Below are 57,671 nucleotides of genomic sequence, written 5' to 3' on the forward strand. Positions count from 1 at the left end.
ATTACGATCTGTAGTTCGTTCGCTAGACGTTCATTTGAAATAAGTTCTACATCATTAAATAAGGCATGTGTTGGTGCGGCTACGGCGATAAAACCCACTTCTATGATGGAATCGGCTAAATAACCTTTAGGAATAAAAGGGCTAATCACCAAATCTGGCATGCCTTTTAAAAGTGCTTCTTCGGCGCCACCAAGCACCGTTTCTTTGAGTTCGATCTGTGTTCCTTGGCTTTGCGGCTCAAAGCGTTTAAGCGCTTTTAATAAAGGATAAGTAGGAAAAGCGGCATCCACCACCAGCTCAATCTCTGGTTCCCAGCCTTTCCCCAGGGTATGCGCTAAAGACTCTAAATCGATGGCTTCTTTTAATAGGTGTCGTGAACGTTTTACTAATACATTTCCTCTATCCGTTAATTGCGCTTTACGACCCTCTATCGCTAATAAAGGAAATCCGAGTTGTTCTTGTAATTTAGCGACGGTATAGCTAATGGAGGATTGGCTTTTATGTAACGCTTCCGCCGCTTGAGCAAAGCCTCCATGATCTACTACAGCTTGCAATACTCGCCATTGTTCTAGGGTGACTCTTGGTGCTTTTGACATCGATAGGCCCTCTGTTGATATTCTGAAATGCATTACCCCTTTCAATAATATATCGTATTTTTAGATGTTTATGTGCTATATTTTTCACTATTAGATCAGTTATCTTGACGTTAAAATGGTTTCTTCGAATGAAATGCGTATTTTTAACATTAAGGCTAGACAATGAAAACACTACTTAGAATTGATTCCAGTGCATCCGGTGAAAACGCCACTTCTCGTAAGTTGTTAAACGAATTTGTTGCAAATTGGTTGGTTAAAAACCCTGATGGCACCGTTATTACGCGTGACGTCGATGCGAATCCATTACCACATTTTACCCATGACACATTGAGTGCCTTGTTCTCACCTGAAGACCAAAGAACAACGGAGCAAAAAGCGATTGTTGCCAGAGCGGATGAATTGATTGCGGAAGTGAAGCAAGCGGACGTGGTTGCAATCAGCGCTCCTATCTATAACTTCTCTATTCCTTCTACATTAAAAAGCTATTTTGATTATATCGCGCGAGCTGGCGAAACCTTCAAATACACTGATCAAGGGCCTGTTGGTTTACTATCAAATGATGCTTATGTGTTTACGGCCAGTGGCAGTTTCTTAGAAGGCACACCGTATGACCATCAAATGCCATACATCAAAACCTTCTTGTCTTTCTTAGGAATGAATTTAGTTGACAGTTTCACGGCGGGTGGACAGGCAATGGGTGACCTTGGCCAAGAAGCCTTTAACAAGGCGAAAGCGTCTATTGCGGCATTGTAGTGAGGGCTTGATTCTGGGGCTCGCCCTGGAATTCGCTTAAACTCTTTGATTATACCTCCATTCTCTTGTTTGACATCAATGATCAAGCGACGTAATGGAGGTTTTTATGTTACATATTGTGGGTCTATAGTCGAAATGAATCCACGTTCTTTATTGGGTTAAAACCTGAATTCAATAAGATTTTTCCTGTTCTCATAAGATATCCTGCTAGAATTAAGGCTAATTTGTAAACTAGTGGTAGTATATCTGGCTTTAAGATAAACCTACCATTGTCAATTTTCTTGAGCAAAACATGCATAAACCTAATGCCACTTCAGCCGATGTTGCCCGCTTAGCTGGAGTTTCCCAGTCTACCGTTTCTCGAAGTTTTGATCCGAGCAGTCGTATTTCAGAAAAAACTCGCCAGAAAGTTTTTGCTGCGGCCGATGAGCTAGGTTATCAGGTCAATAAAGCCGCACAAACGATGATTCGAAAGCGTAGCGATCTTGTTGGCTTAGTAACCGCAGGCTTAGGTGATCCGTTTCGTTCGGAGTTTTTGCACAGCCTTGTGCTTGAAGTGCAGAATAATGGCTTGCGGCCTATGGTGATCGATGTGTCGGATAAACATACTATTGATATTCAATTGCAAAGCCTAGTTCAATATCAATTAAGTGGCGTTATTATCACCTCTGGTACGCCTAATGAAGCCGTTGCAAAAGCGTTTATTAAACGGGGTACGCCAGTCATTTTGGTAAACCGAGCCGACTATTCGAGTGAAGCCGATATTGTTAATTTAGATAATACTCAAGCTGGGGTACTGGCTGCAGAGGCCTTGATAAAAGCGGGCAAGAGTCGGCTACAGGTGGTTCGCTCAAGAGTATCGAGTTATAGCAGCGCGACTCGAGCGAAAGGTTTTCTTGATGCACTTTCACCTTATGTTGAGCGGGGTGTGCTGTCGGTTGACGAAGCATTTTGCGACAGTGGTAATTATGATGGCGGAACTCAATATGCAACAGATATGTTGGCTTCTGCGCATTATCCCGATGGCATCTTCTTTTGCATGGATTGCATTGCCTGTGGTTTTTTAGATGAACTTAAACAGGACCGTCGTTTAGCAACGCCGACCGATATTGCTGTTATAGGCTGCGACGATATATCAATCGCAGGCTATAAATCTTACAATTTAACGACTGTGAGACAATCGTCACAGAAAATGGCTGAAGCGGCAGTAAGCGCCTTACAAACACGCCTAAAGCAGCCTAATACGGCTCCTACGCAACATAATGTCTCAGTTGAATTAGTGTATAGAGGCACGCTTCTTAAGTAGATTGGTTGCTCTTCGTGCTCTCTTAACATTAATACTGTCAATATAATGATCAATTTTTTTATTTTTTACTTCCATAAAGTAAATATCGAGCGTATGCTTTTATTTCTGTTCATACGTATGCACAAAAATAAAAAATCATTCGGGGGCAATATAAAAATGAAAAAATCTCCACATATTCTCGGCTTAACATTAATTGCAGCGGCTACTTTGGCAGCCACTCCAGTAATGGCAAAAGGCAAACTTAACGTACTGTGTTCAACGGATACGGACTGGTGTAGCCTGATGGAAACTCGCTTCGAAGCAGAAACGGGTATTGACGTTTCTTTAATTCGAAAAAGCTCTGGTGAGTCTTATGCACAATTACGTGCAGAAAGAAAAAACCCTAAGATCGATATCTGGTGGGGCGGAACGGGTGACCCACATTTGCAAGCCGCCGCTGAAAAATTAACCCAAGTTTACAAGCCTAAGGCCTTATCTGAACTAAGAGATTGGGCGCAAAATCAAGCAAAAGTCTCTGGTTACCGCACCGTAGGTGTATACGCCGGTGCATTGGGTTTTGGCTATAATGAAGACCTATTAAACGCAAAAGGCTTACCCGCTCCTCAATGTTGGAAAGACTTAACGGACCCGATGTATAAAGGGGAAGTGCAGGTTGCCAACCCAAATTCTTCAGGCACTTCTTATACCGCCTTAGCCACCTATGTACAAATGATGGGAGAAGATCAAGCGTTTGATTTCTTAGCCAAATTGCATAAAAATATTAACCAATATACCAAGTCCGGCTCAGCACCGATCAAAGCGGCGTCCAACGGCGAGACAGCGATTGGTATCACCTTTATTCATGACATTGTGAAACAAGTGAAAAAAGGCTACCCAGTAAAAGCCGTTTCACCTTGTGAAGGAACGGGCTATGAAGTTGGCTCTATGAGTATTGTGAAAGGCGCGCGTCACTTGAAAGAAGCGAAAATGTGGGCTGAATTTGCGTTAAGACCGGATGTTCAATCATTAGCCGCCGAGGCTAAAGCCTATCAAGTACCATCAAATAAAGCGGCGACGACGCCTGAAGGCGCACCGGATTTTTCTACCATCAAACTCATCGATTACGATTTTGCCAAATACGGTGCAGCCGAAACACGTCAGCATTTATTGCAACGTTGGGATGCTGACATCAAGTCTTTACCGCGTTAATACACGCTTTAAATCTTTGAAAATATCATGAGATCTGTTAGGTAATTTGCCTAGCAGATTCTCAACTTCCTATTTGGAGTATCGATAGTGAAACACTCATTTATCCCGTGGCTGATACTCGGTTGGGTCGGTTTTTTAGTCATGCCTTGGTATTTGCTAGAGGACGGTTTTTGGTCCTTTATTTGGTTATCTGACGGCTACCCTATAGAAGCGGATTATGCACCGGCCTTATTACAAGGCTTAATCGGCGATCGTCTCTGGTTATTGCCTTTGGCCTTGCCCCTGATGTTGCCATTATTTCTGATTCCGTTAACTAAAAATGACCCTCGTTATAGTCGTTACTTAATTATAGCCGGTTCTTCTGGTCTTATTTATATGTTGGCCCAAGGCTTTGCGATAGGCGTTATGGGGTGGCAGTTTGAAAGTCTTGATCTTATTTTTGGCGAGCTGGAGCAACAGCAATACGGCATGGGGTATGGTGCTGTATTATGTGGGCTGTCATTTTTGATTTTATTAACAACGGGATTAGCGGCCTCTGGATTTTTAAAAGGGGATGTATTTGTTACGGGTAGCATTGGTTTAGTTATGACCTTGGTTGTTATCTTTGTCTTCTTCCCGGTGAGCCAAGTATTGATCAGTGCCTTTATGGATAATGATGGTGCTTTTGCGCCTTCGCAGTTTGCCTCTAAGTTATTCAGTGACAATATTTGGTCATTAGCCTGTTTAAATAGTGGTTACTCTTGTGGTATCGCATGGAACTCCCTCTCGTTGGCTATTTCGACGGCGTTTTTAACCACCCTGCTTGGTTTGGCGTTTGCATTGGTTGTGACTCGAACTGGATTCCGGTGGAAAAAATCGTTACGTCTATTGACCGTCTTACCGATTATAACGCCGCCCTTTGTTATTGGCCTGGCGCTGATTTTATTATTTGGTCGTTCTGGTGTGGTGACTCAGTTTTTTGCCGAGTTATTTGGAACGGAACCAGGTCGCTGGCTTTACGGCATGCCGGGGGTCTTATTTGCCCAAGTGCTGTCCTTTACCCCTATTTCATTTTTAGTCCTGATTGGTGTAGTTGAAGGTGTCAGTCCATCGATGGAAGAAGCGTCTCAAACCTTGCGTGCGAATCGTTGGAAAACGTTTATTAATGTGTCTTTACCGCTTATGCGCCCAGGTTTGGCGAATGCCTTCTTGCTGGCTTTCATTGAAAGTTTGGCTGACTTTGGTAATCCAATGGTGCTTGGTGGTGATTTTGAAGTTCTGTCTACTGAGATTTTCTTCGCAATCGTCGGTGCTCAAAACGATCAGGGGTACGCCGCGGTTTTGGCGATCTTGCTGTTGGCCTTTACCTTAAGTGCATTCTTCCTACAGCGTAAATGGTTGGGTAAGAAATCCTATACTACTGTTACCGGGAAAGCAGAATCGGGTGCCTATATGGGGTTAAATCCAGGTATGCGAGTGGCTTGCTATATGACGGCTTTGCCTTGGGCGGTGTTAACCATCGTTATTTACGGAATGATTATGTTCGGTGGTTTTGTGCAAAACTGGGGCTACGACAACAGCTTTACTCTAGAGCATTACGCGAATGCATTTTCTATTGGCTGGGGAGACTTTGGTGTGATTTGGGAAGGGGCCGCGTGGGATTCGCTTTGGACGACCTTAAGCATTTCGGCCATTGCAGCGCCATTTACCGCTATGGTGGGCTTGTTGACGGCTTATCTGTTAGTTAGGCAGCAGTTTAAGTGGAAGGATACTTTTGAGTTTGGCACTATGCTGAGTTTTGCGATTCCAGGTACGGTTATTGGTATCAGTTATATCTTGGCATTTAATGTTCCTCCATTTGAGCTAACAGGAACAGGCGTTATCCTGATTATCTGTTTTGTTTTCCGTAATATGCCTGTTGGTGTTCGAGGCGGGATTGCCGCGATGAGCCAATTAGATAAAAGCTTAGATGAAGCGTCGTTAACCTTGGGTGCAAACAGTTTAACAACCTTCCGCCGCGTTATTCTACCTTTATTAAGACCCGCCATTATTGCGGCACTGGTGTATAGCTTTGTGCGTGCGATTACCTCAGTTAGCGCGGTTATTTTCTTGGTGAGCGCTGATCATAATATGGCAACCTCTTATATTATCGGCTTAGTTGAAAATGGAGAGTTTGGCATCGCTATCGCTTACTGTAGCGTTCTAATTCTTGTTATGTTGACTGTGATTGTCGGTATTAATTTGGCTGTGGGACAACGCAAACTGCGTCGTAACGCAACGGTCTCTACCACACCAAGTCGTCCTTCAATTTCTACCCCTTCGTTAAAGGAGAAACAGGCATGAGTCTTAACTATCGAGCCGGCTCTGTGAGCTTTGAAAATGTCACCAAATCATTTGGTTCAGTAAATGCCATTGATCATGTTTCATTTACTATTGAACCGGGTAATTTGGTGACATTACTGGGGCCAAGTGGCTGTGGAAAAACGACCACTCTACGGATGATTGCCGGACTAGAGCATCCGACTTCTGGCCGCATTATGATAGGAGATAAAGAGGTCACACATCTTCCCGCCACAGATCGTGATGTCAGTATGGTGTTTCAGTCCTATGCACTTTTCCCTCATATGACAGTGGCAGAAAATGTGGCTTATGGACTGACCGCCAGTGGTATTAATAAGATAGAAGCACAAGAAAAAAGCGAAGAAGGATTAGATCTAGTGGGTCTAGGGGGTTATGGACAACGGCTGCCAAGCGAGCTTTCCGGTGGGCAACAACAACGCGTTGCGGTTGCTAGAGCGTTGGTTCTAGAGCCGGAAGTTCTTTTATTAGATGAACCCTTATCTAATCTTGATGCTAAATTGCGACGTCATGTCCGTGAAGAGATTCGAGAGCTGCAGCAAAAAATTGGCTTAACCGCTGTGTACGTTACTCATGACCAAGAAGAGGCGCTGGCCGTTTCTGACAGAATTATCGTCATGAATCGTTCCGTTATCGCTCAAGAAGGCAGTCCTCGAGAATTGTACGAACAACCTGCGTCTACTTTTATTGCGGATTTCATTGGCGATGCGAATTTAGTGGATGCCGATATAGTCTCAATAAGAGGGGACAGCGCGGAGGTAGCGGTTGGTTCTTTACGTTGCACATTACCCGCACGAGATTTTAGTAAGGGAAGAGTGAAATTGGCGGTTCATCCAAGTGCAATTCGTTTATCAAAGTCAGATGGTCTGGCCTCAGGCCTGACAGGAAATGTACGTCGAGCGACTTATTTAGGAAGCCAAATGCAATACGAAGTCGACTCTGAAGTAGGCCGTTTGTTTGTCATCGACTTTCGTGTTGATCAAGCCATTACCGTTGGCTCCGATGTGGTCATTACTTTTTCAGATCGCGGTCTAGCCCTAGTGAAGAACGCATAAAGTGGAGTGTATTTACTCATGTTTTTAGATCCAAAATTCGTGAATGCGGACATTTTGAGTCGTGCTGACCAGACAGAGCGCGTTATTCGCGTCGCTGGAGCACAGGCTCTTGACTATTTTAATAATCGGGATCAGCTGGTTGTTGAGACCAAGATGGAGCCACAAGATGTGGTGAGTATTGCTGATCGTAATGTAGAAGTGACCATTATTGAAGGTTTACAAGCCCACTTCTCTGAAGATGGGTTTCTCGGGGAAGAGCAAGGCATCACCAAAGGTAATAATAACTTCTTGTGGGTGATTGATCCGATCGATGGCACCGCTTGCTTCCTAAATGGCATGCACTCTTGGTGTCTATCAGTAGCGCTTATGGTAGATAATAAAATTGCCTTTGGTTTTGTATTTGATCCGAACACGAACGAGTTATTTAGCGCCATTGCAGGACAAGGTTGCTTTGTTAATGGCCAAAAAGTGACGGCACTTAAAGTAAACTCTGTTAAAGAAGGCGTAATGGGCGTAGGCACGTCTCAAAGAGTGTCTTCCTCCTTCTGTATAACATTCCTAGAGCAATTATTGGATCAAGGGGGGATGTTTATTCGCAATGGTTCTGGTGCGTTGATGCTAGCCTATGTTGCCGCAGGTAGGTTGATTGGTTATTACGAACCCCATATAAACTCTTGGGATTGTTTGGCTGGCTTAATTATGGTCAATGAGGCGGGAGGTTGGACAAATCATTTTCTTGAAGGCGAAGGGCTCTTAAAGGGCAATCCTTTATTGGTGTCTTCTACAAACCTTAAAGATCAGCTAAAAGTAATGACATCCTTGTAATTGCGTTGAATAAAAGCCCTTTTTCTACTCCGCATTATTTTGCAGAGATCAGAATGAGGGCTTTTTTTGTCAGGTCCTAGCCCGTCATGATAGGTTGAGCGCTTTTAGACTGATTCGGCGACGTTTAACATCGACCTCTAAGACTAAGACCTTTACAACCTGCCCAACTCTCACAAGTTCTCTAGGGTCTTTGACAAATGTATCTGACAATTGAGAGATGTGTATCAGGCCATCTTGATGTACGCCAATATCGACAAAAGCACCAAAGGCGGCCACATTGGTGACTGTCCCCTCTAACACCATCTCTGGTTGTACATCGTCAATGGTATTTATGTCTTGTCTAAATGATGCGTAAGTGAATTTAGGCCTAGGGTCGTGACCGGGCTTTTCTAATTCACTCAGTACATCATCAAATGTGTAATCATCCACTGTTGAAAATACGTTTCTTTGTTGTTTGATTTGGCGTATTAAATCCGTATTTTTCATAATTTGATTAATTGAGGTTTTAAAATGTTTCGCCATGTTTTCAACTAAAGAGTAGGACTCAGGGTGGACTCCCGATCCATCTAAAGCATAACTGGAAGAGGGTATTCTTAAAAAGCCAGCGCATTGCTCAAAACATTTCTCACCAATTCCGGAGACTTTTTTTAACTCCTGACGGGAATGAAAAGCGCCCACAGTATTTCTATATTGGACGATGTTTTCTGCAATTCTTGGGCTTAAGCCAGATACACAGCTGAGTAAGCTTGCAGAGGCTAAGTTAAGGTTAACCCCAACCCGATTAACACAATCTTCAACAACGGCCTTTAAAGCACTTATAAGAGCGCTGTTTTTTAAGTCATGTTGATATTGACCGACGCCAATGGCCTGAGGGTCAATTTTGACTAATTCAGCTAAAGGGTCTTGCAGACGACGTGCGATTGAAATGGCCCCTCGAATGGTGACATCGAGGTCAGGGAACTCTTCGGATGCAATCGGTGAGGCGGAATAAACAGAAGCACCCGCTTCGCTAATAATGACGGACTGGCAAGCAAGGTTATTCTCTTTTATCAGATGTTTAATTAATCTATCTGTTTCTTTGGACGCCGTACCATTACCGATTGCAATCAATTCAATGTCGTTTTCTTTAATAAGCTGCAATAACCTTGTATTTGACTGATTTATTTTGTTTTGTGGAGGGTGCGGGTAAATAACAGCATAATCTGAACACTGTCCTTTATTTGTTATAGCGGCCACTTTTACCCCATTACGAAATCCTGGGTCAACGCCTAAGACGGCTTTTTGTCCCGCAGGTGAGGCCATTAATAAATCAGAAAGGTTGTTCGCAAAGACGTCAATTGCTTTAGACTCAGCATTATTTTTTAACTCGGATAAAATTTCAGCTTCTATTTTAGGTAAAATTTTATCTTTCCAAGCCTTTTCTAAAACTTCTTTTTTGAATGGGGAAAGGTGTGCTCTATTATTATCATTGTTGTTATTGAAAGTGTGAATAACAGATATATCACCTAGTAGAAAGTAAGGAAAAGTATTTTCTTCGCCATCAAAAGCAATGCTTATTTTTAAAATGTTTTCTTTTTTACCTCTCAATAACGCCATCATTCTATGGGGTGAGACTTTTTTTACTGGTTCACTAAAGTCAAAATAATCTTGGTATTTTTCTCCAATTTCTTTTTTCCCTCGAATAACTCGACTTTTTAAAATGCCCTGATGATAAACGCTCTTTCTAACTTCTTTTAATAAAGGGATGTGAAGACTGAGTGATTCGCATAAAATCTCCATGACACCATTATAAGCCTCCGCGGCTGAAATGCTTAATTGGTTTTCTGTGCACCAAATCTGTGCCCTTTTAGTATGAAATGTATCCCATTCTTGCCAGCTCAACTCAGCTAAAGGCGCTAGCCCATTTTTTCTTGCGATATCCGCTTTACTCACTTTGGAGGATTTATACGGTGCGTAGAGTTCTTCTAGCTGACTTTTAGTATCAGCCTGTAAAAGTGCTTGTTTCAATTCATTAGATAACTTATTTTGTTCTGATAGGCTATTTAAGATGACGCTCTGTCTATTTTCAAATGCTTCTAAGTATTGCCACCTGTCAAAAAAATCGCGCAATTTAATATCGCTCATTCCTTCGGTATTTTCTTTTCTATAGCGTGCAATAAAAGGGACAGTTGCTCCATTTTTAAACAGCTCAATTGTATTGTTTACCGCTGTTGGAGAGAGGGAAAACTCGGAAATGAGTTTTTTTAGGATGTTGGACATATATAATCACATTCCTTACACATTTATAACAAACTTCCATAAAAGTTTGTTAGATATTTTGTTAATAATTTACTAAAATCTCACACACAAATTAAAGTAATATATAATTACTTTATGTATTATTTTTTAGACGGTTCAATTTATTTAGAATAGTTGTATTTGAACGAATGAAAAATACCTAAATACGTGAATAATTACCATAATAGTTTTCCTGACATTGTACCTGATTTTGAGCAGATATACGGGCTTAATGATCAGTGAACTTACTAAGGGAAGTAATGCACGTTGTTTTAAAATGTTCCATTTATAAAGTGTATAGAGGTTTCAAATGAATTTATTACTTGAACTTGCTGGAAATAAAGCAAAAGCGCGTGCCGCAGCAAAAGAGCTAACCATCCCACAGTTAGAGAACGTTATAGCGGGTTTTAATAATGCATTGGTAAAATTAAAAGAAGAAGCGGCATTGGCTGCGGAACAAGAAGCTGAAAGAACGGCGGCCGCAGGTAAAATCGCACAGCTAATTGCAGAAAGCGGTTTAACAATGGAGGAAATCGCGATGCTTTCTACTCCAAAAGCGACGGTAACAAAAGGCAAAACGGTTGAGCCTAAATACCGCTTAGAAATTGAAGGTGAAGTCTATGAGTGGACAGGTCGTGGCCGCACACCAAAAGTATTTCAAGAATACTTTGATCAAGGTAATAGCAAAGAAAGCTGCACGATCAAATAAGTTGTCTGAGTCATAAAAAAGCCCGCATGATGCAAATCATGCGGGCTTTTTGTTGTCATGATGTTTTAAGCATCAATGCGTTTGTATTTGATACGCGTTGGTGTGGCTTCGTTGCCGGTACGTTGTTTGTAGTCGGCTTCGTATTCGGCGTAGTTGCCTTCGAAGAAGACGGCTTTCGAATCGCCTTCGTAGGCTAGGATGTGTGTTGCGATACGGTCAAGGAACCAACGGTCATGGGAAATCACTATCGCAGCGCCCGGGAAAGCAAGCAGCGCGTCTTCCAGTGAACGTAATGTTTCCACATCAAGGTCGTTGGTCGGCTCATCCAGGAGCAAGACGTTGCCGCCTTCTTTAAGCAATTTAGCAAGGTGTAAACGGTTACGTTCCCCCCCCGATAAATGCTTAACGAATTTTTGCTGATCGGAGCCTTTGAAGTTAAAGCGGCCGATATAGGCGCGAGAAGACACCTTGTAATTGTTCACCGTGATCATGTCTTGGCCGTCAGAAATTTCTTCAAAAACGGTTTTGTCGCCATCCAGTTCACGCATTTGGTCAACGTAAGCAAGCTGCACGGTTTCGCCTAGGGTGACGGTCCCTGTGTCAGGTTGCTCCGTTCCGGCAATCATTTTGAAGAGCGTTGATTTACCCGCACCGTTACCACCAACCACACCAACAATCGCGCCTTGAGGTACGACCATGTTGAAGTCTTCTAGTAGCATCTTGTGTTCGAAACTTTTGCTAACGCCTTCAATTTCAATCACCTTGGCGCCAAGACGTGGCCCCGGCGGAATGTACAATTCATTGGTTTCGTTGCGGTCTTGGAATTCTTGTGAATTCATTTCTTCAAATCGAGCTAAACGTGCTTTGGATTTAGACTGACGACCTTTCGCGTTTTGGCGAACCCACTCAAGCTCGGACTTAATGGCTTTTTGATGCGATGCCTGTTGCTTTGCCTCACTTGCTAACCGAGCGTCTTTTTGCTCCAGCCAAGAAGAGTAGTTGCCTTCGTATGGGATACCATGCCCACGGTCAAGTTCGAGAATCCAGCCTGCCGCGTTGTCTAGGAAGTAACGGTCGTGGGTGATGGCCACGACCGTACCAGGGTAATCTTTCAAGAAGCGCTCTAGCCAAGCAACGGATTCGGCATCCAAGTGGTTGGTTGGTTCGTCTAATAGGATCATGTCTGGTTTGTCGAGTAATAGGCGACAAAGTGCAACACGGCGACGCTCACCACCCGAGAGGTGCTCTACGCTGGCATCCCAAGGGGGAAGACGAAGGGCATCCGCTGCCACTTCAAGCGCACGTTCTAGGTTGTGACCTTCTTTGGCTTCGATTAGTGCTTCAAGTTGACCTTGCTCTTTTGCCAGGGCATCAAAGTCCGCATCAGGCTCAGCGTATTCCGCATAAACTTGATCTAAGCGAGCCATGGCATTAATGACGTCCGCGAACGCTTCTTCCACAATGCCACGTACGTTTTTTTCAGGATCAAGATGCGGTTCTTGTTCCAAGTAGCCAATTTTAATCCCCGGCATTGGGCGTGCTTCACCGTTATGTTCAGTATCGACTCCTGCCATAATGCGCAGAAGTGTTGATTTACCAGAACCGTTAAGACCCAATACGCCGATTTTTGCGCCAGGGAAGAAAGAAAGGGAGATGTCTTTTAATATTTCGCGTTTTGGTGGGACGACTTTCCCTACGCGATTCATGCTATATACGAATTGAGCCATATGAAAGAATGCTTTTTTAGGTTAATAGGACTGTATTTAGGTATCGAATATAAAGAAATAAATAGCTAAAACAAGAGTCAGTACAGAATAGCACAAGGGGGAAAAGGGAAAAATATACTCCGTGTCAGATTCATAAAAAAGATGTCTTTTAATTAAGTATGATAAGGGAGGCGCCTAATACAACTAGAATAGCCCCAACCCAGGCTCCAATAGCGGGCCTTTGTCTTGTCGTAATCCAAATGGCGGGAAGAATTAATACTGGCGTGGTTGCTGAAAGAGTAGTAACAATGCCGACATTCCCTTTCCCTATTCCCCATACAAGAACGCTCATTCCGATCACCATGCCAATGCATGCCATAACCACTAGCCGACCATAGATTGTCAGTGGAATGGATGAAAAAGTGAAGCGGTCCGTTTTGGGTAAACGATGTTTGTAATACAGGTTATAAGCGAGCGTTAAGGCGATTGCGCCAACACTGACTCGGACAGCTGAAACGGCAATAGTATCAACGCCGGCTAACAAGGCTGGCTTACTCAATAAGGCGCCTGACGCTTGCCCGAGCGCCCCACCTAATGCCATTAATACCCCGATATAGAGCTTTCCTTTCGTTTCTTCCCATGAATGCTCTTGCGCTTTTCGTTTGCCAAACAAAATAGCGGTGATGACTCCCATAAGAACGAGAGAGCAGGCGAAGAGCTCTAGAAGAGAGAGCGTTTCGTTAAACAGCAACCACCCCAGTAAAATGGAAATGGGGGCATTGGTAGCAAATAGAACTCCCGTTCGCCTGGGTCCTAAACGTGAAACCGCCGCAAATAAACAAGAGTCGCCGATAAATATACCCGTTAAGCCAGATAAAATAAGTGTGCCAGAGTGAGAAAAAATTGCGTAGTCGAAGCGGTCTCCAAGCGCACTAAGCAGTAATAAAATAAAGGCCGCAATAAGGATTCGGAAGGTGTTGAAACGCATTACCCCAAACGTCAGTATCAGTTTTGGGGCCATTAGGCTTGATAATGTCCAACATAAAGCCGCGACCAATCCTGATAGCTCAATAAATGTCATGGTAAATCCTTGCCGTAAAAGAGCCTAAGGCGCCTCTTTAGGAGGTATATGAGAGGTAGCTATATTAGTGTCGGATTGGTATGATTTGCAAGTTGAAATCGGCTGTTATAGAAACAGAAAATCATTCTTTTTAGATAGACTTTTAGGATCAATATGAGATGCCCCTTCTGCGGAGCTCAGGACACAAAAGTAGTCGACTCCCGCCTCGTTTCGGAAGGTGCCCAAGTGCGCCGAAGACGGACATGCAACGCCTGTAATGAACGTTTTACTAGCTTTGAAGTGGCTGAACTACAGATGCCTCGTTTAATTAAAAGCGACGGCAGTAGAGTGCCCTTTGATGAAGATAAAATGCGTAATGGCATACTTAAATCCATTGAAAAACGTCCAGTCAGTGTAGAGGAAATTGAAACCTCTATTTCTCGTATTAAAGAAAAAATGCAAGCAACAGGTGAGCGAGAATTGCCTTCAATGTGGTTAGGTGAAGCGGTTATGGATGAGTTAAAATCATTAGACCAAGTGGCCTATGTACGATTTGCCTCGGTTTATCGCAGCTTTAAAGACATCAGTGAATTTAAAGATGAAATTGAGCGCTTAGAGAAAAGTGAAAAAAGTAAATTACTCTCATCAAAGGAAAGCAAACAATGACGCTCTCTCATGAAGACTGGATGGCCAAAGCCTGCCAACTTGCCCGCAAAGGACTTTACACGACACATCCGAACCCAAGAGTTGGTTGTCTAATGATAAAAGACAATCAAAAAATTGCAGAAGGCTTTCATCTAAAAGCCGGTGAGGCGCATGCAGAAGTGAATGCCATAAACTCGGCAGAAACGTCTGTAGAAGGTGCAACGGCTTATGTCACGTTAGAGCCTTGCAGCCATCAAGGCAAAACAGGACCGTGTGCCGATGCATTGATTAAAGCCAAGGTGCGGTCAGTTGTGTTTGGTATGCAAGACCCTAATCCAGAGGTTGCGGGGAGAGGTTTAGCTAAGCTAAAAGCGGCTGGTATTGATGTTATTGGTCCGATATTAGAAGCAGACTGCGCCCAATTGAATCCAGGATTCATTAAGAGGATGCAAGAGGGTTTACCTTTTGTCCGTCTTAAAATGGCGATGAGTCTAGATGGTCGTACGGCAATGGAGTCTGGTGAAAGTAAATGGATCACTGGACCCGATGCGCGTCTCGATGTGCAGCGTTTGCGGGCGCAAAGTGATGCTGTTTTAACCGGGATCGGTTCTGTATTGGCCGATGACCCTAGTATGACAGTCCGCATTGACTCACAAGATAATGACGTTGACCCTAAATCGGTGCGCCAGCCGAAACGCGTTATTTTGGATTCGGCACTGTCTATAACGCCGGAATCAAAAATACTCTACCCAAGCAAGCAAGTTGAAATCTTTTCTATAAAAGAAGAAATTGAAGAAGAGCACTTGTCGGTTTTAATGAAAAAAGGTGTGCAAGTTTCTTTCGCTGATCGTGGTGAAGATGGTCGCATTGAATTGATTCATGTCATGGAACAATTAGCTGATCAGGGTATCAATGACGTTCTGGTTGAGACCGGTGCAGAACTCGCAGGAAGCTTTTTACAGCAAGGGTTAATTGATGAAGTGGTTGTCTATATGGCACCAAAACTGATGGGGTCTTTAGCGAGACCATTATTTCAATTGCCGTTTGAGTCCATGACAGAAACCGTCGATTTGTCGATTAAGTCAGTGCGTCAAGTAGGTGATGATTTACGTATTGTTTTTGTTCCTATTTACTTAGATGAAGTAGAAGACGAAATTGATATCGAGGAATAATAGATAAATAGCGAAAAGCAAACGATAATCTAATGATGTCTATTAAATGTATTTCGGTTTTATAGACGCATACGTTTTACCGATAGACTGGCGAGTCATGTTCGCCTATTAAATCTAAGCAAGTATTGGAAAATATTATGGCAATTAATACAGTAGAAGAAATTTTAGCCGACATTCGTCAAGGTAAAATGGTTATTTTGATGGATGATGAGGACCGTGAAAATGAGGGCGATATCATTGTAGCCGCTGAATGTATCACGCCTGACATGATTAATTTTATGGCCGTTCATGCACGTGGTTTGATCTGTTTAACCTTGACGAGTGAGCGTTGTGAGCAATTAAAATTACCTCTTATGGTTAATGATAATGGAGCCGCATTTTCGACTAACTTTACTATGTCTATTGAAGCGGCAGAAGGTGTGACTACCGGTATTTCCGCCGCGGACAGAGCGTTAACCGTAAAGCGCGCTGTCATGGCTAATGCACAGCCTTCCGATATTGTTCAGCCAGGCCATATTTTTCCTATTATGGCTCGCCCTGGTGGTGTGTTAAGTCGAGCGGGTCATACCGAAGCCGGTTGTGATTTGGCCAGAATGGCTGGTTATGAAGCGGCCTCAGTGATTGTTGAAGTAATGAACGACGACGGAACAATGGCCCGACGGTCAGATTTAGAAAAGTTTGGCGAGAAACATAACATAAAAATTGGTACAATTGCCGACCTTATTCATTACCGTACATTGAATGAAACCACTATTCAGCGAGAGTCAGAAGAAGTCATTCAAACTGAAGCGGGTGAATTTACTATGATCACTTATCGTGACACAGTTCACGGTTTGTCTCACTTAGCCTTTGTTAAAGGTCAGCCAAAAGCGGATACACCTACTGTTGTTCGTGTGCATGTTCCTGATTTGGCTAGAGATTTAACAGGTGCAATGACAGAGTCAAATAAGCAAAGTTGGTCAATGCATAAAGCAATGCAATACGTTGGTGAGCAGAATGAAGGGGTTGTTGTATTAATTGATACAATAGACAAACCTACGGATATGGCGGCCCGTTTTGCCGTTTCTTTGAATCCACCTAGTGGCAAAGGTTCTGATAAAAGTGGCTCCGGTATGTATTTAACCGTGGGAACCGGTTCTCAAATTCTAAAAGATTTGGGGATTAGGAAGATGAAACTATTGAGTTCACCAATGAAATACTCTCTAACAGGGTTTGATTTGGAAGTTGTGGAATTTATTCCATACGAAAGTAGTAATTAAGACAAACAATCGAGTTTGTCTCGTGCTGAATGTATGGCAGAGGAAAATATGAAAGATATTAAAGTATACGAAGGCCATTTTGCCGCGCCAGGTGCAAAATTTGCTTTGGTGGTTGGGCGCTTTAACAGTTTTATTGTTGAAAGTTTGGTTGAAGGTGCTGTTGATACATTAGTGCGTCACGGTATTCTTAAAGAAGACATCATTATTGTGCGCGCTCCTGGCGCGGTTGAAATCCCTGTTGTTGTGCAAAAAGTAGCGAAGAAAGGCGAGTTTGATGCCATTGTTGCATTAGGTGCTGTTATTCGTGGCGGAACACCGCACTTTGAGTACGTTGCAGGTGAATGTGTGAAAGGGCTAGGCTCTTTATCGTTAGAATATGGAATTCCTGTTTCTTTTGGCGTGTTAACGGTCGATTCAATCGAACAAGCCATTGAGCGTGCAGGTACTAAAGCAGGAAATAAAGGCGCTGAAGCGGCTTTATCTGCACTTGAAACCGTGGCTGTATTGCGTAGCTTGGATAATTGAGGAAAACAATGAGCGAAGTAGATAAATCTACCCAACAAAAAGCGGAATCTAAGCCAAAAGCTAAGAAACCATCCCGTTCGCAACTGCGCAGTGCTTCCAGAAGCTTCGCCTTGCAAGCCGCTTATCAATGGCAAATGAATCAGACTCCAGTGAATGAGATAGAAGCTCAGTTTACTGTGGATCATGATTTAGGGACATGTGATAAAGTCTACTTCCGTGAATTAATTCAAGGTGTAACTTTTAACGCGAAAAAGTTAGATGACTTGTATGAAACTTTATTGGATCGTCCGTTATCGGAGTTAGACCCAATTGAGCTTACTATTCTTCGTATTGGCAGTTTTGAATTGTCAGAGCGTTTGGATGTTCCTTACAGAGTGGTGATTAACGAAGGCGTTGAACTGGCTAAGTCCTTTGGGGCAACAGAAAGCCATAAATATGTAAATGGAATTTTAGACAAGCTTGCTCAGCGAGTACGTCGAGAAGAAATTGCCGCTCGTCGAGAAAGGTAAGCGTTATCTTCGAAATAAAAAAGCCATCATTATGATGGCTTTTTTATGCTTAAAGCTTCGTTTGTCTGTATGGTAAATAACCTATTTTCAGTGATGGCTGTTTACGTGTCCTATTGTAGAGATGCAAATATGAAAGAGTTTGAACTTATCCAGCGTATATTTAAAGAATCGTCTATGGCAGACATAGAAGGTCGTAAAGATATATTATTGGGAATCGGTGATGATTGTGCTCAAGTGAGAATACCGGCGGATCAAACTTTGGTTTTTTCCATGGATACTTTGGTTGAAGGACGGCATTTTCCTTACGATGCTGACCCCTATGCGATTGGCTATCGAGCGGTGGCAAGTTGTGTTAGCGATCTGGCTGCAATGGGGGCCAAGCCGGCTTTTTTTACGTTAGGGCTTACCTTGCCTAATTCTGATGCTCAGTGGTTGTCTGCTTTTGCAGAAGGTCTGGCTGAGATGGCCGAGCCCATTGGTTTGCTGTTAGTAGGAGGAGACACGACGAAAGGGCCTTTAACCATTACCTTACAAGTTCATGGTTACATTGAAGAGTCGTTTATCAAAAAACGCTCTCAAGCACAGTTAGATGACGATATCTATGTTACTGGCACGCTAGGCGATGCGGCTGCCGCGGTTCCAGTCATGACAGGAGAGATGATTGTGGCCAATGAGTTATATGATTATTTTTATGAACGCTATTGGCGGCCGTCACCACGCCTGATAGGTGGTATGGCTTTAAAACGGGTTGCAAATGCCATGATGGACATCTCGGATGGTTTTGCTCAAGATATTCAGCATATTCTGTCTGCATCTGATGTAGGCGCGTTTGTTCAGGGTCACCTTATTCCCATTTCTGAGGCATTGAGTAAATGGCAGCCAGACAACGCGTTAAGCATTGCTTTGACTGGAGGCGATGATTATGAACTCTGCTTTACCGCGCCTAAATCCATGAGAGAAGAGATTCGCTTGATTACTCAGACGCTGCACTTACCTTGCGCTCGAGTTGGAGAAATTGTTGAATCGGGGTTTGTTATTGAGGGGTATGCTGGAGACCTTAATGGCTGGCAGCATTTTTAAGATTATTTTCGAACAAATTAAGAGGTTCTCTAATGGCAAATAAAGTGCCCAAATCCGTGTGGCGTAATCCTATTCATTTTCTTGCATTTGGTCTTGGGTCCGGGACGGTAGATAAAGCACCTGGTACTTTTGGCACATTGGCCGCTATCCCTGCCTATTTGTTAATGCAGAATTGGACGGATCAAAACTATTTGATCATGCTGGTGGTTACCTTTGCTTTTGGGGTTTATCTTTGTGATAAAACCTCTAAAGATCTGGGCGTTCATGATCATCCCGGTATCGTTTGGGATGAATTTGTGGGTTACTGGATTACCATGTGGATGGCACCAGCAGGTTGGTCATACATTATCATTGGTTTTATTTTATTTAGAGTATTTGATATTTTAAAACCTTGGCCTATTTCGTGGATAGAAAAGGTTCATGGGGGTATTGGCATTATGCTAGACGATATTGTAGCGGGGTTAATGTCATTTGTAGTGCTGCAAATTTTAGTACATTTTGTTTTCTAGTAAAACGATGGGAACAGCCTGAATTCAGAGAAACTCAGGCTGTTTTTCGTTTTTTACTTATTTAGTGATGGTTCTTAACAAGTGTAGTTAAGGCCAAGCCGACCACCATCCACATAAATGGTTTCACCCGTAATGTAGCTGGCTTTTTCGCTCGCGAGAAACGCGACGGTATCACCGATTTCCCGAGGAACGCCAATGCGTCCTAAGGGTGTGCGGCTTAGCACATTCTTCATTGCTTCTGGGTTAGCATTGACGCCTGCCATCATGGCGGTATCGATGGAACCGGGCCCTACGGCGTTAACACGGATTCCGTTTTTGGCTAAAGCTAAGGCCGCAACCTTGGTTAATTGCATTGCGCCACCTTTCGATGCACAGTAAGCGGCAATGCTTGGAATGGCAACTTGTGCGTTAATGGATGACATGTTCACAACAGAACCCTGGATATTATGTTTTACCATGCTTTTTGCCGCACGTTGCAGAGCGATAAAAGTACCTGTTAGATTAATATCAATGACTTGGCGAAACTGCTCTTCGGACAATTCAAGAAAGTCACTTGGGTTAGCGATACCGGCATTGTTGACTAAGCAGTGAACTGGGCCGTGTTCTGCTTCAATACGGTCGAACATGGCTAAAATTTGCTTAGAATCTCCCATATCGCATGTGTAGGCCGCGGTTCCATTTCCTAATGTAGCGGCCGCCGCTTGAACAACGTCTTCTTGGATGTCCGCCAAAATAATTTTAAAGCCATCTTCTGCTAAGGCTTCTGCACAGGCAAACCCAATTCCTTGAGCGCCTCCTGTTACGAGAGCGATTTTTTGTGTATTTGTCATAATAATCTCCTGAAGAGAAGTAAGTTAGAGTGTCAGACCGTAATCATTCACGGCTTGTTCGTGTGTGATGTAACCGGCGTCTAAATCGGCGCGGACTAATTCCGCAGGGCGTTTTTTAGGGTCTCCATAACCACCGCCACCAGGCAATTCAAGAATCAGTTTCCTACCCGCAGGAATTAATTGTCGACCCTTACCCTTTAATACCGTGCCATCATCGAGCATGACGCTGCCTGCACGGCCATTTTTGCCTTGCTCTCGGCCGCGCGCAGGGAACTGAATACGATCAAACATGGCATTAAAATACAGTTGGTAGCCTTCGTTTGCGCTAATGACAATGGTTTGCCCCAAACCGCCTCGGAATTCCCCGCTGCCGCCTGAGCCTTCCAATAAATCTTTTTGCCAGATAGTCAAGGGCCCAACATGTTCAGTTGCTTCTGTGGACATGGTGCTTACACCAGATGGAAAGGCCGTAGCACTGAGGCCATCGAGTGTGGCGCGTGCTCCCATACCACCAGAATTGAACATAAGAATTTCTGAGGGCGGTAAACCAGAAGACGGGTCTACTGGACGCGCACTGAGCAATACGTTCCAAAGAGCGCTGGCGCCCTCAGCAGGTGCAATGCCAGGGACGCATTGATGCAAAGCGCCCAAAACAACGTCTGGAACAAAATGTCCTAGTACATGACGTACCGACACTGGCGCAGGGTGTGGGGCGTTTAAAATACAGCCTTCAGGTGCAGTGACATCAAAGGGTTTTAAGGAACCTGTGTTATTTGGGATATCAGGGGCAATCGCACACTTTAGTCCATAACAAGCATAGGCTCGTGTATAGACCATCGGGACGTTTACACCGAACTTACTGGGTCCTGAGGTGCCTGCGAAATCGGCTAATAGCGTGTCACCTGAAATCGTTAATGCCACTCTCATATCTACTTCAGCTTCATAACCGTCTACCATCATATTATTATGGTAGGTACCATCAGGGAGATCTTTAATACGCGCTAAGGTCGCTAGGCGGCTGTTATCAATAATGAAATCGGACAGGGTTTCGAGTTCGACTATATTAAATTCATTCATCATGTCCATTAGACGGGCATCACCCGCCGCGTTGCAGGCCGCTAAAGAATACAAGTCACCGATCACTTGATCTTGTTCGCGGACATTGTTGCGAATGATATTAACCAGACCTTTGTTCACTTCGCCTTGATCGATGAACTTCATGATCGGTACTAATAAGCCTTCTTCATAGATTTCATTCGCATCTGGACCATAGCCACGGCCCCCAATGTCAACTACGTGAGCCGTAGCCGCAAAAAAACCGACGTGTTTATCTTGATAAAACGCTGGTGATACCATGGTGAAATCATGTAAGTGTCCTGTACCTTTCCATGGATCATTCGTCAGGTAAACGTCTCCTTCACAGATATTCTCTTCGCCAATTTCTTTAATAAAATGAGGGACAGACTCCGCCATTGCATTAACGTGTCCGGGGGTACCTGTCACGGCTTGGGCAATCATGCGTCCTCGACAGTCAAAAACCCCTGCAGATAAATCACCGGCTTCACGTACCGACGTGGAAAAAGCAGTACGAATAAGAGTCGTGGCTTGTTCTTCTACAACCGCAACTAAACGGTTCCACATAATTTGGTAATCAACATTGCTTAATTTCATACTATACCGTCTCCATGATTTTTTTATTGACCAGCAACATAGACTTATCGTCCTGTGCTATGACCGTATAACCGCTGGTGACAACGGTAGATGTCTCATCTTCGACAATAATAGCTGGCCCAGTGACGGCATCACCGGGTGCTAATCTACTTCGCTCAACTTCTCCTGCGGTGACGACTTTACGGATCGCCGCATCGAAAAACTCTCGCGTTTTAGTTATCTCAATTTGCTGGCCAGAACGACGCAGTGTCATTGGTGTTGAAGGCGCTAACTTAGAGGCTACCGTGATAGACCAGTTGGTTATTTCAATGCCAAGTCCATCAATGGTGCGACCGAAAAGCGTGTGATAGCCCGATTCAAATTTCGCTCGGAAGGCGTCCACATCATCTGCAACATAGTCTTTGTAATCGATATCAATGCCGATTTCACCACCTTGACCGGTGTAGCGCATAAAGGCTTGAACTTGAGTTGTGGTTTCAACTTCCCCTGCACCGCGCTTCACGAAGGCCAGCGCTTCGGCGCGTAATTCACTGAGTAATAGATTAATTCGCTCTGGGTCAAAGTTACTTAAACGTTGATACATACCTTTGCTTGCTTCATAGGAAAAGGGGGCATTAAGGAAGCCAATGGCTGAGCCAACACCCGCACCCGGTGGGATAATCAAGTAATTCATATCGAGTTTTTCACACAATCGACAAGCATGCAGAGGCGCTCCGCCGCCAAAGGCGATCATGGTAAAATTACTGATCTCCTTGCCATTCTCAACGGTATGGACTCGTGCTGCATTGGCCATATTTTCATCCACAACTTCGGTCACACCAAAAGCGGCTTGTTGTTCATCCAGCTCGGCTTTTAACGCCACTTTATTCATCATGGCGGAGCTGGCTAAAGGCACGGACAGTGGAATGTCGCCACCTGCAAATAAGTCTGGATCTAAGCGCCCTAATAATAAGTTAGCATCGGTAACGGTCGGGTTCTCGCCACCGCGTTGGTAGCAGGCAGGACCAGGCTCCGATGCCGCCGATTTAGGGCCGACACGAATTTGTTTCATATCATCCACATGGGCGATAGAGCCACCGCCAGCGCCAATTTCTACCATCTCTACCACTGGGGTGGATAGTGGCATCCCCGATCCTTTTGCAAAGCGATAAGTACGAGCAACTTCAAAGGTATTCGCTGTTTTCGGTTTGCCACCTTCTATTAAACAAATCTTTGCCGTTGTGCCTCCCATATCGAAGGAAAGGACTTGATTTTCTGCGTAGCTAGAGGCAAATTTAGCCGCGAAAATGGCACCGCCTGCGGGACCAGATTCCAGTAATCGAACAGGGAACTCTGAGGCGGTATCGACACTGATTAAACCGCCGGCAGAGTGCATCATAAAGACGGGACAGGTCATCCCTGTTTCTTTTAGTCGCTTGACGAGTCGGCCTAGATAATCCGAGACCTGAGGGCGTACATAGGCATTGGCAATAACGGTATTAAAGCGTTGGAATTCCCGCATTTGAGGTGAAACATGGCTCGAAATGGAGACACTTAGCTCCGGGGCGGCTTTTGCAAAGGCCTTTTGTACTTGCACTTCGTTAATGTCATTGGCGTAGGAATGAATGAACCCGACGGCAATGGCTTCGTAACCTTCTGCGACTACTTCTTTTACTAAGGCGTTTAGCTCGGCTGTATCTATTTCAGTGAGTACTTCACCACTAGAACTAATGCGCTCATTTAATGTATAGCGATCGGTCCGTTTTACTAAAGGTGTCGGTAGCGTTAGGTTTAAATCGTATTGCTCAAAACGGTTCTCTGTGCGCATTTCCACTACATCTCTAAAACCTTCAGAGGTGATAAACGCGGTACGTGCGCCACGGCGCTCAATTAATGAGTTGGTGACTAAGGTGGTGCCATGAATCACGGTGGTAATCTCATTGGCTGTTATATTCGCTCGCTTACAGACCAGTTGAATGCCATCCAAAATGGCTTGTTCAGGCTGTGTGTAGTTGGTCAGTACTTTGCCAGTGAATAATTTTCCGTCCAGATCCAGCGCGATATCAGTAAATGTGCCGCCAATATCAACACCAATGCGCGCATTTTTTTGCGTCATATTGATTCTCCAAAGTTAATAATAGATTAAATGCTTTTGTAATAACGCCAAGCTTTAAAGCAGGCTTCATATAGCGGCTCACGAACAAATGCAGCGTGGTCCTTTTTCAAGCCCGTTATAGGTAGCATGATATCTTCTTCAGGCGTACCTGTTAGTAATTGAGCCATGGCTTGCCCACATACTGTTCCTGTTGTAATGCCACGACCATTGTAACCAACGGCTGTGTATAAACCGGGAGCTAAATGATGAATTCTCGGTAGGTGGTCAGGTGTCATGGCGATTTTTCCGTGCCATGTGCTTTCAAACTCTACTTTGCCCAAAAAGGGGAAAATTTTATCAATGCGTTTTTGCGCCCAATATTTTGATCCACGGTCGTTTTTTCCCGCTAATTTTCCCATACTGCCTATGATTAACCGTCCAAACTGATCTTTACGGATAGACTGCATAACCAAACCAGTATCCCAAACGCTCTGAGCCTCTGGTAAAATTTTGTCGGCGATACGGCCAAGAGGCTTTGTCGCAACTTGATAGAAGTGGATGGAGGTAAAGGTTTGCTTTAATCCAGGCCATAAATTGTCATTATAGGCATTACCTCCAATAATAACTTTATTTGCTGTCACTGTGCCGCGGTTTGTTTCAACCAGCCATTTACCATCTACTGGAGTGAGTTTTAGAGCTCGAGTTTCAGAATGAATAATGGCACCAGCTTTAATCGCAGCGGTTGCGAGCCCACGAGCGTAGCCCATAGGATTGACTGTGCCTGCTTTCGGGTCCAGTAGGCCGCCATAGAAATTTGAGGTGCCAATTTTAGCCTCCGTTTGCTGAGCATCTAGCAATTGGACATTACGACCACGGCGTTGCCATTCAGCAGCGCGGGCCGTCAGTTCTTTGAAGCCTGAAGGTGAGTGCGCAGCATGAATAGTGCCATTGCGTGTTGCTTCACAGTCAATCTTGAAACGGTCAATTAAGGAAAAAACTGTGTCTGGAGCTTTGCCCATCACATCTAGGAATCGGTTCGCCGCCTGCTCACCTAATACTGATCGTACCTCTTGAGGAGGCAACCAAATACCGGGGTTTACCATGCCGCAGTTTCGTCCTGATCCTCCGAAGCCAATTTTTTCCGCTTCTAGAATCAAGCACTGCACTCCCATTTCAGCTAAATGAAGCGCGGTAGAGGCGCCTGTAAAGCCTCCACCAATAATGGCGACATCTGTCGTGACGTTACCTTCTAGGGGGAGGGCTTTCGGAGTAACGGGTGCAGACATATCCCACAATGAGATTGGTTGTTGAGTGACGTTAGGGTTTTCACTCTGACTCATATTAACCTCTCAATACTGTTTTAAAGTACGTTCGTACTATTATATGGAACGATATTTTTGATAAGTGAAACAATATAGTGTTTCTTCATAAAAATCCAGACCTATGATGCAATTAATGTGTACTTTTTTGTTTGCTTTTACGCTTAAAAAAAGAACAAAAACCGCTGTGGCATGATGCTATTCGCTGCATGTTTGGCCTTCTCTAACTCGGGTCTCAGTGATTTAATATTTGACTCAAGAATTCTTGTGCTCTTTCGGATTGAGGGCTATTAAAGAAGGACTCTGGGTCGTTTTCTTCAATAATTTGTCCTGCGTCCATAAAAATAACTCGATCAGCCACTTTTCTTGCGAATCCCATTTCATGGGTTACACATAACATGGTCATGCCAGTGTCAGCCAAACTCACCATTACATCCAAAACCTCTGCAATCATTTCTGGGTCTAGTGCGGATGTTGGCTCATCAAATAACATAATAGATGGGCTCATACATAAAGAGCGTGCTATCGCGACCCGTTGTTGCTGTCCACCAGATAACTGCCCCGGAAATTTATCGGCTTGATTGGCTATGCATACTTTTTCAAGATACTCCATTGCCATTTTTTCAGCGTCTACTTTGCTGGTACCTCTTACTAACATAGGGGCAAGTGTGCAGTTTTCTAATACGCTCATATGAGGAAATAGATTAAAGTGCTGGAAGCACATACCGACATCCTTACGGATAGATTGAATATTAGAAAGGTTGTCATTCAAAAGGGTTCCTAAGACGTTGATATCGCCAGCTTGATGTTCTTCTAAATGATTGATGCAGCGTATCATGGTGGACTTTCCTGATCCTGAAGGACCGCAAATAACAATTTTTTCGCCTTTTTTAACATTGAGGTTTACGTTCTTTAAGACATGGAAGTCACCATACCATTTGTTCATGTTTGTAATGGCGATGGCTGTTTCTTGTGAGTCAACTTTTGATGTAGTGCTTACTGAAGAAGCTGAAGTATTCATTTATCTATCCTTTCTATAGAGGACTTTGCACGATTATCGTGCCCACCAATACCGTGTTAAAAATAGACTTGAAGAGCTCATTTAGAATTTATGAGCTCCGTTTGCCGTCTATTTGTGTCTGATTTTCACTTTGCTAACTTTCACTTTGCTTACAACGTCGTGCAAAGACACTTTATGACCTTAAGTTACTTGGTTGCTCCGCGGCGGGTCAGTACCTATGACTAAAGGTGTTTTTTTGTGTCAAAGAGTCTGTGTGCCGCTCTGATTTTGTATCTGAAATGCAATGCTTGGCTGTTCGCCTTTTTCAATCGTAGCAAGATGGTCGACTCCCAATGCGTCAAGTAAATGGTGGAGTTTTTCAGGATCTGGATGAGTAAGAATGACCGTTTTTAAGGTTAACCCTAAATCTGACATGTTGGTCGAAGGATGGGCGCCGGGTGACCACTCTATAAAAGTAGGAATGAGCCCTGCTTCTGCAAGGGAACCATCTTTAGGAATGTTTAAACGCCAGCTTCTTTCTCCTCGGGTGAAGGTGACAATTTCACCCATTTCAATAGGGCTGTTTGCGATAACAGCGTCTAAGTCATTGGTTCCCACTACCCAATGATAAGCCATTGGTTGTTTCTTGAATTGAGCTTGCACTTCTGGGTTGTCCATATTAAACCAACGTGCTCTGTTCGGTGTAGGTGCTTCGGGGTCAATGGATAAGATCTCAATAAAGCTTTCATTCCCCACAGGAGCGACGCAATTATGAGTGCCCATTGCATCATGCTTACTTGCTTTGGGTAATGTAACCCCTAAAGTCTTATGCAATGATTCCATGCCCTGCTCTAGAGTGTCTGCCCCTATTACAATGTGATCAATTTTGTTCTGTAAAGTCATGATTATTTTCTCTTTTTCAATAGGTTACTTTAAAAATTTAAAACCATTTTCTAAATCTAAAATCAAGGATTCTGGGTCTTCAAGACCAATATGAAAACGTACGACTGGCCCTTCTGACGACCATGTTGTCGCTGTTCTAAATGGAGAAGGGTCAACGGGGATAGCTAAGCTCTCGAAGCCTCCCCAACTCAAACCAATACCAAATAATGACAAGCTATTTATCATGGTGCGTATTTGTGTTTCGTAACCGGGCTTGAATATCACGCTAAATAACCCTGTTGCCCCAGCGAAGTCTCGTTGCCAAAACTCATGTCCAGGGCAGTCAGGATGGGCTGGGTATAGAATTCGTTCTACTTCTGATTGTTGAGCTAACCAATCGAGGCACTTTTGAGTGTTTTCAGCGTGTTGTCGAAGGCGAACAGAGAGGGTTCTTAATCCACGTAAGGCTAGGAACACATCGTTACCCCCAACACGGTCGCCGATAAATAGGCTCATTTTTCGTGTGGTTCTATAGTGCTCTTTAGAGCTTGAAACAATGAAACCTAACATGGCGTCGGAATGGCCGCTGAGATACTTTGAACCAGAGTGAACCACAACATCAACACCCAATTTCAAAGGCTGGCAGTAGAGAGGCGTAGCCCACGTTCCATCTAAAATACTGACGGCGCCAGACTTTCTTGCGGCCTCTGAAATGGCCGGAATGTTGGGAACTTCGAAGGTAGAGGACCCCGGTGCTTCGAAGAAAACTACCTGTGTATTGTCTTGAATAAACTGATCTACATCCGCGCCTATTAAAGGATCGAAGTAAGTAACGTCAACGCCATAAGCACTTAAAACGTTATCACAGAATGCTCGCGTTGGGCCGTAAACAGTATCGGCTACAAGTATATGATCACCCGCTTTAATGAATGACATAATAGAAATAACACAGGCGGTAAGACCTGAAGAAACGGCCACACAGCCAGCACCTTGCTCAAGGTGTGTCATTGTGTTCTCTAGTTCGAATGTAGCTGGGGTACCGTAACGACCATAATACAAGGTGCCCATGTCGTAGCGAGTGGATCTGGCCTCTTCAAATTCTTCTAATGTATTAAAAAGCATTGTCGAGGCTTGGTGAATAGGGAGGTTAACTGAACGCCCATTGCTTTGGTTATCACGACCTAAATGGATTAAAGCGTTTGTTAGGTTTTTATCACTACTTTTCATTCCACACTCCTAGATTAAGATTTTTTCACCTTAACTCAAATAAAACATTCGTGTCAATATATGAAACATAAGTATTATTTTTGATTTTAATTGGTGCATTTTTTGATACATCGCACCATAAATGTTTCTCTCTGGTGTTTATCTTTAATTAAATAGGCGATCTCTTTATACTGTTAAATATTCGGCACAGAGACAGTGAAATGACTCGTCGTCAATAAAGTGATACGAAGCGCTTTTCATGCGGTTGCATGAATTACGCTTTATTTATTATTTTTATTTATTTCAAAGACTTAAGCTTTATAAGCTAACTTTTATTAAGGTTAAATGTTCATGACAGTAAGGGTTGATTCAACATTATCTAAAGGGTTATCCGTGATTGAAGCCCTTGCGGCTGAGCCAAAAGGTATCGGTGTTTCCGAGCTTTCACGAAACTTAGAGTTAACAAAATCTAATACTTTCAGACTGTTACAGACATTGATTGTGAGCGGGTATGTTAGACAAGATCAGAATAAACAGTATTTTGCGACAATGAAATCATGGAAAATTGGTCAAATGATTATGGAAAAATTGGATCTTCCTCGTTTGTCTATTAGTCAAATGCAATACCTTTCAAGCATTACGGGTGAGGCGGTTTACCTTTCTGTTTTAGATGGATTGTCTACTTTATATATAGAAAAAATAGAAAGCACAAAAGGTATTAGAACCTATACTCCAAAAGGCGGAAATGCGCCAATTCACTGCGTTGCGACAGGGAAAGCTTTGTTGGCTTTCCACTATGATACGTTGCGAGATAAGTTGATTGGTAACTTAGATCTGTACACTGATAAAACGATTACGACGATTGACGCTTTAGATGAAGAAGTCGATAGAATCAAAAATCAGGGTTATGCCGTGGATCGAGGTGAGTATCGCGCAGAAGTGCTAAGTATTGCGGCGCCTGTTTTTTCAGCGAACAAAGAAGTGATTGCTGCCATTGGTATTTCTGCCCCCGCACTAAATGTATCTGAAGAAGATATTACAAAAATGTCGCATGATGTATTTCAAGCCGCACAAAGTTTGAGTAATACATTGAAAAACATGTAAAAAATCGGATTTTATAAACACAAAAAAACCACTCACTATGAGTGGTTTTTTTGTGCCTGCACCCTTCCAAACGGACTCTTTTTTAAAAAACGGCACAGAGATTGCTAAATATTTTTTTAAATTTTCCATTTAAAATGAAAATTTAAAGAAACAATTGTTTTGATATTTAGTATTGGACTTGTCATAAAAAACCAAATAATGTATTAAATAAAGAAACGTGTATTTCACTATATAAAACAAAAAAGAGGTCATGTTATGTTGAAATTAATAAAACCTACTCTAACCGTTGCTGTTTGCTCGATAGCTTTGTCTCAAGTAGTTGTTGCCGCCAGTCCCACTGTGCAATCAATTCAAGAGCGTGGAACTATGTTGTGTAGTGGTCACAACGGCAGTTATTTTGGCTTTGTTGAGGTTAATGATAAAAACGAATGGAAAGGACTTGATATAGATATTTGCCATGCGGTGACCACCGCTATTTTAGGCGATCCTGAAAAGGCAAAAATTGTTCCTCTTAGCTGGGCGCAACGTTTTCCCGCTCTACAGTCAGGTGATGTCGATATTATTATAAAGGCGACAGGTTGGACTATGGGGAGAGATACTGAACTAGGGTTGCAGTTCAGTACACCTTACTTCTTTGGGGGGACTCAAGTCATGGCGCATGCGGATTCTGGTGTGCAAGAGTTGAAAGATTTAGAAGGCGGAACCATCTGTGTCGAAGCTGGTACAACGAATGAGCGTTTGATTGCCGATAAAATGGCAAGTTTAGACATTGATTATAATATCGTTTCATACGAAAAAAGCTCAGAAGTGACGGCGGCTTATCAGTCAGGACGATGTGATGCATTCGGCGGTTGGGGGCCAAGCCTGGCTGTGTTGCGTTCTAACCAAATGGGCGATCCTTCTCAAAATGTCATTTTAAAAGATACGTTATCTAATGAACCCATTGCCGCTGCCATGAGACAAGGTGATGACGGTTTTGTTGATCTGGTTAACTGGACACTTGCTGCCTTGATGATTGCAGAAGAGCATGGTGTGACACAGGCAAACGTAGATGACATGGCGGCTAACCCAGTGGACCCTACCGTTGCTCGTTTATTAGGCAGTACACCGGGTATTGGAGAGCGTTTAGGTTTGCGTGAAACTTGGGCGAAAGATGTCATTAAAAGTGTTGGTAATTTCTCTGAAATCTATGAGCGAAACCTAGGTCAGAACTCGCCTTATAAACTAGAACGAGGCTTCAATAACCTTTGGAATAATGGAGGTCTACTTTATTCTCCAATCTTAGATTAATTCAAGCGACCAAAGGAGAATAATGATGTTTATAACTGGTAGAAAGTCGATCAATGTTAAAAATTTTTTGATTCAGGCTGTGTTTCTCTTCGTGGTCATCTTGGTTGTTGCGAGCGCTTTTACTAGCGCTCGTACTAACTTAGCTGAGCTTGGTATATCTAGTGGTTTTAGTTTTCTAGAGAGGGCGACGGGTTGGGGGTATGCTTTTTCCTTATTTGAATCATCCATTAATGATCCCTATAAGTGGACTCTCTTTTCGGGTTTTGCGAATACTTTGTTTCTTGGTTTAATTACGATTATGACCTCGACTATATTAGGGTTTATTGTTGGTTCCGCGAGAGACTCCAATAATATTACTATTCAGGCTATTACAGCGTTATTTATTCAACTGTTTCGTAATATTCCATTGATATTGCAAGTGGTGTTTTGGTATGCGGTGTTAATACATATGCCGAGCCCAAAACAGGCGTATAATATGTTCGATGTGGCTTTTTTGTCTAATCGCGGCCTAATGATTCCAAGTTTTAATGTTTCTCCTGTCCTTATTTTTAGTCTGTTTGTCTTGCTAATGCTTTATTGGTTGTTGAAAGAGAGGCTGCTTATATTAAGGAACGCTTCGGCAAAATGGTTTTACGGCTGTATTATTTTTGGCGTCGCCTTGTATTTATTATTCTGTGTTGAAGGAAATCTTTTTTCTGTTCCTAGTTTAAAAGGCCTCAGATTTGTGGGGGGAACGACGGTTCCTGTTGAGCTGATTACGATGATTATTGCTTGTACACTTTATGGTGCAGCGTATATCGCCGAAATTGTAAGGGGTGGATTGAATGAAGTGCCTAAAGGGTTGGTGGAAGCCGGTAATTCGCTAGGTCTTAACGAGCGAATGGTATGGTTTAGAATAAAGCTTCCTATGGCACTTAGAACCATTATTCCACCATTGGGAAATCAGTGGGTATTCATGATGAAAGCGACTACTGTTGGCGTGGCTATTGGTTTTAGTGATTTATTCATGTTGGTTTCTACTTCAATTACTCAGTCAGGACAAACCCTTGAGTTGATTGCCATATTAATGATGGCTTTTCTATTGATTAATATATCGATTGCTCAACTTGTTCATCATCTCAACTCACGGATGGCGTTAAAAGGACACTAAGATGGAGACCTCTATGCAAATTAATTCCGATCGTTCAGTGTTATTGGCTCCACCTTCAAAAAGAGTGGTTAAATTTTTGCATCAACGTGCATTTCGTTCCAAAACCGATAGCATTATTAGCATTGGCTTCATTATTACGCTATCTATTGTGATCTATAGTCTTGTTAATTGGGCCTTTATTGGTGCGGTTTGGTCAGCCGATGACGTTGAGCTGTGCCGGACGTCAAGTGGGGCTTGTTGGTCCGTTATTGATGCTCGTTATAGGCTTATTTTGTTTGGGCTCTACCCGTATGAATTACACTGGAGACCCATATTAGCTTGTATTGCCATTGTGGTGACGGTTTTATTATCGTGTTTACCCATGATGTGGAGTGGGAAGCGACTTACGCTGACGTGGTTGGTTGGTTTTAGTTCTTTTTACCTTTTAATGGAAGGCCGATTACTAGGCCTTCAAGAGGTAAGCACTGGAGAATGGGGAGGGCTGGCGTTGACGCTTTTCCTTTTTTCTTCGGTTGTATTAATTGGGATGCCAATGGGATTAGGGCTGGCTTTAGCGCGCCGCTCAACGTTACCTATTATTCGTCATGGTGTTTCATTATTCATCGATACGATACGCTCCTTGCCTCTACTAACGACCTTATTTGTAGCGGCTGTCGTTATGCCCATTGTGCTTCCTGATTGGATGGTAGGAGATAAAATTTGGCGTGTTATTATTGCCTTTTCTCTCTTTTTTGCTTGTTACCAAGCCGAAGTGTTTAAGGGTGGGTTTCAAGGCGTCTCAAAAGGGCAATTTGAGGCGGGCGACGCTTTAGGGCTAAGTTACTTTCAGGTTTTACATAAGATAGTGCTCCCGCAAGTATTTCGTAATTCATTACCTGGTAGCATTAATATGGTCGTTATTACGTTTAAAGAAACGGCCATAGTCATCATTATTGGTTTTTTTGATGTTCTCGCTTCTGCTCATGCCGCTTTTGGTAATGGTTTGTGGGCACCCTATTATTTGGAAGTATATGTGTTTGTTGCGCTTATTTATTGGAGTTTTATTTTTTCATTGAGCCAATATGGCGCTTACTTGAAAAGACGAATGAGTATTGCATCACACTAATTTATAAGGTCTTTGGTGGTGATTTAGTACTACTAAAGGGCTTTTGAATATTCCCATTTAGACAACGAAACCTTAATAAAATGTTGTTGTTAGGAGAGACCTTCCAATGAGTTGTAAAAAAGATACTCCATCCTCGCGTATTACCTCAAATCATTGGGGTCCTGGTGTGATTAAACATGATGATGGAAAGCTTCACCTTGATCCCCATCCCGAGGACCCTGCACCGTCACGAATAAATGAAAATATTCCTCAGGGGCTTTTTGGTCAGTCTCGTATTCGTCGCCCCGCGGTTCGAGAAAGTTATTTAAAATACGGCCCTTTGAGTCGCCGCGGCGAGCGAGGTGCAGAGCGTTTTGTAGAGGTTAGCTGGGATGAGGCTTTCGACCTGATTGAAGCAGAGCTCAAGCGTGTTCGTCAAGATTATGGTAATGAAGCCATTTTTGCCGGTTCATACGGCTGGTCGAGCGCGGGACGCTTTCATCACGCCCAAAGTCAATTAAAGCGTTTTTTAAACAGTATCGGAGGGTTTGTTCGATCTGAAGGAAATTATAGTTATAACGCTGCGTTAGTATTGATGCCTTATATCGTCGGTAATTTTCGCGATCATGTTAAACAAGCCACACGTTGGACAACGGTAAAAGAAGAAGGTGAACTCGTTATTATGTTTGGCGGGATTCCTTTACGAAATGCGCAAGTATCAGGAGGTGGAATTGCTAAGCATTCACTAAAAGGTGAGATGAAAGCGTGTGTTGATGCAGGTGTTCGTTTTGTCAATTTCAGTCCACTTAAAAACGATGCTGCAACAGAGTTAAATGCGGAATGGTTGGCTCCTCGTCCTGGTTCGGACACAGCCATCATGATGGGAATGGCTCATACATTGTTAGTCGAAGCGCTTTATGATCGCGATTTTATTGATCGCTATACGGTAGGATTCGAGAAGAATGTTGACTATTTATTGGGTAAGTTAGACGGTGTTGTTAAGGACGCGGCGTGGGCTGAAAAACAGTCAGGTATCGCCAAGCAGACAATTGTAGACTTGTCTCGTGAGATGGCGTCTAAGCGAACGCTGATTTGTACTGCCGTGGGACTGCAACGAGCGGAATATGGTGAGCAGCCATTATGGATGACAGTGCTTTTGGCGGCTATGTTAGGGCAAATAGGGTTGCCTGGCGGCGGTTTTGGTATTGGTTATGGTGCGGATGCCAGCATCGGTGTGGTTGATCGTCCTTTACGATGGCCCTCTTTTTCTCAAGGTAAAAATGCCGTAGAGGAGTTTATTCCCGTTGCGATGATTTCAGACATGTTGTTGTCGCCTGATACTCGTTATGAATACAACGGACAGAGCCGAGTGTTCCCCAATATTAAGATGGTCTGGTGGGCGGGCGGTAATCCATTTCATCATCATCAAAATTTGAACCGATTGCGTAAGGCGTTTCAAGAGCCTCAAACCATTATTGTTAATGAGATCAATTGGACCGCTACCGCTCGACATGCAGACATAGTATTGCCCGTTGCTTCTACTTTGGAGCGAACGGACATCGGGGCAGGGACACAAGATAATGCCGTGATCCCTATGCCACAAGTATTACCCATTCAATTTGAGGCGAAGACAGAGTTCGATATCTACTCTGAGCTGGAAAAACGCCTGGATCTTAATACCGATTTTAGTCGAGAGATGAGCTCCCAACAGTGGTTGGATGAAATGTGGGCAACCTTAAGAACCAATGCAAAACAACATGATAGGGATTTACCCGATCTAGAGACCTTCTTACAAGGGGATATCATCAGCTTTGAAGACCCCGCCCCAAAAGGTGTTTTTTTATCTGATTTTCGCGAAGACCCTGTACACTCTCCATTAACGACACCAAGTGGCAAAATAGAGTTAGCTTCAGAAACGATTGCCCATTTTCAGTATGATGACTGTCCTGGTCAGCCAACATGGTTAGCGCCACGAGAATGGTTGGGGGCGGATACTTCTCGCTTTAGTTTGCATATGATTTCAGGTCAACCTGCGACGCGTTTACACAGTCAGCTAGATGAAGGGGCCTATTCTAAAAGTATGAAAATTCAAGGCCGAGAACCTATTTTGATTCACCCTGATGACGCCGTCAAACGGGGAATAAGTGATGGAGATGTTGTGGTGGTGTTTAATGATCGAGGGCAATGCTTAGCCGGGGCCCGTGTCACCAAAGATGTGCGTAGTAATACTGTGTTTCTATGGACTGGAGCATGGTATGACCCTGATCTAAAGACTAAAGAGCATCAAGACAGACATGGAAACCCTAATGTATTAACCCATGATTACCGTACGTCACGTTTGTCTCAAGGGCCTGCGGCGCAATCAGCGTTAGTTGAAATTAAAAAGTTTGAAGGGGCATTACCTGAGGTGCATGCTTTTATTCCACCTATTGGGTAGTATTCAGAAACATAAAAGAGCCCATTATAAATAAGTATCTGCAAGGGTATCTTATTTTTAATGGGCTCTTTTGAATTTAAGTTATGTGCTGGTGCTTGTGCCTGAGCCATTAATGCTTTTCATTTCGTCTTAAATAACGTTCTAGCCCTCTAATGATTAATGAAAGGCTTAGGGTCAATACTAAATACATAAAGGCGACAACGTTATAGGTCTCAAAAAATTGAAAGGTTGAAGCGCTATAGACTTTACCCATCTGCGTAATGTCTTGTACACCTAACACCGAGACTAAGGCAGAATCTTTTATCATGGCCACGAAATCGTTACCTAGCGGAGGTAAAATTTTCTTGATGGCTTGTGGAAAAATAATAAAACGAAAGCGTAACCATCCGTTCAGTCCGAGAGCCTTACCTGCTTCAATTTGTCCTTTATCTATTTCCTGAATGCCCGCCCGAAAGACTTCAGCAAGAAAGGCACTGTAACTTATGCTGAGGGCGAAGATTGCTCGCCAAAGCATACTGAAATCTCTCGTTCGTGCTGCAGAAATAATATTGTGTTCTATTAAGTCTTGTAAGGCCCAATTATAGAAATTGACCATTTCTGGGGCACCAACAAAAGCGATATAAAACAAAATAACCAGGACAGGGATGCCTCGAATAATTTCCACATAAAAAGTGGCAACTTGTCGAATAAGAGAAAAGCGTGAGAAGCCAGCGAGTGCAACGACAAGCCCAACTAGGGTGGCCAGCATAAAAGCGATCAGAGTGACGCTTATGGTTGTCCATAAACCTTTGCTTAATGTGTTAAATATCTGAGTGTAGTTTTGATCGGAAACAATGTTCCAGCTTAATAGTAAGCCGATAATAACCGTGAAAAGCAGCCACCAAGGAAGAGTTGATAAAGAACGTTTTTTAATCATAATGCCTAATAGCGTAGGCCATTTATTAAAAATGGCCTACTGTTAGAAAGTGTGGAAAGGATTAGTGTTGGTAATCAAAAAACCATTTTTGATTAAGCGCTTCTAGTGTTCCATCTTCTTTCATGCTGACTATAGCGGCATTAATGGCGTCCGTTAATTTTGATCCAGGCGTTAGAATAAAGCCGAATTCCTCGGTTCCAAGAGGCTCGCCAATGATTTTAAAAATGCCTGGATTTGCTCCCATATAACCTTTTGCCGATGAGGCGTCCATTAGCACCATGTCTACATCACCACTTTTTAATGCTTGAACAGACGCGCCGAACGTTTCAAATAATTGGATTCGACTGTTGTTCTCATCGCCATCTAAAACATTGTAAACAGCGACATAAAAGTTAGTTGTGCCTGGTTGAGCCCCAATTAATAAATCGCTGTTGTTAGCAAAGCCAGTATGCTCCTCAAAACGCCCTTCATCTTCTCTGACCAACATGAATTGTTGAGACACCATGTAAGGCATAGAAAAGTCGATTTCTTTTTTACGTTCATCATTGATGGTGATGCCATCCATACCAACGTCAAACTGACCTTGTTTTACCGCTTGTATCATAGAATCCCAGCTGCTCAACTGCCAATCTACTTTTGCATTGAGTCGGTGAGCAATCTCGTTAAAAGCGTCGTATTCCCAACCAATGCCGTTACCCGTCTTTGGGTCAATAAAGTTTAGGGGGGTATAAGCATTTTCGGTGACGGCAACGATTACCTGGCCATTTAAGTCAGGTAAAGTCACGTCATTCGCGCTAGATTGAGTGGTAAATAGGGCGGTAGCCGAGATAACGGCGGCTGAAAAAAACGTTGATAAATTCATAGGGTTCCTTTAATAAGATTCTAAATTGATTACTCTTGGGTAGAATACAGTCGTTTTTCAAAGAGAGTAACAAAGCGGAAGTGGCTCAGTGTTTTGGCTAAAGCTAAAAGTCCAAGATCTACTACAGGTTCGAGTAGTATTACACTAAAATACGCCGCACCAAAGGTTGCAACGGATGAAAGGTTACTGGCTTCAAAACCTTGGCCATAAACCGCCCAAAATGCCACCCATGCAATAATGCCGCCTTGATAGGCGAAAGATAATTTTAATGTTTGAGAATAGCTTAAATCAATATATTTAGTCTTTCTGGGGATGATGCGTTTAGCCAGCTCTGACATGGCGAAGAGGGGTAATATCAAGGTTGTTACGTTCATGCCGTATTGTGGCAGATCGATAGGCGCAAAAAACGCGCCTTGAATTAAGAGCCCTCCAGCTAATCCTAATCCGGCGGCGGCGGGTCCGAGCAATAAGAAAAGAGAAGAACCTAAAATTAAGTGGACTTCAGAGACGCCAACAGGGTGATGTATAAAGAGTTCAAAAAACACAAACACAGCCATTACTGACATAAGACTGCGGATGAGCAGTGTGTTTAAGCCATCTTGTTTAATGGCTTGGAGCGACGCTCTAGCAATCAGGCCAAATGAGACCGTAGCGGTCGCGTAGCTTAAGAGTAGTTTTGCGCCAGTAACGAGTTCTGGTTCAATATGCATTTTATGATTCTCCATCAATTACACACACCCGTGTAATGTATTAAGGTGACGTAAGGCCGGTCTCCAGACTGTTGGCGTGAAAGGCCAATTTACTGTTGCGGGGGCAGTAACAGACTTTCACTGTTTTCCCGTTTCACTTTGAAAAAGCACCTTGCGACATAGAGCTGAGGATTATAGCGGCTTTTTTTAATGATGGTTATGAAAAGTCATCCACTCATTATGAAAGTTATGCAATTACCTAAGATCCATTACTCGTCTAGATGCATATGCTGCTATTATAGGTTTCTGCATAGTCACTAAAGTAGTTGCAGCGACTATTTTTTATCGAAATGCCTCCTTTGTGATGTGGGAATTGTGTTTTTCCCTGTGCTTTCTTGAATTTGAGGGTAATGTACAAGCGAATGCAAAATAACTCAGTACAGCAAGCGTATTGCTTAGAAAAAATGGGAATTGTTCATTGGCTACCCAAATCATCCGTAGCCAATGTCGTTGTGTTATCTCGACCTATCTCTCCATGGAGTTTCGATTCAAATCAATCGTTTAACCTTGATAAGAAAGCGGACTCGGTAGCCAGTGCTGGGTTTGGTTTTAGGGCTCCTGCCGTTCTAAGCAAAGATCCTGAAGTGACTCAAAAGACGGTGGCAGGTCTTAAAGAAGAGCTGCTAACTAATTCCTCTGTTATTGTCGAAGATTTGCAACCTATCGAAGAATATGCGGTAGAAATTGCACCGTTGTCTGTATTCGATGAAAAACTTTCGCATGATTTTAGCGTTCAGCTTTATGTTGTTGAAAAGCGTTTGCTTCTATTGACCCAAGTTCCGAGAGCATTTGATGCGTTTAATGAGATTGAGCGGTTAGCATTGAAAATGTCACAAGCGCTATTGAAACAAACAACCGATGAATGGGTTTCCTCGAAATTTTCATGGCCAGACAAATTAACTAATCCTTATTTTGTTGACAGAACGGATTGGATGTTAAGTGCATTAGACAGTTTTATTGAGCGGTATTTAGACGGCGTTGAGGCGCCTATTTTAATCGTGGCAGGTGCTCAAATACAGCACGTTGTGTCGGCGTTACCTGTTGACTCTAAGGTTGTTTCTTTACCTCGTGCCAATATAGTCAGTTTGCCTGAGCTATACCGAATTCCTGAACTGAAGCGGGAGGCATGGGTGGAAATGCAAAAGGTACTGCAAGTATGATTCGTAAGGCGTTGGTTGAGGATCTTAATGGAATTGATGTGTTGGATAAAGCATCCAATGAGAACCCATGGGGGAAAAAATTAATTAAAGACGCTCTTGAGTCCCGAAGTAATTGGGTTATTGCGGATGATAAAGAGCAAAGTATTTTCGCTTGGCTTACGGCGTCAGTTGTACTAGATGAATCGGAGCTTGAGCTAATTGTTGTCCACCCAGAATGTCGTCGACTTGGTTACGCTAAACAATTAATTGAACAGTGGTTTGATGAGATGATGGGCCGTCATGTCTCTCAGTTTATATTAGAAGTGAGGGAATCGAATTTACCCGCAATTTCTTTGTACCAGAACGTTGGTTTCGTACCCGTAGGTTTGAGAAAAAACTATTATGCCGCTCCTAATGAGCATGCTTTGTTAATGAATCGAATTGTTCAAGAAAGTTCACCTATTTAAATTATTCAAAAGGATATAAGCATGACAACGTTACTTGTGCCTATTGCTGATGGCAGTGAAGATATAGAAATCGTTACCATTATTGATGTATTAAGACGTGGTAAGGTTGAGGTTGTTGTGGCCAGTGTGCATGAAAGAAAAGCAATCCAAGCCGCCAGAGGTACTAAAATTGAGGCCGATGTATTGCTTGTTGATGTGGCTGAGACCATGTTTGATGCCATTGCGCTTCCTGGAGGCATGCCAGGAGCTGAGCACTTAAGAGACAGTCACTTATTGGTTGATATATTGGAAAAGCATGATATCCATGATGCTTTGTTAGCGGCTATTTGTGCCGCTCCTGCTGTTGTTTTAGGAACCCACGGATTTTTAGTCGACAAACAAGCTACTTGCTACCCAGGTTTTGAGGCTGGACTTACAGGCGCTGACTATATTCCTGATCAACCCGTCGTTATGGATGGTAATATATTAACCAGTACAGGCCCTGCAACGGCGATGACGTTTGCATTAAGTCTGCTGGCTAACCTTAAGGGTTATGATATTGCTCAAGAGGTGGCGGATCAGCTTTTGTGTTGAAATACTCATATTCTTAGGAGTTTTAATCTTGACTAAAGGGTCAGCTAAAACCTTCTAGAATTCCTTGTATTTACTGGAAAAAAGTGGCTTTTTAGTGGATATTTTCATCCTCTAAGAGTAGAATTGCTAAGATTTTTTGAGCGCGAGATTTATTGAAAAGAGTTCGATAAATAGACGTCAAAAGCGCAATTATTAAAAAGCGAGGTGAACCTTTGGTTCGTCTCGCTTTTTTGCAACCTGAATAGGCTCTAAACGGGAGGTTCCTTTGGCAACAACAGCGATTTTAGCTCTGGAAGACGGCACAATATTTAAAGGCGTGTCGATCGGAGCTGATGGCTCTTCAACGGCTGAGGTCGTTTTTAACACCTCAATGACTGGTTATCAAGAAATTCTTACCGACCCTTCCTATGCTCGACAAATGGTCACTTTGACCTATCCTCATATCGGCAATACGGGTGTTAACTCTGAAGATGAAGAGTCGAACAACGTATGGTGCGAAGGTTTGATTATTCGAGACCTTCCTTTGGTCGCGAGCAGCTGGCGTTCACAAGAGTCTTTGGACTCTTACCTGAAGCGTAAAGGTGTTGTGGGCATCGCCGATATTGATACACGTAAGTTAACTCGTATTTTACGAGAAAAAGGCGCACAAGCTGGTTGCATCATGGCTGGTGAAAACCTAGATGAAGCCGCCGCTATTGCCGCTGCAAAATCTTTCCCAGGCCTTAAAGGTATGGATCTGGCGAAAGAGGTGACCGTTGAAAAAGCGTATGAATGGACAGAATCAACGTGGGATCTAGTGAAAGGCCACACAACACCGGCTTCATTTGACTTCCATGTTGTGGCTTATGATTTTGGTGTAAAACAAAACATTTTACGCATGTTAGTAGAGCGCGGCTGTCGTTTGACAGTTGTTCCTGCAAAAACGCCCGCAAGCGATGTGTTGGCTCTGAACCCTGATGGCGTTTTCCTATCGAATGGCCCTGGTGATCCAGAACCGTGTGATTACGCAATTCAAGCTATTAAAGCGATCCTAGAAACAGATATCCCAGTATTTGGTATTTGTCTTGGGCATCAACTTTTGGCTTTGGCTTCTGGCGCGAAAACGAAAAAAATGAAATTTGGTCACCACGGTGCGAACCACCCAGTACAAGCAATCGAAAAAGGCACTGTGATGATTACAAGCCAAAACCATGGTTTTGCAGTAGACGAAGAAACTCTGCCAGCTAACCTTGTGATGACACACAAATCTTTGTTCGATGGTTCACTGCAGGGTATTTCCCGTACTGACAAGAGCGCGTTCAGTTTCCAAGGACACCCGGAAGCGAGCCCAGGGCCGCACGATGTGGCGCCTCTATTCGATCAGTTCATTGAAAACATTAAAGCATCTAAAGCCTGAACAGGAACGAGAAGACTATGCCAAAGCGTACTGACATAAAAAGCGTCTTAATTTTAGGTGCTGGCCCAATCGTTATCGGCCAGGCTTGTGAATTTGACTACTCTGGTGCTCAAGCGTGTAAAGCACTTCGTGAAGAAGGTTTTCGCGTTATTCTGGTGAATTCTAACCCAGCTACCATAATGACAGACCCTTCAATGGCGGATTCGACTTATATCGAACCTGTTGAATGGAAGACAGTCGAAAAAATTATTGAAAAAGAACGTCCTGATGCGGTCTTGCCAACAATGGGTGGTCAAACGGCATTGAACTGTGCGCTTGATCTTGAGCGTCACGGCGTACTTGCAAAATACAATGTTGAAATGATTGGTGCGACGGCGGATGCCATCGATAAAGCGGAAGACCGAAATCGTTTCGACCAAGCAATGAAGGCCATTGGTCTTGAATGTCCGCGTGCGGGTATTGCCCATAGCATGGAAGAAGCGTTGAAGGTACAGGCCGACTTGGGCTTTCCTTGTATTATTCGTCCTTCGTTCACCATGGGTGGTACTGGTGGTGGTATCGCATATAACATGGAAGAATTTAACGAAATTTGTACTCGTGGTTTGGACTTGTCACCAACCAATGAATTGCTAATCGATGAATCTTTGATTGGTTGGAAAGAGTACGAGATGGAAGTTGTTCGAGACAAAAAAGACAACTGCATCATTGTTTGTGCGATTGAAAACTTTGACGCGATGGGGGTTCACACGGGTGACTCCATTACGGTTGCGCCAGCACAAACCTTAACGGACAAAGAATATCAAATCATGCGTAACGCTTCTTTAGCGGTATTGCGTGAAATTGGTGTTGAAACAGGCGGCTCTAACGTTCAATTTGGTATGGATCCAAAAACAGGTCGTCTTGTTGTTATCGAAATGAATCCTCGTGTGTCTCGTTCTTCCGCTTTGGCATCGAAAGCAACTGGCTTCCCAATTGCGAAAATCGCTGCGAAATTAGCGATTGGCTACACACTAGACGAATTGCAAAACGACATCACTGGTGGGCAAACGCCAGCGAGCTTCGAGCCTGCAATTGACTATGTTGTGACCAAAATCCCTCGTTTTACGTTTGAAAAATTCCCAACAGCAAATGATCGTCTTACTACTCAGATGAAATCGGTTGGTGAAGTTATGGCGATTGGCCGTACTTTCCAAGAGTCATTGCAAAAAGCATTACGTGGCTTGGAAGTAGGCTCTGATGGTTTTAATCCTCAGTTGGATTTTTCTGAAGAAAATAGCAAAGAGAAACTGGCGTTTGAGTTACAAAACCCTGGATCTGATCGTATTTGGTACATTGGTGATGCTTTCCGTTCAGGCATGACGGTCGACGAAGTGTACGCGGCAACGGGTGTTGATCATTGGTTCTTGGTGCAAATCGAAGATTTGATCAAAGAAGAGAAAGCGTTGGCCAACAAAGGCTTGATTGATATGACGTACGATGTCCTTCGTCGTCTAAAGCGTAAAGGTTTCTCTGACGCTCGTCTTGCAAGCTTGATGGATGTGACAGAAAAATCAATGCGTGAACGTCGTTATTTGATGGATGTTCATCCTGTTTTTAAGCGTGTTGATACTTGTGCGGCCGAATTTGCAACAAACACGGCTTACATGTACTCCACATACGAAGACGAATGTGAAGCGGCGCCAACGAATAAAGACAAAGTCATCATTCTTGGCGGTGGCCCAAACCGTATTGGTCAAGGCATTGAATTTGACTACTGCTGTGTTCACGCGGCGTTAGGTCTGCGAGAAGATGGCTATGAAACCATCATGGTTAACTGTAACCCTGAAACGGTTTCTACAGATTACGATACGTCTGATCGTTTGTATTTCGAGCCAGTGACATTAGAAGATGTATTGGAAATCGTTCGCAAAGAGAAGCCGAAAGGTGTGATCGTTCAATTTGGAGGTCAAACGCCGCTGAAAATTGCACGTGCATTGCAAAACGAAGGCGTGCCTATTATTGGTACGACGCCTGAGTCAATTGACCGAGCGGAAGATCGTGAGCGCTTCCAAAGCATGATTCAGCGTTTGGGCTACAAGCAACCTCATAACGCGACAGTACGTAGCGTTGAACAAGCGGCTGCCAAAGCGGCTGTCATTGGTTACCCGCTTGTGGTTCGTCCATCCTATGTTTTGGGTGGCCGCGCTATGGAAATTGTTTATAACGAAAAAGAATTAATGCGTTACATGACAAGCGCCGTAAAAGTCTCTAATGACAGCCCTGTGTTGCTAGATCACTTTTTGAATGCCGCGATTGAAATCGATATCGATTGTATCAGTGATGGTAATCAAGTGGTTATCGGCGGCATCATGCAGCATATCGAACAAGCGGGCGTTCACTCTGGTGACTCGGCTTGTTCATTGCCCCCTTATTCGTTGTCAGCGACAGTTCAAGATGACATTCGTGAAATGATTAAGAATATGGCGTTAGAGCTTGGTGTTATTGGTTTGATGAACACTCAGTTGGCGGTGCAAGACGGCGAAATTTACGTCATAGAGGTTAATCCTCGTGCATCACGTACTGTACCATTCGTATCCAAGTGCATTGGTCGTTCTTTGGCGCAAGTTGCGGCCTTAGTAATGGCTGGTAAAACATTGGAAGAGCTTGGTTTTACGAAAGAAATCATTCCTTCTTACTACAGTGTGAAAGAGGCTGTCTTCCCATTCAATAAGTTCCAAGGGGTTGATCCTATTCTTGGGCCTGAAATGAAGTCGACAGGTGAAGTCATGGGGGTTGGTGATACCTTTGCAGAAGCTTTCGGTAAAGCGGTGCTAGGTGGTGGTACAGAATTACCAACGTCAGGTCGTGCTTTTATCAGTGTTCGTGACATGGATAAAGAAGGTGCCATTGCCGTTGCTAAGCGATTAGCTGGTTTGGGCTTTGATTTGGTGGCTACAGGCGGAACAGCAGACTACCTAACGGAAAATGGTGTGGATGTTCGCAAGGTCAATAAAGTGAACGAAGGTCGTCCTCACATAGTGGATATGATGAAAAACGACGAAATCGATTACATTATTAATACTACTTCTGGCACGCAAGCGATTGCAGATTCATCTGTTATTCGTAGTACAGCATTACAGCGTAAGGTTTGTTACACTACAACGCTGGCTGGTGCAGAAGCGACAAGCTTAGCGATTGGCCTTAAAGGGGAAACTAAGGTTAGAAGATTGCAAGATTTGCATTTGGGGAAATAATGAGAAAAGTACCGATGACAGTGGTTGGTGAAGCAACGCTTCGCACAGAATTGAATAACTTAAAAACTGTCCAGCGCCCACGTATTATTGCAGACATCGCCACGGCTCGTGAGCATGGCGATTTAAAAGAAAATGCAGAATACCATGCCGCGCGAGAAGAGCAGGGTTTTGCCGAAGGTCGTATTAAAGAGATTGAAGGTAAACTGGCTGACTCTCAGGTAATTGATGTCACGACGATTCCTCATACAGGAAAAGTGATATTTGGTGCGACAGTTACTTTATTCAATGTCGATACAGAAGAAACGGTTATTTACCGTATCGTTGGGGATGATGAAGCGGATGTTAAGAAGAAACAGATTTCTTATGCGTCTCCTATTGCCAAGGCGATTATAGGTAAAATGGAAGGTGATGAAGTCACGATTAAAATTCCAAGTGGTGAAGTGGTTTACGAAATTGAACAAGTAGAACACATTTAATACCACGGCCTTTCTTCGTAAGTAAAAAAGCAGAGTGACTTATATCACTCTGCTTTTTTTTGATTTAAATAAAGTAACCTTTTAGGCTGTCGATACGCTTTAAGGCGAGTATGCTAATTGAATGAATGGTTTTATTGGTGTTTGCATTCTACTTTTGGATTTGAAGTATCGAGTGGATTATGAAAAAAATGTATGTGTTATTGCAATGTCTCTTTATAGCCAGCTTAATTGGGTGTGGAACGCCTGAAGGTGGCGGTGATGCTACGTCAGATAATGGTGCGACAGACGATGGTACGACAGACGGTGGTACGACAGACGGTGGTACGACAGACGATGGTACGACAGACGATGGTGCGACAGACGGTGGTGCGACAGACGGTGGTACGACAGCCAGTTTACCAAGTACGATAACGTCTTTAATTGCTACGGCAAAGAATGAATCCGTTGATCTGACTTGGTCAGCGGTAGAGGGAGCCGACAGTTATACGCTTTATTATGCTGTTGAGAGTATGGCGGGTTTATCCAGTTTATCTGAGGTGGTTGCTTTATCTGGAGGGCGAATTGTAGGAAGTCTGTCAGAGTTAAGTGTAGAGTTGTTAGACCTGACTAATGGAACGGAATATTTCTTTACCATGACGGCGGTGAACAGTGTCGGTGAAAGTGGCCGAAGTGCTGAGGTGAGAGCCATTCCTTTGGCGGATAACGGTTCGCCACAAAATCTTGTGGCTGAGGCTGGAAATCAAAGTGTTGAACTAAACTGGTCTAAGGTGGACGAAGCGGATTCATACAATGTGTATTATTCGACAGAAAGCTTTTCGTTATTAAATGATGTGGCTAACTACGCGTCTTTAGAAAATGGTGAGCTTATTACGGATACGCTTACGACAACGAGTATCGTGAGTGGTTTAACTAACGACACCCCTTATTTTTTTGTTGTTACGGCGGTTAGTGCCGGTGTAGAGGGGTTGATGAGTAATGAAGTGACGGCGACACCTACTGCGTTGGCTGCAGGTGTGACGGCTTTCTCGTTGGCTGATACTGGTATTGATTTTGGTATAGAGTTTCCTGATTATGTAAATGACTCTAATGCGACAGGTCAGCATAATGTTGGCTGTGACGGTGATTTTATCGCACAACAAGACTGCTCTATTGGATTGGATTCAACCAATAATGATAATACGGATGGTTTTGCTGGTTTTCGCTATACAAAATTGGATGCGCTTGGGTCTCCTTTGGAGCCAACTGAGGCATTTTGGAATTGTGTGAAAGATGATGTAACAGGCTTAGTGTGGGAAGTGAAGCAAGGAGGGAGTGGCTTTAAGGGCGATGAAGGATTGCATGATGTTGACGATATTTTCAGTTGGTATAATTCGGACATGGCTGAAAATGGACGTGACTCAGGGGGAGAAGATAGCCAGCCATTAGCCTGTTTTGGCTATACCACGGCAGAGGAAAACTTATGCAATACAGAGTCTTTTGTTGCACGTGTTAATAAAAGTAAATTATGTGGAATAGAAACTTGGCGTATGCCGACGCCAGATGAATTGCTTAGTTTAGTGAATTTCGGTAATGGGTCGCCTTCAATAGATACAGCGTATTTTTCAAATACAACAACAGGTACAAAATTTTGGACAGATGGGCCTGACCCTGAAAATACTGAGAGTCATAAGGCATGGGTTGTGCTGTTTGATGTGCAAAATGCGGCCACACTAACTGGAGGTAACTTGATTCTATCTGAGTCAAAGGTGGCTGGTCGTGCTGTTCGATTAGTAAGTGGTGGAGAATAATTATGTTGAAAGCCATGCGTGGGTTGGTCTGCTTGAGTTATATTGGGTTATGTTCATTTTCGTATGCTGAGACACAAGTCAATTGTAAGCCTGATAATATTGTGGCCAGCACGCCAACGACTCGTTTTACGCTGAATGCAGATGAAACGGTAACAGACTTAAAGACTGGGTTGATGTGGAAGCAATGCCCTGAAGGCATGTCAGGAAGTCAATGTGACGTTGGCAGCGCAAGCGTCGCTTTTTGGGATGTATTTCTAAGAAGTGTAGAGGTGTTGAATGCGGGGGAGGGGTTTGCGGGCTTTAATGATTGGCGAGTACCGAATGTTAAAGAGCTGAGGTCAATTGTCGAGGCCCAATGCTATCGACCTGCTATTAATCTAGAGGTGTTTCCGAATACACCCATTGTGAGTTTTTTTACTTCAACGCCAGTGAAAGACATTTTTCGTGACAATATTTGGGTTGTTGAGTTTATTCATGGAAGAATAGAGTCCAAACGCTTAAATGTCAGTGGCTCGCTTCGTTTGGTTCGTAATGCTGAGGTGAATTGAGTTGAGTTAGCTGTATTATGAAATAAAAATCACCAACCAGCTCTGGTTGGTGATTTTTATTAGAGTCACTTTTTTGCTTAAGCTTAAGCTTTCTTGAACGCGTTGATCAGTGCTTGAGTCGAGGCATCCAGTGCGCTGTTGTCGCTGTCGCTAACAAGGCGGTTGTAGATGTCTGTTCCCAATACTTTGCCGAGTTCTACGCCCCATTGGTCGAAGGAATTGATGCCCCAAATCGTGCCTTGTACAAAAGTACGATGCTCGTAGAGGGCGATCAAAGCACCTACGGTGGCGGGTGTCATTTTATCGGTTAATAGGGTGTTGCTTGGGCGGTTGCCCTTGATCACCTTGTGTGGTGCAATTTTGGCGACTTGTTCGGCGGTTGCACCTGCATCACGCAGTTCTTGCTCTGCTTGGTCTAATGTTTTACCGACCATCAAGGCTTGTGATTGGCTTAAGCAGTTAGCAAACAATTGTGTATGGTGTTCGCCAATGGGATTGTGAGACGCTAATGGAGCGATGAAGTCCACAGGCACCAGGCGCGTGCCTTGATGCAATAGTTGATGGTATGCATGTTGCCCGTTGGTGCCAGCGCCACCCCAGATGATTGGGCCCGTGTCTGTTTCTATGTCATCACCATTTAGTAGATTTGCTTTACCATTACTTTCCATGTCGAGCTGCTGAATGTGAGCGGGCATAGCGCGTAGATAATGATCGTAAGGAATTAAAGCGTGAGTTTGTGCATTATGGAAGTTGGTATACCAGACGCCTAAAGTGCCCATAATGACCGGTAGGTTTTCTTTAAATGGAGTGGTGCGAAAATGCTCGTCCATTTGGTGGGCGCCGTCTAGTAAGTTGTAGAAGTTATCCATGCCAACGGCGATTGCCACCGGTAAGCCAATAGCAGACCAAAGTGAATAGCGTCCCCCAACCCAATCCCACATAGGGAAGATGTTTTCTTTTTCCATACCAAAGTCGACGGCTTTTTTTACGTTGGAGCTCACCGCGGCGAAGTGTTTGCCGACGTTTTCTTGTGAACCGCCATTGCTTAGGAACCAGTCACGCGCTGCGTTAGCATTCGATAAGGTTTCTAGGGTGCCAAAGGTTTTAGAGGAGATCACAAAAACCGTTGTTTCAGGATTCACTTGTTTTAACTTGCCTGTGATGTCTGAACCATCGATGTTCGCCACAAAATGTACTTTGATGTCGTCTTTTTTATACGGCGTTAGGGCTTCTGTTACAACTTTTGGGCCAAGGTAAGAGCCACCAATACCGATAGATATGACATCCGTAATGCGTTTTCCTGTGTATCCTTTCCATTCGCCACTGTGCAATTGGGCTACAAATTTTTCCATTTGCTGGAGTGTCGAGCGGACTTCTTCTAATACATTGACGCCGTCAACAAGCAGAACATCCTGAGCTTGACTGGCTCGAAGTGCGATATGCAGAACCGAGCGATCTTCTGTGTTATTGATATGAGCACCGTTGAACATACCTTTTATGGCGTGTTCTAATCCGGCTTCTTTCGCTAGATCCATTAATAAAGAGAGCGTTTTTTTATTCGCACGATTTTTGGCATAATCCAGTGTCCAGCCTGCCGCTTTTGCTGTGTACTGTTGAGCGCGTAGTGCATCGCTTTCAAACAAGGACTTCATGTTAACAGATGCCATTTCTTTTTGGTGTTCTGTTAATGCTTTCCAAGCCGTTAATTTTGTGGGTGAACTCATTACAATCTCCCTAGTTTGTTGAGGCATCTAGACATAACTGTGCTTGAGTTAGGTTAGGGCCTCATTGAAAGTGAATTAGGCTAATTCAACGCGCAAGTTGTCTATAAGACGCGCGCTGCCTAGATGTGCCGCCGCCAGGATGACGAGGCTTTTCTCTTCCTCTGATGGTGTTTGTAAATTATCTTGTGCGCGTATTTCAAAATAATCACGACGGAAACCAACCGCTTCAAGCTTCTGTTGAGCTTGTTCGCGAATGTCCTCGTGACTCGCACGGTTTGCAATAAGCTGTTCTTTTGCCCAAAGCAAGGTTTTATACATTGTAGGTGCGATGTTTCTTTCTTCTTCTGTAAGGTAGCCGTTACGAGAGCTCATTGCTAGGCCATCACTGTTACGTGCTGTATCTATGCCAATGACCTCCACATTTGAGCTCAGGTCACGAACCATGTCTTCAATGACTTTTAATTGTTGGTAATCTTTGTTACCAAAAATTGCAAAGTCTGGCTGTACAATGTTAAAAAGTTTAGTCACAACTGTGGCAACACCAACAAAGTGTCCAGGTCGGCTGGCGCCACACAAAATGTCTGAGAGGCCAGATACTTCTATTTGAGTTTGGCTGCGCTTTCCATCTGGGTACATTTCAAGTGCGTCTGGTGCAAATAGATAATGGCAACCATTCTCTAAAAGAAGGGCTTGATCTTCTACTAATGTGCGAGGGTATCGCTCAATGTCTTCGCTTACTCCAAATTGCATTGGGTTAACGAAAATAGAGGCAACGATGACATCCCCTTCATTTTTAGCTCTTCGAATAAGGCTCATATGTCCATCATGAAGGTTACCCATAGTTGGGACAAACACAATGCTTTTATCTTTTAGTCGCTCCGCTTTTAAAGCGGCTCTTAATTCTTTGACGGTATGACATGTTCTCATGATTAGAAGCCGTGCTCATCTGCTGGGAAGGTTTGATCTTTAACTTCTTGGGCGAAGGCTTCAAATGACTCTTGAATTGAGCGTCCATTGGTTAAAAAGTTCTTAACAAATCTTGGGCGTTTGCCTAAATTAATGCCTATCATGTCGTGTAAAACAAGTACTTGACCATCGGTGTGTTGTCCTGCCCCTATTCCAATTGTCGGTACTTCGACCATTTGCGAGATTTCTTTGCCAAGCTCTGTAGGAATGCATTCGTAAAGTAAAATGTCGGCTCCAGCGTTAACTAGATTAAGGCTATCTTGTTTGATTTGGTCTGCGGCCGAGTCTGTTTTGCCTTGAACTTTATAACCTCCCAGCTTATGTACAGCTTGAGGTGTTAGGCCTAGGTGGGCACAAACCGGTATGCCTCTTTGAGACAGAAGTTGAACCGTATCGCAAAGCCAGCTGCCACCTTCTAGCTTTACCATGTTTGCTCCAGCTTGCATCAGCTTGGCCGCATTATCCAGAGCAAGCTCGGGTTTGCTGTAGCTCATAAAGGGCATATCGGCTAATAAAAAAGCATGAGTGTTACCGCGTTTTACGGCTCTAACGTGGTAGCACATCTCGTCAATGGTAACGGGTAACGTGCTGTCTTGGCCTTGTATTACCATGCCCAAAGAGTCGCCAACTAAAATAGTTTCAATACCAGCTTCATTCATAATGTGAGTAAAGGTCGCATCGTAGGCGGTAAGACAAGTAAACTTTTCTCCTTCGGCTTTCATTTTCTTTAAACGGCTTAAGGTTACTGGATTACTGAGTTTTTTCTTTGAAGTATCGGCGTACATAGTTTTCTTCTTATAGGCAGACTAAGTCAGTTGTGTTGATTCGAAGTAAATGCTCTTCAACGGTTTTGCCATTTGATAGTAGCATTTTCGGTGTAATATCGGCGAGTGGCTTAATTACAAAACCGCGTTCCAGCATATGTGGATGGGGCACAGTCAATCTTGGTAACGAAAGAGTATCATTATTGATAAGTAGAATGTCCAAATCTAAGGTTCTTGGACCCCAATGACGATCTCTGATTCTATGGTGGTCTTGCTCAATTTTTTGCAATGTATCAAGTAGCTGGATAGGGTTTAGTGTGGTTGAAAATGCGGCTACAGCATTAACAAAATCGGGCTGGTCTTGGGGCCCTACTGGTTTGCTAGAATAAAAATGAGAGACGACTAGGTCATAAACATCGGCTCGTGAACTTAATTCTTTTAGTGCACTCTCTAGCTGCAATAGCGGCTCGTTAAGGTTGCTGCCCAGCCCAACATAAACCTTATTCATCAGGCATTACATCCTTATTGGTTGCTGTGACTCTTTTAGCATTAGGCTTACGGCGACGAGGTCGGCGTTTTGTGGCTGTTTTTTTGCCATTTTTTAATGGGTCAGCTTTGTTGATTAGCACCGATCTTTCTTTATCGGTGGCGTCTTGGAATTCTTGCCACCAAGACCCCAGGTTGTCTAAATCAGAACCGCTGTCTTCCCTGATCAAAATGAAGTCAAAAGCCGCTCTAAAACGAGGATGCTGTTCAAGAGTGAAGGCTCGTTTTCCAAAGCGTTTAGGTAATCTAAATTGTAGATCCCAGATTTCCCGCATAGGTGTCGAAAAGCGTCTTGGAATTGAAGTGTGTGCAACCTGATTATCTAATACTAATGAGGCGGCTTGGTGGAGTGCTGGCGTTTCAGGTAGTCCTTGTGCTAAAAATTCTTCGTGTCGGTATAGGACTTTTGGCCAAAGTAAAATAGCATACAAGAAGTAAGGTGCGGTGCTCTTTCCGTCTTGTATTCGATTGTCTGTATTGGTTAGGCCCTGCAGAATGAATTTCTCAACATCGACACTTTGACTTTTCCAGTTATTGCGAATCAGAGCGTCGGTTTCAGGAAATAAATAACGGAATAGTCCATATTTTCGCAGTAGATGGTAAGTGGCAACACCATAGCCACTGCCGAGTAATTTTAACACTTCTTCAAAAAGCCTGGCGGGTGGGATATGGTCCAGTAAGTGAGCCATATCTTTCATTGGTTTCGCCGTATTTTCTTCAATATCAAAATTAAGCTTAGCGGCAAAGCGAACTGCTCTTAACATACGAACAGGATCTTCCTGGTAGCGTTGGCTGGCATCGCCAATGATTCTGACTTGCTGCTTTTGGATGTCTTCAAGGCCACCGCAATAGTCATGGATACTAAAGTCAGCTACATTGTAATAAAGTGCGTTGAAAGTGAAGTCACGTCTCTGGGCGTCTTGTTCAATATCTCCCCATACGTTGTCTCTTAAAATGATGCCATGAGACGAGCGGGCGGAATCTTTGTCTTTCAGACTGACGCGACTTTCTTTATTATTGTCAGTGTCATTGGGTGGCGTGGCGTTCGCTCTAAATGTTGATACTTCAATAATTTCACGGCCGTAGGTTACGTGCACCAAACGAAAGCGTCTACCTATCAGTCGAGAATTTGAAAAGATGGCATGCACTTCTTCTGGTGTGGCGTTTGTGACAACATCAAAGTCTTTTGGTGTAATATCGATTAAGTGGTCTCTGATGCAGCCACCAACTAAGTAAGCATCGAAGCCTTCTTTGTTGAGGCGGTAGAGCACTTTAATTGCATTTGGACTAAGGCCAGAGCGTGATAGTGTGTGTTGGTCACGCGGTATCACAATCGGATACGTTGTTGTTTTAGGAGCAAAGAGTGAACTTGCTTTTTTAGCTAGATATTTAAATCCTGTTAGCATTGGAATACAGACTATTAAATTGACGACTGAAGCATTTTACACGTGTAATGCAAAACTTTCACTTGAAATAAAAAGATGTAACTAAGAGATAAGAAATTAAGAGAGGAAGCGATAAACAAAATAATCGCTTTGGATACATGAAGATATTAGTTCCGAAAACAAAGTTGGTGCTGCTGTTGCAGTTCTACTCAAAACTTATTTTTATTATTGCAATGTTTTCATTGCCCGAAGGCTTATATATCTAAAAAGATCAATTATCCAAAGCGATTTTTCTATCCCTAGCCTCAGGTTTTATTTTTATTTTAAGAGGCTAAGGTGTTCCAATATGTTATTTTTATTTTTAGGAACTTACATTCGACGACTAACTTTATTTTTATTATGGTCTGTTTTGTTATCGTTGTGTCCGTATTAGAGCACAAGCTGTGCCAATTTTATTATGTTTCTGATGTGTAAGGTTTTTTTGTTTTTTTTATTACAAAAATTACAAAATCATTAAATTAAGTGTGTGTGATTTTGTATCAAGTGTTACTTTTTGGTGTTACTTTTCTTTCTATTCCTAGCTTTTTTCTTCTTTCCCATAAACTTTTTCTCGAAATGCCCAAGGAGTGTGCAAGTTGGGTCTCAGTTAATGCATTTTGCTTCCTTAATACGACGTATTTAAGGTACCCATCAAGGGTTAGGTCATCGTTTATGGTATGTGCTTCTTTTGTTTGTTGATTTTTTTGAGTTTGTTGCGGGATTTTTAAGTTGGCAGGGTCAATTTTATGCGGGCCGCTTAAGATGGTTGCTCGTTCAATCGCATTCTCAAGCTCTCTAACGTTGCCTGGCCAGTTGTGCGCTCTAATGGCTTTATCAAACTCTTTTGTGTACTTAAGTTTTGTTTTGTGATGCTTTTCACATACTTTATATAGCAGGGTTTCTGCTATTAAAGAAATGTCATCTCCTCTTTCTCTAAGTGGCGGCAGGATAAGCTCCATCACATAAAGTCGATAATACAAATCCTCCCTGAATAAGCCTTTAACAACCATGTCTTGTAAGTTTCTATGGGTTGCTGTTACCAATCGTATATTTACTTTGGTAGAAGAGACCGCGCCTACTCGACGAATTTCTCCTTCTTGCAATACTCTCAGTAACCGAGCTTGAGCCTCAAGGGGAAGCTCGCCTATCTCATCTAGGAACAAGGTGCCGTCATTAGCCGCAAAAATTAAACCATCTCGGGCACTTGCGGCACCAGTGAATGCGCCTTTTTCATGTCCGAAAAGCTCTGATTCTATTAGGTTTTCTGGGATGGCTGCACAGTTTACGCTGATTAAGGATTGGCGTTTTCGATGGCTTAAATTGTGTAGTGCTTTTGCAACGAGCTCTTTGCCTGTACCGGATTCTCCTCGGATAAGAACGGTCACATCCGTGCCTGATATTTTTTGCATATCACTAAAGAGTGCTTGCATGGCTGGGCTGCTGCCAATAATGCCGTTGGCTCGAATTTGTAAGTGTAAGGCTTCGTCTTTACTGCCGCTATTGGCAAATAAATTGGTCTCCGAGGGGCTTTTGTCAAAGGCTTGAATGATCTTTTCAAGTAGTTTTGCAGATGTTGTTGGGAGTGGCAAATAGTCAAGAGCGCCTTCTTTGATCATGAGGGCCGCTTGATCTATGGAGGGCTCGCTGTCTAATACTATGACAGGGCAAGGGGCAAAGCTAAAGTTGACTGGTGTTTCTGAGAGGGCGTTTGAGTCTATTAGGATTAAGTCAATAACATCGATATTATGTTCCTGTTTAATGTGCTCGATGCTGTCGCAAGAGCTGACTTGGAAGCCGTTACGAGATAGCCATTGTGTGGCGGGGGTTAAGAGAGAATTTTTGGGGTGTATTAATAAAATATTTTGCATTCATAGGGCCTAGAGCTAATAAGTTACCGTCAATAGTGTCACTAATAGTAACGTGTTGTAACGATTATACACTGTAAAAATAGGCTGGATGGTGGTTTTTATTGTGTGGGTCTTTGGTTATTGGTCTTGATCGGCTAAATGAGCGTGTTCAGACTTAATCTGGAGTGCGCTCTTGAATCTCAAATGGGCTGGTTGCCAGTGTAGGATCGCGTGTTTTATTGTGTCTTTAATTGTATCGCAGTGGCTTGGGGGGATACATAAGTATGATAAAGCGGCATTGAGTGTGTATAAGTCTCCTTCAGGTAGCGCTTGTGCATGGTTTTGTTTGCTTATTTTTTGCTTTCTAGGATCGAGTAGGAGCGGGATGTGGCCGATGGATGGAGGGGTCCAATTTAGCCGTTGGTATAAAAAAAGTTGTGTGTCGGTGGTTTCAAGTAAGTCTGAACCTCTAATTATATGAGTGATGCCCTGAAGATGGTCATCCACCACAACGGCCAGTTGATAAGAAAAAAAATGATCTTTTCGTTTCAATACGGGGCAATTAGATTGCGAGTTTATATGGAAGTTAAGGGGGCCTTGTATTTTATCATTGTAATGAAAGCTTACTTCTTGGCTCTGCAGTCGCCAAGAGTGTGGGGTGTTTGTTGTGCTGCTGCAAGGGCCTATGTGCTGGTTGGAAGCGGCTTGGAGAGTTTGACGTGTGCAGTTACATGGGAAAACATAGCCAGCTTCTTTTAGCTGTTCTAGATAATGTTGATACACCTTGGTTTGTTGCGATTGCACAATTATTGGGCGGTCGCTTTCCATGCCGTAGCTTGATAAACAACTTATTATAGTCTCTGTATAAAGAGGTTTGCATCGAGTTCCATCGACGTCTTCTATTCTAATAAGCCATTCGCCATGGTTTTTTTTTGCATCTAAATAGCTTGCAAGGGCACAAACCAGCGACCCAAAATGAAGAGGGCCAGTTGGCGAGGGTGCGAACCGACCTACATAGGAATTATGCATACTCTTCATTGAAGCTATTCAGGCGCTCTTTTAGCGGCCTACTTGCTTCTCTTTGATTTCCGCAAGTGTTTTGCAATCAATGCAAAGTGTTGCTGTTGGGCGCGCTTCTAAGCGACGAATACCAATCTCAATGCCGCAGTGATCACAGAAGCCATAATCGTCTTCTTCAATCTTCTCAATGGTCTTATTGATCTTTTTAACCAATTTTCTTTCACGATCACGAGTACGAAGTTCAAGACTGAATTCTTCTTCTTGGCTTGCTCGGTCATTTGGATCAGCGTAGTTAACAGCTTCTTCTTGGAGGTGGTGAACCGTGCGATCAACCTCTTCCATTAAGTTCTGTTTCCAGTTTCGCAGAATGCTTTTAAAATGCTCGCGCTGAGCTTCGTTCATGTATTCTTCACCAGCCTTAGCTTCGTAAGGAGTGAAGTCTTTCATTAATGACTCTGGATTCATATTTGGCATGTACATTTGCCTCACTTCGCAGGTTGTTTTAACGCTAACCTGTAAACAATAATTAAGGGTGGTATATTGAGGGCGGAAACTTATCAAATTATTGATCATGAAACCACATTTTTTGATACTTTCTGGCAATCCTTTTTAAAAAAAGACGATTTAGATGAGGAAAAGACATAAATTATGGGTAATTTAGCAAAAAGAGTGCAAGCAATTGCTCCGTTTCATGTCATGGCTATTTTGAATAAAGCGAAGATGTTACAAGCTTCAGGTAAGGATGTTATTCATTTAGAAGTTGGTGAGCCGGATTTTGTCGCAGATGAATCAGTGGCAAAGAGCGGTATAGACGCCATTCAACAACGTAAAACAGGCTACACCTCGGCCACTGGTTTGCCTGAATTAAAGCGAGCGATTGCTTTGCATTACCAGAAAAAATACAAAACCGATGTTTCTCCTGAAAGAATTATCGTTACTCCAGGGGCTTCAGGCGCGTTGATCTTACTTTCGTCTTTAATGGTTGATAGCGGTGATAATGTTTTAATGCCTGATCCATGCTATCCCTGTAACCGGCATTTTCTGGTGCAGGTGGGTGCAGAAGCAAAATTGATTAATACCGATGCCAGCAATCAGTTTGCAATTGAATTAGAGAGCTTGGCTGATTATTGGGATGAACAGACTTCCGGTCTATGGCTGGCCTCACCGGCAAATCCAACAGGAGCCGTGCTTAGTCAAGCCTATATTGAAAAGGCTTATGAAAAAGTGGTGCGTTTTGGTGGGCACCTTATGGTGGATGAGATTTATCAGGGGCTGGTTTATGAGGGAGAAGACATGACAGCCTTGTCTATTTCTGAAGATATTTTTGTCATTAATAGTTTCTCAAAATACTTTGCTATGACAGGGTGGCGATTGGGCTGGATTGTGGTTCCTGAATGGGCCATCGATGGGGCGACTAAGCTTGCGCAGAACCTTTTTATCTCAGCGCCAACAGTGTCACAGTATGCCGCTGTCCAGGCGCTAGAGTCCTCGGTGCTTGATGAATGTGAACGCAGGCGGCAAAGATTAAATGAAAGGCGGCTTTATCTATTAGAGGGGTTAGCTCGATTAGGCTTACCTGTTGTAGCACCAGCGCAAGGTGCGTTTTATGTTTTTGTGGATGTGTCTGGTATTACCGATAACGCTATGTCGTGGTGTCTGGGGTTACTGGAAAAGTA

50 protein-coding genes and 1 riboswitch (2 of these 51 only partly in view) are annotated in these 57,671 nt (G+C 43.3%); of the genes, 28 read left to right on the forward strand and 22 right to left on the reverse strand.

All coding sequences use genetic code 11. From position 1 onward, the window contains the following. A protein-coding gene (locus tag IEZ33_RS02170; RefSeq protein ID WP_191602099.1) for a LysR family transcriptional regulator crosses the window boundary here: on the reverse strand, nt 1-596 show its 5' portion. It extends 352 nt beyond the left edge of the window; 596 of the gene's 948 nt are visible here — the first part of the coding sequence; the start codon lies at nt 594-596; its stop codon lies beyond the left edge, outside the window. A gap of 162 nt (nt 597-758) precedes the next feature. On the opposite strand from IEZ33_RS02170, the gene IEZ33_RS02175 reads away from it, so the two are divergent. The 6 genes from IEZ33_RS02175 to IEZ33_RS02200 all read left to right on the forward strand — a co-directional run bounded on the left by IEZ33_RS02175 (nt 759) and on the right by IEZ33_RS02200 (nt 8,060). Continuing rightward, nucleotides 759-1,349, forward strand: a complete 591-nt coding sequence (locus IEZ33_RS02175; protein WP_191602100.1) for an FMN-dependent NADH-azoreductase — start codon at nt 759-761, stop codon at nt 1,347-1,349. A gap of 292 nt (nt 1,350-1,641) precedes the next feature. Next, nucleotides 1,642-2,655: a LacI family DNA-binding transcriptional regulator gene (locus tag IEZ33_RS02180; protein ID WP_191602101.1), complete on the forward strand. Its 1,014-nt coding sequence runs from the start codon at nt 1,642-1,644 to the stop codon at nt 2,653-2,655. 156 nt (nt 2,656-2,811) lie between these two features. Continuing rightward, on the forward strand, nt 2,812-3,843 hold the full coding sequence (locus tag IEZ33_RS02185) for an ABC transporter substrate-binding protein (RefSeq protein ID WP_191602102.1): 1,032 nt from the start codon (nt 2,812-2,814) through the stop codon (nt 3,841-3,843). 87 nt (nt 3,844-3,930) lie between these two features. Next, on the forward strand, nt 3,931-6,165 hold the full coding sequence (locus IEZ33_RS02190; RefSeq protein WP_240009610.1) for an ABC transporter permease: 2,235 nt from the start codon (nt 3,931-3,933) through the stop codon (nt 6,163-6,165). Continuing rightward, on the forward strand, nt 6,162-7,235 hold the full coding sequence (locus tag IEZ33_RS02195) for an ABC transporter ATP-binding protein (protein ID WP_191602103.1): 1,074 nt from the start codon (nt 6,162-6,164) through the stop codon (nt 7,233-7,235). Before IEZ33_RS02190 ends, IEZ33_RS02195 begins: the two co-directional genes overlap by 4 nt. An 18-nt stretch (nt 7,236-7,253) precedes the next feature. After that, complete coding sequence (locus IEZ33_RS02200; protein WP_191602104.1) at nt 7,254-8,060, forward strand: inositol monophosphatase family protein; 807 nt, start codon at nt 7,254-7,256, stop codon at nt 8,058-8,060. Nucleotides 8,061-8,144: 84 nt separating this feature from the next. On the opposite strand, the gene IEZ33_RS02205 is transcribed toward IEZ33_RS02200, so the two are convergent. Then, nucleotides 8,145-10,319, reverse strand: a complete 2,175-nt coding sequence (locus tag IEZ33_RS02205; RefSeq protein WP_191602105.1) for a Tex family protein — start codon at nt 10,317-10,319, stop codon at nt 8,145-8,147. A 328-nt stretch (nt 10,320-10,647) separates the two neighbouring features. Between IEZ33_RS02205 and IEZ33_RS02210 the strand changes: the two genes are divergently transcribed. Beyond that, a complete protein-coding gene (locus IEZ33_RS02210; RefSeq protein ID WP_191602106.1) occupies nt 10,648-11,046 on the forward strand; it encodes an H-NS histone family protein in 399 nt (132 codons plus the stop codon). Nucleotides 11,047-11,111: 65 nt separating this feature from the next. On the opposite strand, the gene ettA is transcribed toward IEZ33_RS02210, so the two are convergent. Together ettA and IEZ33_RS02220 are read right to left on the reverse strand one after the other, a co-directional pair. Continuing rightward, nucleotides 11,112-12,773: an energy-dependent translational throttle protein EttA gene (gene ettA, locus IEZ33_RS02215; protein WP_191602107.1), complete on the reverse strand. Its 1,662-nt coding sequence runs from the start codon at nt 12,771-12,773 to the stop codon at nt 11,112-11,114. A 148-nt stretch (nt 12,774-12,921) separates the two neighbouring features. Further along, entirely contained in the window at nt 12,922-13,833 is a 912-nt protein-coding gene (locus IEZ33_RS02220; RefSeq protein WP_191602108.1) for a DMT family transporter, read from the reverse strand. 153 nt (nt 13,834-13,986) lie between these two features. Here IEZ33_RS02220 and nrdR point away from each other — a divergent pair, with 153 nt between their 5' ends. From nrdR to IEZ33_RS02255, 7 genes are all read left to right on the forward strand, one after another. Next, nucleotides 13,987-14,478 carry a transcriptional regulator NrdR gene (nrdR, locus tag IEZ33_RS02225; RefSeq protein WP_191602109.1) on the forward strand — a complete coding sequence of 164 codons (492 nt, stop codon included), beginning with the start codon at nt 13,987-13,989 and terminating at the stop codon, nt 14,476-14,478. After that, nucleotides 14,475-15,629 carry a bifunctional diaminohydroxyphosphoribosylaminopyrimidine deaminase/5-amino-6-(5-phosphoribosylamino)uracil reductase RibD gene (gene ribD / locus IEZ33_RS02230; protein WP_191602110.1) on the forward strand — a complete coding sequence of 385 codons (1,155 nt, stop codon included), beginning with the start codon at nt 14,475-14,477 and terminating at the stop codon, nt 15,627-15,629. The genes nrdR and ribD overlap by 4 nt, the downstream gene beginning before the upstream one ends. 137 nt (nt 15,630-15,766) lie before the next feature. Next, nucleotides 15,767-16,888: a bifunctional 3,4-dihydroxy-2-butanone-4-phosphate synthase/GTP cyclohydrolase II gene (gene ribBA / locus IEZ33_RS02235; protein WP_191602111.1), complete on the forward strand. Its 1,122-nt coding sequence runs from the start codon at nt 15,767-15,769 to the stop codon at nt 16,886-16,888. A 48-nt stretch (nt 16,889-16,936) separates the two neighbouring features. Further along, complete coding sequence (gene ribH / locus IEZ33_RS02240; protein ID WP_191602112.1) at nt 16,937-17,413, forward strand: 6,7-dimethyl-8-ribityllumazine synthase; 477 nt, start codon at nt 16,937-16,939, stop codon at nt 17,411-17,413. 8 nt (nt 17,414-17,421) lie between these two features. Next, nucleotides 17,422-17,922: a transcription antitermination factor NusB gene (gene nusB / locus IEZ33_RS02245; RefSeq protein ID WP_191602113.1), complete on the forward strand. Its 501-nt coding sequence runs from the start codon at nt 17,422-17,424 to the stop codon at nt 17,920-17,922. Between the two features lie 129 nt (nt 17,923-18,051). Beyond that, complete coding sequence (gene thiL, locus IEZ33_RS02250) at nt 18,052-19,002, forward strand: thiamine-phosphate kinase (RefSeq protein WP_191602114.1); 951 nt, start codon at nt 18,052-18,054, stop codon at nt 19,000-19,002. A gap of 32 nt (nt 19,003-19,034) precedes the next feature. Beyond that, nucleotides 19,035-19,511: a phosphatidylglycerophosphatase A family protein gene (locus IEZ33_RS02255; RefSeq protein WP_191602115.1), complete on the forward strand. Its 477-nt coding sequence runs from the start codon at nt 19,035-19,037 to the stop codon at nt 19,509-19,511. A 74-nt stretch (nt 19,512-19,585) separates the two neighbouring features. On the opposite strand, the gene IEZ33_RS02260 is transcribed toward IEZ33_RS02255, so the two are convergent. The 7 genes from IEZ33_RS02260 to metC form a co-directional block, all read right to left on the reverse strand. After that, nucleotides 19,586-20,341 carry an SDR family NAD(P)-dependent oxidoreductase gene (locus tag IEZ33_RS02260; protein WP_191602116.1) on the reverse strand — a complete coding sequence of 252 codons (756 nt, stop codon included), beginning with the start codon at nt 20,339-20,341 and terminating at the stop codon, nt 19,586-19,588. A gap of 24 nt (nt 20,342-20,365) precedes the next feature. Beyond that, nucleotides 20,366-22,012, reverse strand: coding sequence for a hydantoinase B/oxoprolinase family protein (locus IEZ33_RS02265; RefSeq protein ID WP_191602117.1), 1,647 nt, complete (start codon nt 22,010-22,012; stop codon nt 20,366-20,368). Nucleotide 22,013: 1 nt separating this feature from the next. Beyond that, complete coding sequence (locus IEZ33_RS02270) at nt 22,014-24,107, reverse strand: hydantoinase/oxoprolinase family protein (RefSeq protein WP_191602118.1); 2,094 nt, start codon at nt 24,105-24,107, stop codon at nt 22,014-22,016. A 26-nt stretch (nt 24,108-24,133) separates the two neighbouring features. Further along, nucleotides 24,134-25,426, reverse strand: coding sequence for an NAD(P)/FAD-dependent oxidoreductase (locus IEZ33_RS02275; RefSeq protein WP_191602119.1), 1,293 nt, complete (start codon nt 25,424-25,426; stop codon nt 24,134-24,136). Nucleotides 25,427-25,640: 214 nt separating this feature from the next. After that, nucleotides 25,641-26,351, reverse strand: coding sequence for an amino acid ABC transporter ATP-binding protein (locus IEZ33_RS02280; RefSeq protein WP_240009685.1), 711 nt, complete (start codon nt 26,349-26,351; stop codon nt 25,641-25,643). Between the two features lie 315 nt (nt 26,352-26,666). Beyond that, nucleotides 26,667-27,308 (reverse strand): VOC family protein, encoded by a 642-nt coding sequence (locus IEZ33_RS02285; RefSeq protein ID WP_191602121.1) that lies wholly within the window; start codon nt 27,306-27,308, stop codon nt 26,667-26,669. Between the two features lie 24 nt (nt 27,309-27,332). Then, a complete protein-coding gene (gene metC / locus IEZ33_RS02290) occupies nt 27,333-28,514 on the reverse strand; it encodes a cystathionine beta-lyase (protein ID WP_191602122.1) in 1,182 nt (393 codons plus the stop codon). A 330-nt stretch (nt 28,515-28,844) separates the two neighbouring features. On the opposite strand from metC, the gene IEZ33_RS02295 reads away from it, so the two are divergent. The 5 genes from IEZ33_RS02295 to IEZ33_RS02315 all read left to right on the forward strand — a co-directional run bounded on the left by IEZ33_RS02295 (nt 28,845) and on the right by IEZ33_RS02315 (nt 35,558). Then, nucleotides 28,845-29,597: an IclR family transcriptional regulator gene (locus tag IEZ33_RS02295; protein WP_191602123.1), complete on the forward strand. Its 753-nt coding sequence runs from the start codon at nt 28,845-28,847 to the stop codon at nt 29,595-29,597. A 255-nt stretch (nt 29,598-29,852) separates the two neighbouring features. Continuing rightward, entirely contained in the window at nt 29,853-30,887 is a 1,035-nt protein-coding gene (locus IEZ33_RS02300) for an amino acid ABC transporter substrate-binding protein (protein WP_191602124.1), read from the forward strand. Between the two features lie 22 nt (nt 30,888-30,909). After that, nucleotides 30,910-32,037, forward strand: coding sequence for an ABC transporter permease subunit (locus tag IEZ33_RS02305; protein WP_191602125.1), 1,128 nt, complete (start codon nt 30,910-30,912; stop codon nt 32,035-32,037). Nucleotides 32,038-32,050: 13 nt separating this feature from the next. Beyond that, nucleotides 32,051-33,142 carry an amino acid ABC transporter permease gene (locus tag IEZ33_RS02310; protein ID WP_191602126.1) on the forward strand — a complete coding sequence of 364 codons (1,092 nt, stop codon included), beginning with the start codon at nt 32,051-32,053 and terminating at the stop codon, nt 33,140-33,142. A 106-nt stretch (nt 33,143-33,248) separates the two neighbouring features. After that, nucleotides 33,249-35,558 carry a molybdopterin-dependent oxidoreductase gene (locus tag IEZ33_RS02315; RefSeq protein ID WP_191602127.1) on the forward strand — a complete coding sequence of 770 codons (2,310 nt, stop codon included), beginning with the start codon at nt 33,249-33,251 and terminating at the stop codon, nt 35,556-35,558. A 109-nt stretch (nt 35,559-35,667) separates the two neighbouring features. Here IEZ33_RS02315 and IEZ33_RS02320 read toward each other — a convergent pair whose 3' ends face one another. The 3 genes from IEZ33_RS02320 to IEZ33_RS02330 all read right to left on the reverse strand — a co-directional run bounded on the left by IEZ33_RS02320 (nt 35,668) and on the right by IEZ33_RS02330 (nt 38,046). Then, nucleotides 35,668-36,474 carry an amino acid ABC transporter permease gene (locus IEZ33_RS02320; RefSeq protein WP_191602128.1) on the reverse strand — a complete coding sequence of 269 codons (807 nt, stop codon included), beginning with the start codon at nt 36,472-36,474 and terminating at the stop codon, nt 35,668-35,670. 61 nt (nt 36,475-36,535) lie between these two features. Further along, nucleotides 36,536-37,336, reverse strand: coding sequence for a transporter substrate-binding domain-containing protein (locus IEZ33_RS02325; protein WP_191602129.1), 801 nt, complete (start codon nt 37,334-37,336; stop codon nt 36,536-36,538). 29 nt (nt 37,337-37,365) lie between these two features. Beyond that, the gene (locus IEZ33_RS02330) at nt 37,366-38,046 is read right to left on the reverse strand and encodes an energy-coupling factor ABC transporter permease (RefSeq protein ID WP_191602130.1); all 681 of its coding nucleotides are present in this window, start codon (nt 38,044-38,046) and stop codon (nt 37,366-37,368) included. 37 nt (nt 38,047-38,083) lie between these two features. Continuing rightward, a riboswitch (cobalamin riboswitch) is annotated at nt 38,084-38,215 on the reverse strand. 232 nt (nt 38,216-38,447) lie between these two features. Between IEZ33_RS02330 and IEZ33_RS02335 the strand changes: the two genes are divergently transcribed. The 8 genes from IEZ33_RS02335 (at nt 38,448) to IEZ33_RS02370 (ending at nt 47,704) form a co-directional block, all read left to right on the forward strand. Next, nucleotides 38,448-39,245: a hypothetical protein gene (locus IEZ33_RS02335; protein WP_191602131.1), complete on the forward strand. Its 798-nt coding sequence runs from the start codon at nt 38,448-38,450 to the stop codon at nt 39,243-39,245. Then, the gene (rimI, locus tag IEZ33_RS02340) at nt 39,242-39,691 is read left to right on the forward strand and encodes a ribosomal protein S18-alanine N-acetyltransferase (protein WP_191602132.1); all 450 of its coding nucleotides are present in this window, start codon (nt 39,242-39,244) and stop codon (nt 39,689-39,691) included. The genes IEZ33_RS02335 and rimI overlap by 4 nt, the downstream gene beginning before the upstream one ends. A 21-nt stretch (nt 39,692-39,712) precedes the next feature. Further along, entirely contained in the window at nt 39,713-40,264 is a 552-nt protein-coding gene (locus IEZ33_RS02345) for a DJ-1 family glyoxalase III (protein WP_191602133.1), read from the forward strand. Nucleotides 40,265-40,529: 265 nt separating this feature from the next. Continuing rightward, nucleotides 40,530-41,660, forward strand: coding sequence for a glutamine-hydrolyzing carbamoyl-phosphate synthase small subunit (carA, locus tag IEZ33_RS02350; RefSeq protein WP_191602134.1), 1,131 nt, complete (start codon nt 40,530-40,532; stop codon nt 41,658-41,660). 17 nt (nt 41,661-41,677) lie between these two features. Further along, entirely contained in the window at nt 41,678-44,893 is a 3,216-nt protein-coding gene (carB, locus tag IEZ33_RS02355; RefSeq protein ID WP_191602135.1) for a carbamoyl-phosphate synthase large subunit, read from the forward strand. Further along, entirely contained in the window at nt 44,893-45,369 is a 477-nt protein-coding gene (greA, locus tag IEZ33_RS02360) for a transcription elongation factor GreA (protein ID WP_191602136.1), read from the forward strand. Before carB ends, greA begins: the two co-directional genes overlap by 1 nt. Before the next feature lie 179 nt (nt 45,370-45,548). Beyond that, complete coding sequence (locus tag IEZ33_RS02365) at nt 45,549-47,156, forward strand: Lcl domain-containing protein (protein ID WP_191602137.1); 1,608 nt, start codon at nt 45,549-45,551, stop codon at nt 47,154-47,156. Nucleotides 47,157-47,158: 2 nt separating this feature from the next. Beyond that, nucleotides 47,159-47,704 (forward strand): Lcl C-terminal domain-containing protein, encoded by a 546-nt coding sequence (locus tag IEZ33_RS02370; RefSeq protein WP_191602138.1) that lies wholly within the window; start codon nt 47,159-47,161, stop codon nt 47,702-47,704. An 83-nt stretch (nt 47,705-47,787) separates the two neighbouring features. Here the strand turns inward: IEZ33_RS02370 and pgi are convergent, their stop codons facing one another. The 8 genes from pgi to dksA form a co-directional block, all read right to left on the reverse strand. After that, the gene (gene pgi, locus IEZ33_RS02375) at nt 47,788-49,428 is read right to left on the reverse strand and encodes a glucose-6-phosphate isomerase (RefSeq protein ID WP_191602139.1); all 1,641 of its coding nucleotides are present in this window, start codon (nt 49,426-49,428) and stop codon (nt 47,788-47,790) included. Nucleotides 49,429-49,503: 75 nt separating this feature from the next. Further along, nucleotides 49,504-50,355, reverse strand: coding sequence for a pantoate--beta-alanine ligase (gene panC / locus IEZ33_RS02380; RefSeq protein WP_191602140.1), 852 nt, complete (start codon nt 50,353-50,355; stop codon nt 49,504-49,506). Between the two features lie 2 nt (nt 50,356-50,357). Next, complete coding sequence (gene panB, locus IEZ33_RS02385) at nt 50,358-51,179, reverse strand: 3-methyl-2-oxobutanoate hydroxymethyltransferase (RefSeq protein ID WP_191602141.1); 822 nt, start codon at nt 51,177-51,179, stop codon at nt 50,358-50,360. 10 nt (nt 51,180-51,189) lie between these two features. Continuing rightward, on the reverse strand, nt 51,190-51,666 hold the full coding sequence (folK, locus tag IEZ33_RS02390) for a 2-amino-4-hydroxy-6-hydroxymethyldihydropteridine diphosphokinase (RefSeq protein ID WP_191602142.1): 477 nt from the start codon (nt 51,664-51,666) through the stop codon (nt 51,190-51,192). Further along, nucleotides 51,659-53,110 (reverse strand): polynucleotide adenylyltransferase PcnB, encoded by a 1,452-nt coding sequence (pcnB, locus tag IEZ33_RS02395; RefSeq protein ID WP_191602143.1) that lies wholly within the window; start codon nt 53,108-53,110, stop codon nt 51,659-51,661. Before pcnB ends, folK begins: the two co-directional genes overlap by 8 nt. A gap of 518 nt (nt 53,111-53,628) precedes the next feature. After that, nucleotides 53,629-54,996: a sigma-54-dependent transcriptional regulator gene (locus tag IEZ33_RS02400; RefSeq protein ID WP_191602144.1), complete on the reverse strand. Its 1,368-nt coding sequence runs from the start codon at nt 54,994-54,996 to the stop codon at nt 53,629-53,631. A gap of 117 nt (nt 54,997-55,113) precedes the next feature. Next, nucleotides 55,114-56,004 (reverse strand): tRNA glutamyl-Q(34) synthetase GluQRS, encoded by an 891-nt coding sequence (gene gluQRS, locus IEZ33_RS02405; RefSeq protein ID WP_191602145.1) that lies wholly within the window; start codon nt 56,002-56,004, stop codon nt 55,114-55,116. 30 nt (nt 56,005-56,034) lie between these two features. Further along, nucleotides 56,035-56,469, reverse strand: a complete 435-nt coding sequence (gene dksA / locus IEZ33_RS02410) for an RNA polymerase-binding protein DksA (RefSeq protein ID WP_420844868.1) — start codon at nt 56,467-56,469, stop codon at nt 56,035-56,037. A gap of 174 nt (nt 56,470-56,643) precedes the next feature. On the opposite strand from dksA, the gene IEZ33_RS02415 reads away from it, so the two are divergent. Beyond that, nucleotides 56,644-57,671 carry the 5' portion of an aminotransferase class I/II-fold pyridoxal phosphate-dependent enzyme gene (locus tag IEZ33_RS02415; protein ID WP_191602147.1) on the forward strand. The gene runs 139 nt beyond the window's last position, so only the first 1,028 of its 1,167 coding nucleotides appear in the window; it begins with the start codon at nt 56,644-56,646; the stop codon falls past the right edge of the window.

The organism is Marinomonas algicola (genome assembly GCF_014805825.1).
Classification (GTDB): domain Bacteria; phylum Pseudomonadota; class Gammaproteobacteria; order Pseudomonadales; family Marinomonadaceae; genus Marinomonas; species Marinomonas algicola.

Excerpts from the sequence above, each read along its gene's own strand:
- IEZ33_RS02175 (WP_191602100.1), top strand. The coding sequence starts at position 759 with ATGAAAACACTACTTAGAATTGATTCCAGTGCATCCGGTGAAAACGCC.
- IEZ33_RS02180 (WP_191602101.1), top strand. The coding sequence starts at position 1,642 with ATGCATAAACCTAATGCCACTTCAGCCGATGTTGCCCGCTTAGCTGGA.
- IEZ33_RS02185 (WP_191602102.1), top strand. The coding sequence starts at position 2,812 with ATGAAAAAATCTCCACATATTCTCGGCTTAACATTAATTGCAGCGGCT.
- IEZ33_RS02195 (WP_191602103.1), top strand. The coding sequence starts at position 6,162 with ATGAGTCTTAACTATCGAGCCGGCTCTGTGAGCTTTGAAAATGTCACC.
- IEZ33_RS02200 (WP_191602104.1), top strand. The coding sequence starts at position 7,254 with ATGTTTTTAGATCCAAAATTCGTGAATGCGGACATTTTGAGTCGTGCT.
- IEZ33_RS02205 (WP_191602105.1), bottom strand. The coding sequence starts at position 10,319 with ATGTCCAACATCCTAAAAAAACTCATTTCCGAGTTTTCCCTCTCTCCA.
- IEZ33_RS02210 (WP_191602106.1), top strand. The coding sequence starts at position 10,648 with ATGAATTTATTACTTGAACTTGCTGGAAATAAAGCAAAAGCGCGTGCC.
- ettA (WP_191602107.1), bottom strand. The coding sequence starts at position 12,773 with ATGGCTCAATTCGTATATAGCATGAATCGCGTAGGGAAAGTCGTCCCA.
- IEZ33_RS02220 (WP_191602108.1), bottom strand. The coding sequence starts at position 13,833 with ATGACATTTATTGAGCTATCAGGATTGGTCGCGGCTTTATGTTGGACA.
- nrdR (WP_191602109.1), top strand. The coding sequence starts at position 13,987 with ATGAGATGCCCCTTCTGCGGAGCTCAGGACACAAAAGTAGTCGACTCC.
- ribD (WP_191602110.1), top strand. The coding sequence starts at position 14,475 with ATGACGCTCTCTCATGAAGACTGGATGGCCAAAGCCTGCCAACTTGCC.
- ribBA (WP_191602111.1), top strand. The coding sequence starts at position 15,767 with ATGGCAATTAATACAGTAGAAGAAATTTTAGCCGACATTCGTCAAGGT.
- ribH (WP_191602112.1), top strand. The coding sequence starts at position 16,937 with ATGAAAGATATTAAAGTATACGAAGGCCATTTTGCCGCGCCAGGTGCA.
- nusB (WP_191602113.1), top strand. The coding sequence starts at position 17,422 with ATGAGCGAAGTAGATAAATCTACCCAACAAAAAGCGGAATCTAAGCCA.
- thiL (WP_191602114.1), top strand. The coding sequence starts at position 18,052 with ATGAAAGAGTTTGAACTTATCCAGCGTATATTTAAAGAATCGTCTATG.
- IEZ33_RS02255 (WP_191602115.1), top strand. The coding sequence starts at position 19,035 with ATGGCAAATAAAGTGCCCAAATCCGTGTGGCGTAATCCTATTCATTTT.
- IEZ33_RS02260 (WP_191602116.1), bottom strand. The coding sequence starts at position 20,341 with ATGACAAATACACAAAAAATCGCTCTCGTAACAGGAGGCGCTCAAGGA.
- IEZ33_RS02265 (WP_191602117.1), bottom strand. The coding sequence starts at position 22,012 with ATGAAATTAAGCAATGTTGATTACCAAATTATGTGGAACCGTTTAGTT.
- IEZ33_RS02270 (WP_191602118.1), bottom strand. The coding sequence starts at position 24,107 with ATGACGCAAAAAAATGCGCGCATTGGTGTTGATATTGGCGGCACATTT.
- IEZ33_RS02275 (WP_191602119.1), bottom strand. The coding sequence starts at position 25,426 with ATGAGTCAGAGTGAAAACCCTAACGTCACTCAACAACCAATCTCATTG.
- IEZ33_RS02280 (WP_240009685.1), bottom strand. The coding sequence starts at position 26,351 with ATGAACAAATGGTATGGTGACTTCCATGTCTTAAAGAACGTAAACCTC.
- IEZ33_RS02285 (WP_191602121.1), bottom strand. The coding sequence starts at position 27,308 with ATGACTTTACAGAACAAAATTGATCACATTGTAATAGGGGCAGACACT.
- metC (WP_191602122.1), bottom strand. The coding sequence starts at position 28,514 with ATGAAAAGTAGTGATAAAAACCTAACAAACGCTTTAATCCATTTAGGT.
- IEZ33_RS02295 (WP_191602123.1), top strand. The coding sequence starts at position 28,845 with ATGACAGTAAGGGTTGATTCAACATTATCTAAAGGGTTATCCGTGATT.
- IEZ33_RS02300 (WP_191602124.1), top strand. The coding sequence starts at position 29,853 with ATGTTGAAATTAATAAAACCTACTCTAACCGTTGCTGTTTGCTCGATA.
- IEZ33_RS02305 (WP_191602125.1), top strand. The coding sequence starts at position 30,910 with ATGATGTTTATAACTGGTAGAAAGTCGATCAATGTTAAAAATTTTTTG.
- IEZ33_RS02310 (WP_191602126.1), top strand. The coding sequence starts at position 32,051 with ATGCAAATTAATTCCGATCGTTCAGTGTTATTGGCTCCACCTTCAAAA.
- IEZ33_RS02315 (WP_191602127.1), top strand. The coding sequence starts at position 33,249 with ATGAGTTGTAAAAAAGATACTCCATCCTCGCGTATTACCTCAAATCAT.
- IEZ33_RS02320 (WP_191602128.1), bottom strand. The coding sequence starts at position 36,474 with ATGATTAAAAAACGTTCTTTATCAACTCTTCCTTGGTGGCTGCTTTTC.
- IEZ33_RS02325 (WP_191602129.1), bottom strand. The coding sequence starts at position 37,336 with ATGAATTTATCAACGTTTTTTTCAGCCGCCGTTATCTCGGCTACCGCC.
- IEZ33_RS02330 (WP_191602130.1), bottom strand. The coding sequence starts at position 38,046 with ATGCATATTGAACCAGAACTCGTTACTGGCGCAAAACTACTCTTAAGC.
- IEZ33_RS02335 (WP_191602131.1), top strand. The coding sequence starts at position 38,448 with ATGCAAAATAACTCAGTACAGCAAGCGTATTGCTTAGAAAAAATGGGA.
- rimI (WP_191602132.1), top strand. The coding sequence starts at position 39,242 with ATGATTCGTAAGGCGTTGGTTGAGGATCTTAATGGAATTGATGTGTTG.
- IEZ33_RS02345 (WP_191602133.1), top strand. The coding sequence starts at position 39,713 with ATGACAACGTTACTTGTGCCTATTGCTGATGGCAGTGAAGATATAGAA.
- carB (WP_191602135.1), top strand. The coding sequence starts at position 41,678 with ATGCCAAAGCGTACTGACATAAAAAGCGTCTTAATTTTAGGTGCTGGC.
- greA (WP_191602136.1), top strand. The coding sequence starts at position 44,893 with ATGAGAAAAGTACCGATGACAGTGGTTGGTGAAGCAACGCTTCGCACA.
- IEZ33_RS02365 (WP_191602137.1), top strand. The coding sequence starts at position 45,549 with ATGAAAAAAATGTATGTGTTATTGCAATGTCTCTTTATAGCCAGCTTA.
- IEZ33_RS02370 (WP_191602138.1), top strand. The coding sequence starts at position 47,159 with ATGTTGAAAGCCATGCGTGGGTTGGTCTGCTTGAGTTATATTGGGTTA.
- pgi (WP_191602139.1), bottom strand. The coding sequence starts at position 49,428 with ATGAGTTCACCCACAAAATTAACGGCTTGGAAAGCATTAACAGAACAC.
- panC (WP_191602140.1), bottom strand. The coding sequence starts at position 50,355 with ATGAGAACATGTCATACCGTCAAAGAATTAAGAGCCGCTTTAAAAGCG.
- panB (WP_191602141.1), bottom strand. The coding sequence starts at position 51,179 with ATGTACGCCGATACTTCAAAGAAAAAACTCAGTAATCCAGTAACCTTA.
- folK (WP_191602142.1), bottom strand. The coding sequence starts at position 51,666 with ATGAATAAGGTTTATGTTGGGCTGGGCAGCAACCTTAACGAGCCGCTA.
- pcnB (WP_191602143.1), bottom strand. The coding sequence starts at position 53,110 with ATGCTAACAGGATTTAAATATCTAGCTAAAAAAGCAAGTTCACTCTTT.
- IEZ33_RS02400 (WP_191602144.1), bottom strand. The coding sequence starts at position 54,996 with ATGCAAAATATTTTATTAATACACCCCAAAAATTCTCTCTTAACCCCC.
- gluQRS (WP_191602145.1), bottom strand. The coding sequence starts at position 56,004 with ATGCATAATTCCTATGTAGGTCGGTTCGCACCCTCGCCAACTGGCCCT.
- dksA (WP_420844868.1), bottom strand. The coding sequence starts at position 56,469 with ATGCCAAATATGAATCCAGAGTCATTAATGAAAGACTTCACTCCTTAC.